The 54,566-nt window shown below is 64.8% G+C and carries 55 protein-coding genes (2 of these 55 cut by a window edge); 18 read left to right on the plus strand and 37 right to left on the minus strand.

Going from position 1 to position 54,566, the window contains the following annotated elements:
- Positions 1-106, plus strand: partial view of a hotdog fold thioesterase gene (locus ACK4OE_RS01000; RefSeq protein ID WP_409882424.1) — the 3' end only. The gene continues 317 nt to the left of window position 1, outside the view; 106 of the gene's 423 nt are visible here — the last part of the coding sequence; the start codon falls outside the window, past its left edge; it ends in the stop codon at positions 104-106.
- 129 nt (positions 107-235) lie between these two features.
- Here ACK4OE_RS01000 and ACK4OE_RS01005 read toward each other — a convergent pair whose 3' ends face one another.
- Positions 236-805 carry a cob(I)yrinic acid a,c-diamide adenosyltransferase gene (locus ACK4OE_RS01005; RefSeq protein WP_409882426.1) on the minus strand — a complete coding sequence of 190 codons (570 nt, stop codon included), beginning with the start codon at positions 803-805 and terminating at the stop codon, positions 236-238.
- Positions 806-1,042: 237 nt separating this feature from the next.
- Positions 1,043-1,483, minus strand: coding sequence for a hypothetical protein (locus ACK4OE_RS01010; protein ID WP_409882428.1), 441 nt, complete (start codon positions 1,481-1,483; stop codon positions 1,043-1,045).
- A gap of 375 nt (positions 1,484-1,858) precedes the next feature.
- Between ACK4OE_RS01010 and ACK4OE_RS01015 the strand changes: the two genes are divergently transcribed.
- A complete protein-coding gene (locus ACK4OE_RS01015) occupies positions 1,859-2,224 on the plus strand; it encodes an EF-hand domain-containing protein (protein ID WP_409882429.1) in 366 nt (121 codons plus the stop codon).
- A gap of 178 nt (positions 2,225-2,402) precedes the next feature.
- On the opposite strand, the gene ACK4OE_RS01020 is transcribed toward ACK4OE_RS01015, so the two are convergent.
- From ACK4OE_RS01020 to ACK4OE_RS01055, 8 genes are all read right to left on the minus strand, one after another.
- Positions 2,403-3,203, minus strand: coding sequence for an amino acid ABC transporter ATP-binding protein (locus ACK4OE_RS01020; protein ID WP_409882431.1), 801 nt, complete (start codon positions 3,201-3,203; stop codon positions 2,403-2,405).
- Positions 3,187-3,840 (minus strand): amino acid ABC transporter permease, encoded by a 654-nt coding sequence (locus ACK4OE_RS01025; protein ID WP_409882432.1) that lies wholly within the window; start codon positions 3,838-3,840, stop codon positions 3,187-3,189. Before ACK4OE_RS01025 ends, ACK4OE_RS01020 begins: the two co-directional genes overlap by 17 nt.
- A 6-nt stretch (positions 3,841-3,846) precedes the next feature.
- Positions 3,847-4,521, minus strand: a complete 675-nt coding sequence (locus ACK4OE_RS01030) for an amino acid ABC transporter permease (protein ID WP_409882435.1) — start codon at positions 4,519-4,521, stop codon at positions 3,847-3,849.
- 68 nt (positions 4,522-4,589) lie between these two features.
- Positions 4,590-5,417 (minus strand): transporter substrate-binding domain-containing protein, encoded by an 828-nt coding sequence (locus ACK4OE_RS01035; RefSeq protein ID WP_409882436.1) that lies wholly within the window; start codon positions 5,415-5,417, stop codon positions 4,590-4,592.
- Positions 5,414-6,271: a GntR family transcriptional regulator gene (locus ACK4OE_RS01040; protein ID WP_409882437.1), complete on the minus strand. Its 858-nt coding sequence runs from the start codon at positions 6,269-6,271 to the stop codon at positions 5,414-5,416. The genes ACK4OE_RS01035 and ACK4OE_RS01040 overlap by 4 nt, the downstream gene beginning before the upstream one ends.
- Before the next feature lie 111 nt (positions 6,272-6,382).
- On the minus strand, positions 6,383-7,894 hold the full coding sequence (locus ACK4OE_RS01045) for a carboxylesterase/lipase family protein (protein ID WP_409882438.1): 1,512 nt from the start codon (positions 7,892-7,894) through the stop codon (positions 6,383-6,385).
- On the minus strand, positions 7,891-8,886 hold the full coding sequence (locus ACK4OE_RS01050) for a Bug family tripartite tricarboxylate transporter substrate binding protein (RefSeq protein WP_409882440.1): 996 nt from the start codon (positions 8,884-8,886) through the stop codon (positions 7,891-7,893). The genes ACK4OE_RS01045 and ACK4OE_RS01050 overlap by 4 nt, the downstream gene beginning before the upstream one ends.
- A gap of 121 nt (positions 8,887-9,007) precedes the next feature.
- On the minus strand, positions 9,008-9,712 hold the full coding sequence (locus tag ACK4OE_RS01055) for a TetR/AcrR family transcriptional regulator (protein ID WP_409882442.1): 705 nt from the start codon (positions 9,710-9,712) through the stop codon (positions 9,008-9,010).
- Between the two features lie 361 nt (positions 9,713-10,073).
- Between ACK4OE_RS01055 and ACK4OE_RS01060 the strand changes: the two genes are divergently transcribed.
- Both ACK4OE_RS01060 and ACK4OE_RS01065 read left to right on the plus strand, forming a co-directional pair.
- Entirely contained in the window at positions 10,074-11,498 is a 1,425-nt protein-coding gene (locus ACK4OE_RS01060; RefSeq protein ID WP_409882444.1) for an FAD-binding oxidoreductase, read from the plus strand.
- Positions 11,499-11,638: 140 nt separating this feature from the next.
- Complete coding sequence (locus tag ACK4OE_RS01065; RefSeq protein ID WP_409882445.1) at positions 11,639-12,388, plus strand: metallophosphoesterase family protein; 750 nt, start codon at positions 11,639-11,641, stop codon at positions 12,386-12,388.
- Between the two features lie 26 nt (positions 12,389-12,414).
- Here ACK4OE_RS01065 and ACK4OE_RS01070 read toward each other — a convergent pair whose 3' ends face one another.
- From ACK4OE_RS01070 to ACK4OE_RS01085, 4 genes are all read right to left on the minus strand, one after another.
- The gene (locus tag ACK4OE_RS01070) at positions 12,415-12,762 is read right to left on the minus strand and encodes an antibiotic biosynthesis monooxygenase family protein (RefSeq protein ID WP_409882446.1); all 348 of its coding nucleotides are present in this window, start codon (positions 12,760-12,762) and stop codon (positions 12,415-12,417) included.
- Positions 12,759-13,118: an NIPSNAP family protein gene (locus ACK4OE_RS01075; RefSeq protein WP_409882448.1), complete on the minus strand. Its 360-nt coding sequence runs from the start codon at positions 13,116-13,118 to the stop codon at positions 12,759-12,761. Before ACK4OE_RS01075 ends, ACK4OE_RS01070 begins: the two co-directional genes overlap by 4 nt.
- Positions 13,119-13,314: 196 nt before the next feature.
- Positions 13,315-14,904, minus strand: a complete 1,590-nt coding sequence (locus ACK4OE_RS01080; protein WP_409882449.1) for an ABC transporter substrate-binding protein — start codon at positions 14,902-14,904, stop codon at positions 13,315-13,317.
- 380 nt (positions 14,905-15,284) lie between these two features.
- Complete coding sequence (locus tag ACK4OE_RS01085; RefSeq protein WP_409882450.1) at positions 15,285-15,785, minus strand: N-acetyltransferase family protein; 501 nt, start codon at positions 15,783-15,785, stop codon at positions 15,285-15,287.
- Positions 15,786-16,027: 242 nt separating this feature from the next.
- Between ACK4OE_RS01085 and ACK4OE_RS01090 the strand changes: the two genes are divergently transcribed.
- Both ACK4OE_RS01090 and ACK4OE_RS01095 read left to right on the plus strand, forming a co-directional pair.
- Positions 16,028-17,101, plus strand: a complete 1,074-nt coding sequence (locus ACK4OE_RS01090) for a ligase-associated DNA damage response exonuclease (protein ID WP_409882452.1) — start codon at positions 16,028-16,030, stop codon at positions 17,099-17,101.
- Entirely contained in the window at positions 17,098-18,807 is a 1,710-nt protein-coding gene (locus ACK4OE_RS01095) for an ATP-dependent DNA ligase (RefSeq protein WP_409882453.1), read from the plus strand. Before ACK4OE_RS01090 ends, ACK4OE_RS01095 begins: the two co-directional genes overlap by 4 nt.
- 7 nt (positions 18,808-18,814) lie before the next feature.
- Here ACK4OE_RS01095 and ACK4OE_RS01100 read toward each other — a convergent pair whose 3' ends face one another.
- Complete coding sequence (locus ACK4OE_RS01100) at positions 18,815-19,363, minus strand: peroxiredoxin-like family protein (RefSeq protein ID WP_409882454.1); 549 nt, start codon at positions 19,361-19,363, stop codon at positions 18,815-18,817.
- Between the two features lie 119 nt (positions 19,364-19,482).
- On the opposite strand from ACK4OE_RS01100, the gene ACK4OE_RS01105 reads away from it, so the two are divergent.
- From ACK4OE_RS01105 to ACK4OE_RS01120, 4 genes are all read left to right on the plus strand, one after another.
- Positions 19,483-20,307, plus strand: a complete 825-nt coding sequence (locus ACK4OE_RS01105) for a cupin domain-containing protein (RefSeq protein ID WP_409882455.1) — start codon at positions 19,483-19,485, stop codon at positions 20,305-20,307.
- Positions 20,304-22,961 (plus strand): ligase-associated DNA damage response DEXH box helicase, encoded by a 2,658-nt coding sequence (locus tag ACK4OE_RS01110; RefSeq protein WP_409882456.1) that lies wholly within the window; start codon positions 20,304-20,306, stop codon positions 22,959-22,961. The genes ACK4OE_RS01105 and ACK4OE_RS01110 overlap by 4 nt, the downstream gene beginning before the upstream one ends.
- An 18-nt stretch (positions 22,962-22,979) precedes the next feature.
- Entirely contained in the window at positions 22,980-23,714 is a 735-nt protein-coding gene (pdeM, locus tag ACK4OE_RS01115; protein WP_409882458.1) for a ligase-associated DNA damage response endonuclease PdeM, read from the plus strand.
- A 289-nt stretch (positions 23,715-24,003) separates the two neighbouring features.
- Positions 24,004-26,241, plus strand: coding sequence for an NADP-dependent isocitrate dehydrogenase (locus ACK4OE_RS01120; RefSeq protein WP_409882459.1), 2,238 nt, complete (start codon positions 24,004-24,006; stop codon positions 26,239-26,241).
- 143 nt (positions 26,242-26,384) lie between these two features.
- Here ACK4OE_RS01120 and ACK4OE_RS01125 read toward each other — a convergent pair whose 3' ends face one another.
- Positions 26,385-27,773: a hypothetical protein gene (locus ACK4OE_RS01125; RefSeq protein ID WP_409882460.1), complete on the minus strand. Its 1,389-nt coding sequence runs from the start codon at positions 27,771-27,773 to the stop codon at positions 26,385-26,387.
- A gap of 191 nt (positions 27,774-27,964) precedes the next feature.
- Between ACK4OE_RS01125 and ACK4OE_RS01130 the strand changes: the two genes are divergently transcribed.
- Positions 27,965-28,921 (plus strand): LysR family transcriptional regulator, encoded by a 957-nt coding sequence (locus tag ACK4OE_RS01130; RefSeq protein WP_409882461.1) that lies wholly within the window; start codon positions 27,965-27,967, stop codon positions 28,919-28,921.
- A 694-nt stretch (positions 28,922-29,615) separates the two neighbouring features.
- Positions 29,616-29,957: a hypothetical protein gene (locus ACK4OE_RS01135; protein ID WP_409882462.1), complete on the plus strand. Its 342-nt coding sequence runs from the start codon at positions 29,616-29,618 to the stop codon at positions 29,955-29,957.
- A 160-nt stretch (positions 29,958-30,117) separates the two neighbouring features.
- Here the strand turns inward: ACK4OE_RS01135 and ACK4OE_RS01140 are convergent, their stop codons facing one another.
- The 3 genes from ACK4OE_RS01140 to ACK4OE_RS01150 all read right to left on the minus strand — a co-directional run bounded on the left by ACK4OE_RS01140 (position 30,118) and on the right by ACK4OE_RS01150 (position 32,550).
- Complete coding sequence (locus tag ACK4OE_RS01140) at positions 30,118-30,630, minus strand: DUF1993 family protein (RefSeq protein ID WP_409882463.1); 513 nt, start codon at positions 30,628-30,630, stop codon at positions 30,118-30,120.
- Positions 30,631-30,810: 180 nt separating this feature from the next.
- Positions 30,811-31,116: a hypothetical protein gene (locus ACK4OE_RS01145; RefSeq protein ID WP_409882464.1), complete on the minus strand. Its 306-nt coding sequence runs from the start codon at positions 31,114-31,116 to the stop codon at positions 30,811-30,813.
- Between the two features lie 168 nt (positions 31,117-31,284).
- A complete protein-coding gene (locus ACK4OE_RS01150) occupies positions 31,285-32,550 on the minus strand; it encodes an MFS transporter (RefSeq protein WP_409882465.1) in 1,266 nt (421 codons plus the stop codon).
- A 115-nt stretch (positions 32,551-32,665) separates the two neighbouring features.
- Between ACK4OE_RS01150 and ACK4OE_RS01155 the strand changes: the two genes are divergently transcribed.
- On the plus strand, positions 32,666-33,490 hold the full coding sequence (locus ACK4OE_RS01155) for an AraC family transcriptional regulator (RefSeq protein WP_409882466.1): 825 nt from the start codon (positions 32,666-32,668) through the stop codon (positions 33,488-33,490).
- Between the two features lie 162 nt (positions 33,491-33,652).
- On the opposite strand, the gene ACK4OE_RS01160 is transcribed toward ACK4OE_RS01155, so the two are convergent.
- Entirely contained in the window at positions 33,653-36,322 is a 2,670-nt protein-coding gene (locus ACK4OE_RS01160; protein ID WP_409882467.1) for an EAL domain-containing protein, read from the minus strand.
- A gap of 365 nt (positions 36,323-36,687) precedes the next feature.
- Between ACK4OE_RS01160 and ACK4OE_RS01165 the strand changes: the two genes are divergently transcribed.
- Positions 36,688-37,323 (plus strand): flavin reductase family protein, encoded by a 636-nt coding sequence (locus ACK4OE_RS01165; protein WP_409882468.1) that lies wholly within the window; start codon positions 36,688-36,690, stop codon positions 37,321-37,323.
- A gap of 156 nt (positions 37,324-37,479) precedes the next feature.
- Positions 37,480-38,577: a calcium/sodium antiporter gene (locus ACK4OE_RS01170; protein ID WP_409882537.1), complete on the plus strand. Its 1,098-nt coding sequence runs from the start codon at positions 37,480-37,482 to the stop codon at positions 38,575-38,577.
- Positions 38,578-38,591: 14 nt separating this feature from the next.
- On the opposite strand, the gene ACK4OE_RS01175 is transcribed toward ACK4OE_RS01170, so the two are convergent.
- The 15 genes from ACK4OE_RS01175 to mnmG all read right to left on the minus strand — a co-directional run bounded on the left by ACK4OE_RS01175 (position 38,592) and on the right by mnmG (position 51,591).
- On the minus strand, positions 38,592-39,716 hold the full coding sequence (locus ACK4OE_RS01175; protein WP_409882469.1) for an alpha/beta hydrolase: 1,125 nt from the start codon (positions 39,714-39,716) through the stop codon (positions 38,592-38,594).
- Between the two features lie 13 nt (positions 39,717-39,729).
- The gene (locus ACK4OE_RS01180; RefSeq protein WP_409882470.1) at positions 39,730-40,689 is read right to left on the minus strand and encodes a hypothetical protein; all 960 of its coding nucleotides are present in this window, start codon (positions 40,687-40,689) and stop codon (positions 39,730-39,732) included.
- 10 nt (positions 40,690-40,699) lie between these two features.
- Positions 40,700-41,314 carry a penicillin-binding protein activator LpoB gene (gene lpoB / locus ACK4OE_RS01185; protein ID WP_409882471.1) on the minus strand — a complete coding sequence of 205 codons (615 nt, stop codon included), beginning with the start codon at positions 41,312-41,314 and terminating at the stop codon, positions 40,700-40,702.
- 41 nt (positions 41,315-41,355) lie between these two features.
- The gene (locus ACK4OE_RS01190) at positions 41,356-41,775 is read right to left on the minus strand and encodes a YcfL family protein (protein WP_409882472.1); all 420 of its coding nucleotides are present in this window, start codon (positions 41,773-41,775) and stop codon (positions 41,356-41,358) included.
- Positions 41,776-41,813: 38 nt separating this feature from the next.
- The gene (locus ACK4OE_RS01195; RefSeq protein WP_409882473.1) at positions 41,814-43,397 is read right to left on the minus strand and encodes a COG3014 family protein; all 1,584 of its coding nucleotides are present in this window, start codon (positions 43,395-43,397) and stop codon (positions 41,814-41,816) included.
- A gap of 324 nt (positions 43,398-43,721) precedes the next feature.
- Positions 43,722-44,465, minus strand: coding sequence for a class I SAM-dependent methyltransferase (locus ACK4OE_RS01200; protein WP_409882474.1), 744 nt, complete (start codon positions 44,463-44,465; stop codon positions 43,722-43,724).
- A 309-nt stretch (positions 44,466-44,774) separates the two neighbouring features.
- On the minus strand, positions 44,775-45,692 hold the full coding sequence (locus tag ACK4OE_RS01205; RefSeq protein ID WP_010465109.1) for a ParB/RepB/Spo0J family partition protein: 918 nt from the start codon (positions 45,690-45,692) through the stop codon (positions 44,775-44,777).
- Positions 45,693-45,729: 37 nt separating this feature from the next.
- Positions 45,730-46,026: a cupin domain-containing protein gene (locus tag ACK4OE_RS01210; RefSeq protein ID WP_409882475.1), complete on the minus strand. Its 297-nt coding sequence runs from the start codon at positions 46,024-46,026 to the stop codon at positions 45,730-45,732.
- Between the two features lie 20 nt (positions 46,027-46,046).
- Positions 46,047-46,202, minus strand: coding sequence for a hypothetical protein (locus tag ACK4OE_RS01215; protein ID WP_409882476.1), 156 nt, complete (start codon positions 46,200-46,202; stop codon positions 46,047-46,049).
- 98 nt (positions 46,203-46,300) lie between these two features.
- Positions 46,301-46,846 carry an RBBP9/YdeN family alpha/beta hydrolase gene (locus ACK4OE_RS01220; protein ID WP_409882478.1) on the minus strand — a complete coding sequence of 182 codons (546 nt, stop codon included), beginning with the start codon at positions 46,844-46,846 and terminating at the stop codon, positions 46,301-46,303.
- Positions 46,847-46,880: 34 nt separating this feature from the next.
- Positions 46,881-47,693, minus strand: a complete 813-nt coding sequence (locus tag ACK4OE_RS01225) for a ParA family protein (protein ID WP_409882479.1) — start codon at positions 47,691-47,693, stop codon at positions 46,881-46,883.
- 36 nt (positions 47,694-47,729) lie between these two features.
- Positions 47,730-48,344: a LysE family transporter gene (locus ACK4OE_RS01230; protein WP_409882480.1), complete on the minus strand. Its 615-nt coding sequence runs from the start codon at positions 48,342-48,344 to the stop codon at positions 47,730-47,732.
- 3 nt (positions 48,345-48,347) lie between these two features.
- Positions 48,348-48,893, minus strand: a complete 546-nt coding sequence (locus ACK4OE_RS01235; RefSeq protein ID WP_409882481.1) for a hypothetical protein — start codon at positions 48,891-48,893, stop codon at positions 48,348-48,350.
- Positions 48,894-48,928: 35 nt separating this feature from the next.
- Positions 48,929-49,615: a 16S rRNA (guanine(527)-N(7))-methyltransferase RsmG gene (rsmG, locus tag ACK4OE_RS01240; RefSeq protein WP_409882483.1), complete on the minus strand. Its 687-nt coding sequence runs from the start codon at positions 49,613-49,615 to the stop codon at positions 48,929-48,931.
- Positions 49,612-51,591 carry a tRNA uridine-5-carboxymethylaminomethyl(34) synthesis enzyme MnmG gene (gene mnmG / locus ACK4OE_RS01245; RefSeq protein ID WP_409882484.1) on the minus strand — a complete coding sequence of 660 codons (1,980 nt, stop codon included), beginning with the start codon at positions 51,589-51,591 and terminating at the stop codon, positions 49,612-49,614. The genes rsmG and mnmG overlap by 4 nt, the downstream gene beginning before the upstream one ends.
- Positions 51,592-51,766: 175 nt before the next feature.
- Here mnmG and ACK4OE_RS01250 point away from each other — a divergent pair, with 175 nt between their 5' ends.
- Both ACK4OE_RS01250 and ACK4OE_RS01255 read left to right on the plus strand, forming a co-directional pair.
- Positions 51,767-52,381 carry an NADPH-dependent FMN reductase gene (locus tag ACK4OE_RS01250; RefSeq protein WP_409882485.1) on the plus strand — a complete coding sequence of 205 codons (615 nt, stop codon included), beginning with the start codon at positions 51,767-51,769 and terminating at the stop codon, positions 52,379-52,381.
- A gap of 13 nt (positions 52,382-52,394) precedes the next feature.
- Entirely contained in the window at positions 52,395-52,661 is a 267-nt protein-coding gene (locus ACK4OE_RS01255) for a YkgJ family cysteine cluster protein (protein WP_409882486.1), read from the plus strand.
- A 44-nt stretch (positions 52,662-52,705) separates the two neighbouring features.
- On the opposite strand, the gene ACK4OE_RS01260 is transcribed toward ACK4OE_RS01255, so the two are convergent.
- Together ACK4OE_RS01260 and ACK4OE_RS01265 are read right to left on the minus strand one after the other, a co-directional pair.
- On the minus strand, positions 52,706-53,074 hold the full coding sequence (locus tag ACK4OE_RS01260) for a VOC family protein (protein ID WP_409882488.1): 369 nt from the start codon (positions 53,072-53,074) through the stop codon (positions 52,706-52,708).
- Positions 53,075-53,180: 106 nt separating this feature from the next.
- Entirely contained in the window at positions 53,181-53,702 is a 522-nt protein-coding gene (locus ACK4OE_RS01265) for a DUF4087 domain-containing protein (protein WP_409882489.1), read from the minus strand.
- Between the two features lie 156 nt (positions 53,703-53,858).
- Between ACK4OE_RS01265 and ACK4OE_RS01270 the strand changes: the two genes are divergently transcribed.
- Positions 53,859-54,566 carry the 5' portion of an RNA polymerase sigma-70 factor gene (locus ACK4OE_RS01270; RefSeq protein WP_409882490.1) on the plus strand. Its footprint extends 195 nt past the window's final position, so only the first 708 of its 903 coding nucleotides appear in the window; the start codon lies at positions 53,859-53,861; the stop codon falls past the right edge of the window.

Genomic DNA, 54,566 nt, shown 5'->3' on the forward strand with positions numbered 1-54,566 from the left:
GCACATTGGCCGCACCACGCACGTGTGGCACATCGATATGCACAACGAAGCGGGTGAGCTGACCTGCGTGTCGCGGCTGACCATGGCGATCCTGGCACCCCGGTAGCGTTCATCCCCCTGGGGCGCGGCGGCCCTTGCGCGGCGGTTCTGGCCTGGGGCGCGCCAGTTTCTGAAATTGACCGGAATTTGAGAGAAATTAGCCTCCAGCGCTTGATGCGTAAGCGCTGGCAGCTATCTATTCAGTAGCATTCTGCTGCGCCATGCGCTCGCTTTTCCAGTACACGTCATCACCGCCGTCCATGCGGTTCAGCACGCGGGCGAGCACGAACATCAGATCTGACAGGCGGTTGAGGTACTGGCGCGGGGCGTCGTTAATGGCCTCTTCATTGCCCAGCGCCACCACGATGCGCTCGGCCCTGCGGGCCACGGTGCGGCACACATGGGCTTGCGATGCGGCGCGGGTGCCTGCAGGCAAGATGAATTCCTGAAGCCGGGGCAGCGCGGCGTTGTGGTGCGCCAAGGCCTCGTCGAGCTGCAGCACGGCCTCGGCCTTGAGCAATTCGTAGCCCGGTATCGACAGCTCGCCCCCCAGGTTGAACAGCTGGTGCTGCACCTCTACCAGCAGCGTGCGCACCTCGTCGGGCATGGGTTCACACAACAACAGGCCGATGTGCGAGTTGAGTTCGTCCACATCGCCCATGGCGTGGATGCGCAGGCTGTTTTTGGACACGCGCTGGTTGTTGCCCAGGCCGGTGGTGCCAGCGTCGCCTGTGCGCGTGGCGATTTGTGTGAGTCGGTTGCCCATAGGGTGCCTTGGTAGGGTGAAGCGCAGAGGGGGGTTTGCCGTCTGCGACAAACGGATCGGGTGATTCTCCGTCACCTCGGAGCGGTACGACCATGCGGGTGTCTTTCACCCTGCAACCTTTATGAAAACACAGGCTGCCGAAATACGCTCCATCCAAGCCCAGACCCTCAAACGCCCCTGCAATAAAGTGCAGAGGCGTTTTTGACCTGTCCGTCAAAGACGGGCTACACAGCACTATCAGTGCGTCATCGGTGTACGGTTCAACTTATCGATGTCGGCTGTGGAAACACCGGCATTGGCGGGCTTCATGTTCTTCCAGGCATCTGCGTGGTAAGAATCCCATTCCTGACGAGACACCATGCCATCACCATTGCTGTCCATCAGCCGAGCATCGACCCGGGACTGCGCCTTCGCAGCAGCCTTGCCGCCGACTGCAGTGGGATTGATCTCTGCCACAGGGGCAGCTCGGCCGTCACCTGCGACGGGGTTGGCGGGTGCTTTGTTGCTCTGGCTGGTGCGCATGTCTACCTTGTTCTGCGCATTGGCAGCCGCGGGGCCGCCAGACGCCGTGGGGTTCACTTCTGCCGGTGGTCGTGTGTTGACGCTTGCAGGGGCTTGGGCCAAGGCGACGGTGCATGCCAGAGTTGCCAGGGCAGCGAAGACGGTTTGCTTTTGCATGGAAGGCTCCTTCAAAAAAACGAGATCAAGCGAAATGCTTGAACTCATTGTTTTGGCTTTCGTGTCCATGGCTTGTAGGACGCGCGCGGGCCTGGCGGTCATCCGGTGCACGGGGCTGCCATCCGGACTAAGAGCCTGAGAGTCATTTATCCATGCCCGCCTTGCACGCCAAACCCCTTGTGCTAAGCCAAGGGCCATGCCGGAAGCTTGAAACGCCTGGCGACATCGCCACCACGCAACGACATAAATCAGGCCTTGAGGGTTACACCGCGCAGGCAAATGTAGGCGAGGGAAACAGCAGGCAAGAGTGCTGGCCTCGGCGGCCATGCTGCGGTGCAATGCAAGCCTGTTCAACTTCGAAGGAGCCTAGCTTCCATGAAAGCACAGCAACGACGCACCCTGTTCGACACGCGCAGCGTGATGCTTTTCGCAGCCATCTCTTTGGGTGGCGCTGGCGCACTGCAGGCACAGGGTCAGACCTCCTCACCTTCCCCGCAATTTGGCCCGTCTGAAAAGACTGCACCGCAGACGGGCTCTAAGTTCTCTTCCGGCCCAGGACCAAGTTCTTCGAATGTGGCCTCTGCCGCTGCGTTTGACCGCGCAGACGCCAACAAGGATGGCCAATTGAGCGCCAAGGAGGCCGCCAAACTCCCTGCCATTGGCCAGCGCTTCAAGGAACTGGACACCGACCAGAACGGCACGCTGTCCCGCGATGAGTTTGAGAAGGGCGCTAACTCCTGATCCACCACTGACACCCCGGCACCTTGGCACTTGCCTTGCCAAGGTGCTACCCGCTTTCGTTTTGAGGGCCTTCGGGCCCGGAAGCCTGCCCGCGCTGTAACTCCAGGGCGTGGGCGGGCTTTTCTACGGGTGCGACTGCGTGTGCAGCTGCGTAGGCGGGCTTGCGCCACCCGCCATGTCAATCGTGAAGCGACGACAAAAACTGCTGCAGCTCCGGCGTCTGGGGGTTGCCGAACAACTCCGCAGGCGTGCCCTGTTCATGCACGCGGCCCTGGTGCATGAAGATCACGCGGTCGCTCACCTTGCGGGCAAACGCCATCTCGTGCGTGACCATCATCAGCGTCATGCCTTCCAGCGCCAGCGACTCCACCACGCGCAGCACCTCGCCCACCAGTTCCGGGTCCAGCGCGGACGTGATCTCGTCGCACAGCAGCACCTGCGGTTCCATGGCCAGCGCCCGCGCTATGGCCACACGCTGCTGTTGGCCGCCGGAGAGCTGGTCGGGCATGGCGTCAAACTTTTCGGCCAGGCCCACGCGCTCAAGAAGCTTGCGCGCCTGCGCTGCAGCGGTAGCGGCATCGCGGGCTTTGACCAACGTAGGCGCCAGCATGATGTTGCGGCCCACACTGAGGTGCGGAAACAGGTTGAAGCTCTGAAAGATCATGCCCACCTGCTGTCGCAGTTCGCGCATGGCGGTGGCGCTCTCGTGCAGCAGCTTCTTGCCGTTGACGCTGAGCGCACCTTCCTGAAAAACCTCCAGCCCGTTCACGCAGCGCAGCAGGGTGCTCTTGCCGGACCCGCTTTTTCCGATGATGGCAATCACCTCGCCCTTTTGCACCTTGAGATCAATGCCCTTGAGCACCTCGTTCGTGCCGTAGGACTTGCGCAGCGCCGTGATGTCGACGATAAGCCGGCCCGAGGGTGCTGCGTCGGTGGTAGCTGCGGGGGTGTTGATGCCGGTTTCAGTGGCGGTTGCCATGGAGTTTCCTTTCAAGCGACTGCGCCACCAGGCTCACCGGGAAGCACAAAACAAAGTACAGCAGGGCGACGCAGGCGTACACCAGGAATGGCTGGTAAGTGGCGTTGGAGATCATGCTGCCCGCCTTGGTCAGCTCCACAAAACCAATCACCGACGCCAGCGCGGTGCCCTTGATCACCTGCACCAAGAAACCCACCGTGGGCGGCACCCCGATGCGCAGCGCCTGGGGCAGCACCACGTGGCGCAACTGCTCGCCAAAACTCAGCGCCAGACTCTGCGCAGCCTCCCACTGGCCCTTGGGGATGGAGGCCACGCAGCCGCGCCAGATCTCAGTGAGGTAGGCGCTGGTGTAGAGCGTGAGCGCAAAGGCGGCGGCCGTCCACGGCGAGGTCTTGATGCCGAACAGCGCGATGCCAAAGTACGCCAGAAACAGCTGCATCAGCAGCGGCGTGCCTTGAAACACCTGCACATAGGCGCCCACGGCGCGGTCCATGCCCCGCAGTTTGGACAACCGCAGCACCAGCAGCAGCAGCCCCACCAGGCCGCCGCCGATGAAGGCGATGAGCGAGAGGCTGACCGTCCAGCGCGCTGCGAGCAGCAGGTTGCGCAGGATGTCCCAAAGTGAAAATTCAACCATGGTGATTTACCTTCCCACCAAGAAACGAGCACCCACCCACATGAGCAGGCGGCGGGTGAGCATCGACAGGGCCAGGTACACCAGCGTTGCAAGGATGAACGCCTCGAACGCGCGGAAGGTGTTGCTGGAGATCAGGTTGGCCGCGTAGCTCAGCTCAGGCGTAGAGATCTGCCCGCACACGGCCGAGCCCAGCATCACGATGATGATCTGGCTCACCATCGCGGGCCACACCTTTTGCAGTGCGGGCGGCAGCACCACGCGGCGAAAGGTCTGGCCCGGGGTCAGCGCAAGGCTCTCGGCGGCTTCGATCTGACCACGGGGCGTGGCCTCAATACCCGCGCGGATGATCTCGGCCGAATACGCACCCAGGTTGATCACCATGGCCAGCACCGACGCGAGTTCGGGCGACAGCTTGACTCCGAGCGCTGGCAGGCCGAAGAACAGAAAGAACAGCTGCACGATGAATGGCGTGTTGCGCACCAGTTCCACATAGCTGGCCACCAGCCAGCGCAGTGGCAGCGCACGCGGCCCCAGGTTGCGGGCACGCGCCCAGGCACACAGCGTGCCCAGCAGCAGGCCCAGCACCGTGCCTACCACGGTGAGCCCGATGGTCCACGCCACGCCGCGCACCAGCAGCGGCCAGGAGGACAGCACGGCAGAAAAATCAAGCGCAATCAGCATGGTGCGTTTGCCCCGCAGCGCTTGTCGCGCTGCGGGCCTGTTGGTTCAGCGGATGGAGACCTTTGTCATCACAACGGCAGGTCGCCCGCAGGGCGGCCCAGCCACTTGCTGGACATCTTGTCGATGTCGCCGGACTTCTTTGCCTCTGCAATGATTTCGTTCACCTTTTCACGCAGCTTGTCTTCACCCTTGGCCACACCAATGAAGTTGGGGCTATCTTTCAGCAGCAGCTTGTATTCGGTGGCCAGGTTCGGGTTCTTGACCATGATGGTGCCCGCCGTGGAGGCGCTGGTGGCAATGGCCTGCGTCTGGCCCGACACAAAGGCCGAGATACTGGCCGCGTGGTCTTCAAAGCGCTTCACATCCACACCGGCGGGAGCCACCTTGGCCAGCTCCTGGTCTTCCATGGCACCGCGTGTCACGGCCACCGACTTGCCGGTCAGGTCGGCAAAGCTCTTGATGGACAGGCTCTTGCTGGCAAACACCGCCTGGAAGAACGGTGCGTAGGCCGCGGTGAAGTCGATTACCTTCTCGCGCTCGGGGTTCTTGCCCAGCGTGGAAATGACGAGGTCGGCCTTCTGCGTTTGCAGGTACGGGATGCGGTTGGCGCTGGTGACGGGGATCAGCTCGACCTTCACGCCCAGCTTGGCGCCAATGTAGTTGGCCATCTCCACATCCAGGCCCTGGGGCTTGAGGTCGGTGCCGACAAAGCCGTAGGGTGGGTAGTCGGTGGGGATGGCGATCTTGATTTCTTTGGCCTTCATGATGTTGTCCAGCGCGTTCTGTGCGTGCGCAGTGGGCGCCATGAGGGCGGCCGACAAGCCAGCAGCGGCCAGCACGCCCAGTGTCATGCGGCGGGTGGAGGAAGTCGAGACAGAGGCGCGGAGAGGGGTCATAGCAAGGCTCCTAAGTAGGTGGATGTGTCGTCGGGTGACGCGGGCGGGGTGGAAACGGAATTGCGGGGCAAGCGTGGTGAGCGTGGCTTTGGCGGAGCCTTGGCGGCAGCCCCCGCCGCACTGCCCAGCGCAGCTTTGGATTTGCGCGGTGGCGGTTGAGCGGGTGTGTCAGCAGGCCCGGGGCTTTTGTGCACCGGCGCCAGCGCATCGCGCAACTCGGCCAGCGGGTCGCTGCTGGCCTGCAGGCGCAGGGCCGACTGCACCGTGCCGATGTGTTCTGACATGAGTACCTCGGCGCGCGCAATGTCGCCTGCCTCCAGCGCCTCAACAATGCGCACATGGTCGGCGCATGACTGCGCGGCGTCGTGCGACGACTGGTACAGCATCGCAATCAGCGTGGTGCGCGCCGTGAAGTCGCGCAGCGTGTCGGCCAGCAGCGTGTTGCCCAGGCACTCGGCCAGGCACACATGAAAGTCGCCGAGCAGAAAACTGCGAGCGCCGACATCACTGCCCGCAAGCGCTGCCTTTTCACGCTGCAAATGGTTTTTAAGCTGTCGCACCGCAGCCTTGTCCACCGTCTTGAGCTGGTGCAGCAGCCCCAGCTCAATCACGCGGCGCGCCTCAAAGGCCTCGCGCGCCTCGTCTTCCGAAGGTTCGATCACATACCAGCCGCGCCGTGCACTGACGGTGACGATGCCGCGCGTGGACAGCCGCGTGAGCGCCTCGCGCACGATGGTGCGGCTGCAGTCGAACAGCATGGCCAGCTGCTGCTCGCCCAGGCGGGAGCCGGGGGCGAGCTTTTGCGCCATCACGGCTTCGATGATGCGGTTGCTGATCTCGGTGGCGGTGGTCATTGCCTACTGAGATGCAGGTTCTGTGCCAACTGGTATACAAGTTGGATGCACCACAGTGGCGCATCAACTCGCCAAGGCACTTCTTCGAAGTACAGGCTGCTTCCGTCTGCGTCAGAGGATGCCCTGCCACACGCTGAATCGGGCTGATTCGCTATGGATTTCGCAGCGCGGCGATGCATCGAAGGTATGAACCCATTGCGCGAAGGCGCTGCGCTGCGCCCAACCGGGCGCCCCATGAAGCGCGAACTGCGCCCAGGCGTGGTGCATGGCCAGCGCCAGGCCCGTCGGCGGTGCGGTGCCCGTGAACTCCAGGCCCTGGGGCGTGTGAAGGTTGCCAAACACAAAAGGCAGTTCGACCGCGTGCGCGGCCCCCAGGCGCCCGTGCCACAGGGGGGAAGCCCAGCCAAACTCATATTGGTGCACGCCGCCTTGCGCCCACTGACTGGCCAGCGTGGCAATGCGCTGTGCTGGCACGCGGTAGTAGTAGTCAGACTGCAGTGCCGAGAGCTGCTCGCCCGGCGAGCGCCGTCCCGGCTGTAGCGCGGATTCGTAAACCCCGATCGCATCGGCCGACAAACCCACGTCCTGCGCAAAGTTCGAGACCTGTGCCTGGGTGATGCGGTCAATAGCGCCGCCAGGCACGTGGTACAGGTTCATTTCATCCTGATTGCTGCCCACCAGCACCTGCAGCGCGGGGGGCGCTGCTGACCACTGCTGGCGCATCGCTTGCAGGGGCGGCGCAGCCAGCACCTGCCCATCCACCACGGGCCGCAGCGGAAAGAAGTTGCGCCCTCCAATGCCATGCCGAACACGCAACGCAGGATCTGCTGCCAGCCGGTGGACGGCGTGAAGCACGGAACCCAGAGGGGCAGCAGCCAATGCAGCGCGGCTCGGCGCCACGCCGACCAACGCCGCCACGGCACAGCGCACAGTGGCGGCTTCGTCCAGCGTCTGGCAGGCCACGCTCGGGCTTTGCAGGATGACTCTTTGAAACAGGCCCTGCGAAGCTGGCATGCCCAGCAGGCATGCCAGCGCACCCGCACCCGCCGACTGCCCAAACACCGTGACCTGCGCAGGGTCGCCGCCCCAAGCATGGATGTGGTCCCGTACCCATTGCAGCGCAGCGATCTGGTCCAGCAAACCGCGGTTAGCGGGCGCATCCTCGTCTTCACCCTCAAAGTGCATGAACCCGTCCATGCCCAGCCGGTACTGCAGCGACACGAACACCAGCCCCTGCCGGGCGAACGAAGCGCCGTCGTACAGCGGCTCGCTGGCCGACCCGCGAAAGAAGCCGCCGCCATGCACCCACACCATCACCGGCAGTCCCGCGCCCGGCTCGGCAGGCGGCGCCCACACATTGACAGCCAGGCAGTCCTCGCCACCCAGCACGGGCGCATCCGCTTTCGCAGTGCGGGGCAGTTGCGGCGCCATGGGCGCGAAGGTGGTGTCATCGCGCAGGCCGGACCACGGCAACGCAGGCACTGGTGCCGCAAAGCGCAGCGCACCGCGTGGTGCCTGGGCATACGGCACGCCACGGAACACACGCACGCCTTGGTCCCACAGGCCCCGCAGCTGCCCGCCGTGGGGCAGCGTGACTTGGGGTGCCGCTGTGCCTACCGTCATTCCGTGGCCAGGCCCAGCTTGTCGATCAGCGGGCGCCACACGGCCGCATCGCGCGAGGCCCAGGTGCGCACATCGCCCGGCGCCGAGGAAGTGAGCGTGACGTTCATGGCCTCCAGCCGCGATTTGTATTGCGCGTCGCTCGTCCGGCATTTTTCGGTGACTGCGTTGAGCTTTTGCAGCAGCTCGGGCGGCGTGCCCGCCTTGGCCACCACCGCAATCCATGCGGGCCGCGCCAGGTCGCTGGCGGCGGGCAGGGCCTCGGCAATGGTGGGTACATCGGGCAGCAGCGCTGAGCGCTCCGCGCCAAACAGAGCCAGCGGCACCAGCTTACCCGCCTTGACCTGAGCGGCAGCCGTGCCGATGACCAGGGTCATCGCGTGGATCTGCTGGCCCATCAGCGCCGTGAGGCCAGCGCCCTCGCCCACAAAGGGCACATGGGTGCCGGGTACGCCCAGACGTTCAACCAATGCGGAAGTCAGCAGGTGCGCGGGGCTGCCCTTGCCCGGCGACCCAAAGTTGATGCCACCCGGCGTGGCGCGTGCAAGCTTTTGCAGATCCGACAGGCTGGCGATGCCCTGCCCCGCAGGCACGGCAAGCACCAGGGGCGATGTGCCCAGCACGGCCACGCCATCGAAGTCGCGCAGCGGGTCGTACGGCGGCTGCTTGTAGACATACGGCGTGATCGTCATCTGCGACATACCGATGCTCAACAAGCTGTAGCCGTCAGCAGGCTGACCCTTGAGGTAGTTGACCGCCAGGATGCCGTTGGCCCCGGGCTTGTTCTGCACCACTACCGCCTGGCCCAGCTCACGCGCGGCGCAGTCGGCCCACACACGGGTCATGGCGTCTGACCCGCTGCCGGGCGGCTGCTGGGCAATGAGCTGGATGGGCTTGGTGGGAAACGCGGCGGGCTGCGCAAGGGCCGCGCCTGCGAGCAACATCATGGTGCCCAGCAGCGGGGCGCGCGGCGCACGGGGGAAGGAACGGGTCATGCTGTTTTGTCTCCTGGTTGTTGTGGTGATGATGGAAAGTGAGCAGTACGGGCGCATGGCAATTGCCAACCGACGCAGGCCAATGGGCGACCGATCACAGGCGGGCAGGTCAGCGGGCTTTTTAGCGACGCCGCACGTGCCCCTTGGCGGGCGAGGTGCGGGTTGTTGCCGCTGCAGCTGTGGCGGCGGATTCGCAGCGGTTGGCGATCAGATCAGCCAAACACGCCAGCTGGGCTTGCTGAGCGGCGTCCGGTGCGCCGCCCCGCTGCGCCGGTGCAAATAGCTGCAGCATCCCCAGCCCGCGCAGCGACGACAGCACCAGGCCCAGCAGGCCATCGCGGTCGGCCTCGGTGGCCAGTTCAGGGAACGCCGTGAAGAACCCATCGCGCATGCGCGCCTGCACGCTCTGGCGCAAGTCGGCAATGTGGCCCAGCACCTCGGGCTGGTTGCGGCAGCCCAGGTAAATGTTCCACGCCACGATGAAGCGTGGCTGCGCGTAGACCAGGCTCCACACGGCCTGCACAAACCGGTTGGCCCGCTCGCGCGGCGCCAGCGTGGTGTCGGGCCAGAGTGCCCCCGACTGCATGCTGGACTCGATCAGCTCGCTGAGCACGTTCATCATCAGCACCGCCTTGGACTCAAAGTGGTGCTGCACTGCGCCCGAGGTCATGCCTGCAGACTTGGCCAGCTCATGGATGGACATTTCCTCCAGGCTGCGGTTCTGGATCACATCAATGGCCGTGGCGATGAGATGCTGGCGGGTGGCAGCGCTGCGCTCGGCATGCGTGCGGCCCACCCCCGCCTTGGGGGAAACACGGTGGTTCATGGTGTCTTCACAATATACATTTCAAACGTAATGTATTTAGGCAAGCAACCGTCCACAAGCCCGTGAATACCCGCAGCCCCAAGCCAGGCGCAGGCCCCGCACGACCTTGCGCGCTGCACCGGATACCGCCCGCATTGCACTGGCCCGCAGTGCGGAACCTAGGAGCCTGTCGGACTTGGAAGTCGTCGGCTGCAAATCGGCCGCAGCGGTCCATTTTTCACCGCCTTTTTGCCCCATAGCCGTGCTATGGGGCTGCAAATTCGGCAAAAACTGTCCTCGCTGGGGCCGATTTTCGCTTTCGACGCTCCAAGCCCGACAGGCTCCTAGAATGAACACCACCGCCGACACCCGGAGACACCCCATGAACGCCCCCACCGCCGCCGCTCACCTTCTGCCCGAAATCAACCTGCGCGATGTGCCTCAGGCCCTCATCGAAGCGCTGCAGGCCCGCTTTGGCGCGCAGTGTTCGTTGGCCCAGGCGGTGCGCGAGCAGCATGGCCGGGACGAGGGCTCGTTGCAGGCGCCACCCCCCTCGGCCGTGGTGTTTGCCCAGAACACGCAAGACGTCGCCGACGCCGTGAAGCTGGCCAGCCAGTACGACGTGCCTGTAATTCCCTATGGCGCGGGTTCATCGCTGGAAGGCCACCTGCTGGCCGTGCAAGGCGGCATCAGCATTGACGTGAGCCGCATGAACCAGGTGCTGATCGTGAACGCCGAAGACCTGACGGTGACCGTGCAGCCCGGCATCACGCGCAAGGCATTGAACGACGCTATCAAGGACACCGGCCTGTTCTTCCCCATCGACCCCGGCGCTGACGCCAGCATTGGCGGCATGGCCGCCACACGCGCAAGCGGCACCAATGCCGTGCGCTACGGCACCATGCGCGAAAACGTACTGGCACTGGAGGTGGTCACCGCCAGCGGCGAAGTTATCCACACCGGCACACGCGCCAAGAAGAGCAGCGCGGGCTACGACCTCACACGCCTGATGGTGGGCAGCGAGGGCACGCTGGGCGTCATGACCGAGATCACCGTGCGCCTGTACCCGCTGCCCGAGGCGGTGAGCGCCGCGATCTGCTCATTCCCCAGCATCGAGGCCGCTGTGCGCACCACCATCCAGACCATCCAGCTGGGTGTGCCCATCGCCCGCGTGGAGCTGATCGACCACCACACGGTGCGCATGGTCAACGCCCACAGCAAACTCACCCTGCGCGAAGAACCGATGCTGCTGATGGAGTTTCACGGCTCGCCATCCAGCGTGAAGGAGCAGGCCGAGACGGTGCAAGACATCGCCAACGAATTTGGCGGCAACGCCTTTGAATGGGCCAGCACGCCCGAAGAACGCACCCGCCTGTGGACCGCTCGGCACAACGCCTACTTTGCTGCCGTGCAAAGCCGCCCTGGCTGCCGCGCCATCAGCACCGACACCTGCGTGCCCATCAGCCGGCTGGCCGACTGCCTGCTCGACTCGGTGCAAGAGGCCGAGGACAGCGGCATCCCTTACTTCCTGGTCGGCCACGTGGGCGACGGCAACTTCCACTTCGGCTACCTGCTGGACCCCAATATCCCCGAAGAGCGTGTGACGGCCGAAGACCTGAACCACAAGCTCGTGGCGCGCGCACTGAGCATGGGCGGCACCTGCACGGGCGAGCACGGCATAGGCCTGCACAAGATGGGTTTTCTGCTCGACGAGACCGGAGCCGGCGCAGTGGACATGATGCGCGCCATCAAGCGAGCGCTGGACCCAAAGAACATCCTGAATCCGGGGAAGATTTTTGCGCTGTAACCTGCGGCACGCTGCAGGCAAGCGCTGATCAACAACTACCATTTTGATAGCTATTAGCGCTTATTGGATAAGCGCTAGAGGCTGTTTTCATTCATATTTTCGCTTGCGTGGCGGTGTGCCAGCCTGCTGAAGCCCCCACCATGCGCATCGCCCTCGTCTCCGACATCCACGGCAACCTCGCCGCGCTCGAAGCTGTAGCCGCCGACATCCGCCGCCGCGGCGCCGACCAGGTGGTCAACCTGGGTGACAACCTCTCCGGCCCGCTGCTGCCGCGCGAGACGGCGCAATGGCTGATGGCATCTGGCTGGCTGTCGCTGGCGGGCAACCACGAACGGCAGGTGCTGCAGCTACGACCCGGCCACGGCGGCCCTTCGGACGTGTATGCGCATTCACAGCTAGGCGAAGCTGAGTTCACCTGGATGCGTACGCTCGCTCACTCGTTATGGCTCGGCGACGATGTGCTGCTGTGCCACGGCTCACCACGCAGCGACCACGAATACCTGCTGGAAACGCTGGACGGCAATACGATGCGTGCAGCCACACCGGCCGAGATCGCAGAGCGCCTGGCCGGGCAAGCTGCGCCGCTCATCGCGTGTGGCCACACGCATGTGCCGCGCCATGTTCGGATGGATGCAGGCGACCAAGGCATGCTGTTGGTCAACCCCGGCAGCGTGGGTTTGCAAGCGTACAGCGACGACCACCCGGTGGTTCATCAGATTGAGAACGGGTCACCGGATGCGCGCTATGCCATCGTGGAGCGCACTGCGCAGGGATGGAAGGTGGAGTTCGTCAGCGTGCCGTACCCGCATGAATCCATGGCCCTGCTGGCAGCGCAGCGGGACCGCCCCGAGTGGGCGTTTGCGCTGCGCACGGGCTTCATGCCGGGCTGAGGCCAGTCGATCATTCGACCCATCACTCAGCCATCGTGCACGGCCCGCGAATCCGCAGGCACCTGTTCGCGGTCGTGCATCCCGTAGTCCCGCACCACCGCCGCCACGCGCAGGCGATAGTCGGCAAAGACATGGTCGCGTCCGGCCGCCTGCGTGCTGCGGTGTGCGTCCTGCTGGCGCCAGCGGGCCACGGCTTCTTCGTCGCGCCAGAAGGACAGGGACAACAGCTTGTCCGGTTCGCTCAGGCTTTTAAATCGCTCGATGGAGACAAACCCGTCCACCTGCTCCAGCAACGGGCGCAGTGCTGCGGCAGCGGCCAAGTAGGCCTCTTTCTGGCCGGGTGCGGGCATCACTTCGAAGATCACGGCCATCATGCGGTGGCTCCGGCATGCGACAGCGCGGTGGTGTGTGCGGGCAGGCCCAGGGTGCCTTCGACGCCCTGGGTGAAAGTGCGCTCCTCGCGCAGAATGAAGCGCTGCTCCTGCGCCCAGGCAAAGTTGGCGCGGCCTTCGGGGTCGGTGCGCAGACGAGCGCGGTAGGCCTCGTAGGCAGCCAGCGAATCAAATCCGATCAGCCCCCAGGCTTCGTAGTTGCTGCCTTCATGCGGCAAAAAGTAGCCCAGCAGATGGCCGCCGCAGCGGGGAATGATCTGCCCCCAGCGGCGTGCGTATTCGGCGAACGCGTCGCGCTGGAAGGGGTCGATTTCGTAGCGAATGAAACAGGTGATCATGGTGGGCTCGGAACGCGGTGTGTTGCAAAGGCCTTCACGATAGGCGCGCAAAACCCACGGATGGTTCGCTCTGCGCCGAACCATCGTCCGCGCTACGCACCATCACACCATCCACAACCTACCAGCCGCGTGCGCCGTCATGTCACACCACGATCAGAGGGCGCCTGCGCAGCGCCCCCAGATCAACCCCGGCGCCTCAGTTCACCCGGATCAGCCGCCAGTCAATGCGGTTGTCCGGCCGCTGCACCAGCTCCACGTTCTTTTTCATCGCCCAGGCCAGCATCTGGTTGTGCAGAGGGATGTGGGCCACGGTGTCGTTCTGCAGTTGCAGGCCTTCGGTCAAAAGACGGTTGCGCACGGGCAGGTCGGTTTCGGTCTTCACGCGGTCCACGACGTAGTCCATGCGTTCATTGCTGTAGCGGCCCAGGTTGTAGTTACCGTCGCCGCCCGTGGTCTTGGTGCGGACGAGTGATTGCAAGGTGTACAGCGCATCGAACGTGGGCACGCCCCAGCTGAGCAGGGAGATGCTGGCCTCGTGCCGCTGGGCCATGGGGTAGTAGGTGACGGCGGGCAGCGTGCGCAGCTTGGCCTTGACGCCGATGCGTGACCACATGGAGGTGATGGCCTGGCATAGCTCTTCGTCCTGCACGATGGCGTTGTTGCTGCAGGCAAAGTCCACCTCAAAGCCGTCCTTGTAGCCCGCCTGGGCCAGCAGGTCCTTGGCGGCATTGGCGTCGTACGCCAGGCGCTGGTCCACAGCGTCCGTCCAGCCGTTGACCAGCGGCGACACCATGGCGCCCGTGGGTTTGGACATGCCGCGCATGGTCACGCGCTGCAGGGTGGCGCTGTCGATGGCTTGGTAGAGTGCCTTGCGCACGCGCAGGTCTTTGAGCGGATTCTTGCCCTTGATGTTGCTGCCGGGCAGCTCGTCGCGGAACTGGTCCATGGCCAGGTACACGGTGCGGTTTTCCACCATCTCCATCACCTTGAGGCTGGGGTTGGCCTTGATGCGGGCCAGGTCCTGGATGCTGGTGTCACGCACCATGTCCACCTCGCCCGACAGCAGCGCGGCGATGCGTGTGGCTTCGGACTTGATGGGGGTGTAGGTGATCTCGGTCACATTGCCTTCGGCCTTGCCTGCGTTCCACCAGTTGGGGTTGGCAGCAAACACGATCTTCTGGTCGGGCACCCATTCCTTGAGCACAAACGGCCCGGTGCCCATGGCATTGCGGTGCGAGAACGTTTCGTCCTTGGCTTTGATGTCCTTGGGCTCTACGGCGTTGTTCTTTTCAGCCCAGGCCTTGCTCATCACACGCAACTCGGTCAGCTGGTTGAGCAGCACAGGGTTGGGGTTCTTCAAGAAGATGTCAATGGTCTCGCCATCGACCTTGGCGATGCGGTCCATGCCCTGGGTGTAGATGGAATATGTGGACGTTTTGCTCATCGCACGCTGCAGCGAATAGACCACGTCATCCGCCGTCATGGCCGACCCGTCGCTGAACTTCACGCCCTGGCGCAGCTTGATGCGCAGCTGTGTGGGCGTCACCTGCTGCCACGACGTGGCCAGCAGCGGCTCGACCTTGAGGGTGCGGCTGTTGAACATGACCAGCGACTCGTACACCGCGGCATGAATGCCGTTGCCCAGAGCGCTGTTCTGCGAGTGGATGTCCATGGTCTGGATGTCGCTGGAGCCGGCCCACTTGAACGGTTTTGCCGACGCAGTGGGTAACACAACGGTTGCCAGGGCCAGGGTGGTAGCCGCCAGCAAGGAGAGCTTGAATTGCATGAAGGGGTCCTTCGTGAATGAAGAATGGAGAACCGGCAATATGCAGCAGGATGCGGGCCAGCCCAAGCCCCCCACACGCCGTGTGTGGCGCGGGTGATTCAGCGCCGCATAGACGATTGCGCAATCACCGGGTCTGCGTTATTGAGTCGGCGCCTTTGAACTGGGAACACCCATTCGGGCGCGATCGGTTTCAAGTGGATCAACGCAGACTCAAAAGGGGTTTTGAAGACGCTGGTGCGCGGGGCCGGGCTACCGGCGGCCTGGGCATATTCCAGTGACGGGGCCATGGTGGCGGCGACCCAACACCATGACAAGCCGACCCGCAGACACGCAAACACGGCGCGCGCGCTGCGCCTGGTTGAATGGCACGCAGCCGCGGCCTACAGCACCATCTCGTACCGCGCAAACTCCCTGCCGCCCTTGCCGCCCTTGCCGCCCTTGAGTATGCAGTCGTGCAGGGTAAAGCCAAAGCCTTCGTAAAGGGCGCGCAGCGGTTGCCGGTCGGCCACGCAGTCCAGCCGCAGGGTGGAGAGGCCCAGGCTGCGGGCGTGGTCGCGCGCAAACGCCAACAGCGCCGTAGACACACCCAGCCCCGCCACTGCCCGCCGCACGGCCAGCTTGTGCAAGAACGCAGCGGTGCCCGGTTCCACCTCGGGCCAGAAAGTGGGGTCTTCGCGCTGAAACTTCACTACCCCAGCCACCGCGCCGTTGACCTTGGCGACCACAAATTGCCCACTGCCCACGTCCTGCGCCACGCAGGCATCACTGAAATCGGACACCGCCCACAGGGGCGTGCGGCGGTCGTGCAACCACTGAGCGGCCTCGCGCAGCACAGCGGCGATGGCGGGAGAGTCGGCAGGTTGCGCAAGTTCTGTGTGCATACAAAAAAGCAAAAGCGGCGTTGGACTGCATACAGCCGTGGCGTGCGCAGGATGATGGGGTGAAAGCAAGGGTCAACAGGCAGCGTCGTTGGCACCTGCAGTTTACTCACATATTCATAGCTATTAGCGCTTACTGGATAAGCGCTAGAGGCCATTTTTATTCAACTTTTCATGACAAGACACAATCCGGCAATCCCCAGCCCACCCACTGGCTATGGCTTGCCGCCTACGATGCCACCGCCATGCCCCACAGCGATTTGATCGTCCACCGCCCTGAGGGCCTGTACTGCCCGCCGGGCGACTTCTACATCGACCCCTGGCGGCCGGTGAGCCGGGCCGTGATCACGCACGCGCATTCCGACCATGCACGCATGGGCTCGGCGCACTACCTGGCGCACAAAGACAGCGAGGGCACGCTGCGCAACCGGCTGGGCGCGGACATCGACCTGCAGACCCTGGCCTACGGCGAGGTGATCGACCACAACGGCGTGCGCCTGTCGCTGCACCCCGCAGGGCATGTGCTGGGCTCGGCCCAGGTGCGCATCGAGCACGCTGGCCAGGTGTGGGTGGCCTCGGGCGACTACAAGCTCGAAGACGATGGCACCTGCACGCCCTTTGAGCCGGTGCGCTGCGATACCTTCATCACCGAATCGACCTTTGGCCTTCCCATCTACCGCTGGCCAACGCAGCCGGTACTGTTTGCCGACATCAATGCCTGGTGGTCGGCCAATGCGGCGGCGGGCAAGGCCAGCGTGTTGTATGCCTACGCGTTTGGCAAGGCGCAGCGGCTGCTGCACGGGGTGGACGCCAGCATCGGGCCCATCGTGGTGCATGGCGCGGTGGAGCCGCTGAACGCCGTGTACCGCGCGGCCGGTGTAGCGCTGCCGCCCACGTTGCGTGTAACGGACCCGGGCCTGACCAAGGCGGACCTGAAACGTGCGCTGGTGCTGGCACCGCCCTCGGCTGCTGGCACGCCCTGGCTCAAGCGGTTTGGCGAGCATTCCGATGCCTTTGCCAGCGGCTGGATGCTGGTGCGCGGCGCGCGCCGCCGCCGGGGTGTGGACCGGGGCTTCGTGATGAGCGACCACGCAGACTGGCCCAGCCTGCAGAAGGCCATTGGTGCCACGGAGGCCGAGCGCATCATCGTCACGCACGGCAGCACCGAGGTAATGGTGCGTTGGCTGTGCGAGCAGGGGCTGGACGCCCAGGTGTTCGCCACCGAGTACGGCGCCGATGACAACGAGGACAACGAGGACGACGCAGCGGCAGCGCCGCCAGGGCAGGCCGATGCACCGGCACCTGAGACCGCAGCATGAAGGCCTTTGCCCAGCTGTTCCAGGCGCTGGACGCCACCACCGCGCAGTCGGCCAAGCTGGCGGCGCTGGTGGCCTACCTGCGCGTGGCGCCGCCCGCCGATGCCGCCTGGGCCACATACTTTTTAGCCGGGGGCAAGCCGCGCCAGATGGTGTCCACCAAGCGCCTGAAGGCCCTGGCGCAGGAGGCGGCCGGGCTGCCCGAGTGGCTGTTCGAAGAAAGTTACCAGGCCGTGGGCGACCTGGCCGAGACGCTGGCCCTGCTGCTGCCCCCGCCGGTGCAGCCGGTGGACCTGCCGCTGGCCGAGTGGATGGCCCAGCTGCTGCCCCTGCGCGCCTTGCCGCCCGAGGAGGCAGATGCACGCCTGCGCACGCAATGGAACATGCTGGCGCCTGAGCAGCGCTTCGTGTACTTCAAGCTCATCACCGGTAACTTCCGCGTGGGGGTGTCGCGCCTGCAGGTCACGCAGGCACTGGCCACGGTGAGCGCGCTGGACCCCAAGCGCATCGCCCACCGGCTGATGGGCTACACGCAGATCGGCCGGCAACCGCAGGCGGGCGACTACAGCGCGCTGGTGGCGCCTGTGGACGAGGGCGAAGACGGCGCCGCCGGCACGGGCCGCGATACCGGGATGGCAGGCCAGCCCTACCCCTTCTTTTTGGCCCACCCGTTCAGCCAGCCAGTGGCCGACATGCCCGCGCTGCTGGGCGCTCCCGGCGACTGGCTGGTGGAATGGAAGTGGGACGGCATCCGCGCGCAGATCGTGCGCCGGGGCGGTGCGGTGTGGGTGTGGTCGCGCGGCGAAGAGCTGGTGACCGACCGTTTCCCCGAACTGGCCGAGGCCGCGATGGCGCAGCTGCCCGATGGCACCGTGGTGGATGGAGAGATCCTGGTGTGGCTGCCGAGCGACCCCCAGCCCCGCCCATTTGCCGACCTGCAAAAGCGCCTGGGCCGCAAGAACCTGGGCGCCAAGCTGCTGCGCGAGCTGCCCGTGGTGCTGGTGACCTACGACCTGCTCGAACATGCGGGCCAGGACCTGCGCCAGCAGCCCCAGCAGGCACGCCGCGCTCTGCTGGAGGCCACGCTGCAAGCTGACCCGGCTGCCGCCATTGCGCCTGCACCGCAGCACACCCTGCACCTGAGCACGCTGCTGCAAGGCCCCGACTGGCCCGACTTGGCCCGCCAGCGCGAAGCTGCGCGCGGCATGGGCACCGAGGGCTTCATGCTCAAGAACCGCCAGGCGCACTACGGCGTGGGCCGCACAAAAGACGTCGGCGTGTGGTGGAAGTGGAAGATCGACCCCATGAGCGTGGATGCGGTGCTCATCTACGCCCAGCGCGGCCATGGCCGCCGCGCCAGCCTGTACACCGACTACACCTTTGCCGTATGGAACGGCCCGCGCGATGACCCCGACCGTTCGCTGGTGCCGTTTGCCAAGGCGTACTCGGGCCTGACGGATGCCGAAATCGCGCAGGTGGACGCCATCGTCCGCAAGACCACGCGCGAGAGCTTTGGCCCCGTGCGCAGCGTGGAAGCCACCCAGGTGTTTGAACTGGGCTTTGAGGGCATTGCCCGCAGCCCACGCCACAAGAGCGGCATTGCGGTGCGCTTTCCGCGCATGCTGCGCTGGCGGCAGGACAAGCCCGTGGCCGAGGCCGACACGCTGCAGACGCTGGCCGCGCTGCTGCCCGGCACAGCGCAGGGCTGACCCCGGATCAAAGGCTGCCGGTGTGTTCGCCGCGTGCCGGGTAGTCGTTGGCGATGGCGAAGTCGATGGCGCCCAGCAGGTCCTGGAACGATGGCCGGGCAAAAGGCATGGTCTGGGTGGCGCCGTAGTACAGCGTGCCATCGGGCCGGACGATAAAGACGCCCGGCTCGCTGAACAAGGCCGGTTCGTCGATGCCGATAGAGGTTTTGCCGCGCGAGGCGCTGATATACAGGCCCCACTGCCGTGCGCTGTGCAGGCTCAGGCTATGGCCAAAAAGCAGGGCACTGGCCTTGACCTTTTCCGCCATGGACTGTGCGCGTTCCGCACCGTCGCTTGAGACGGCAAGTACGTTCACGCCGCACTTTTGAAATTCGGGGGCCAGTCGCTCCAGCTCCATCAGGTACTTCGCGCAAATGGGGCAGTGCAGGCCCCGGTAGAACACCACCAGGTCGAAACGCTCGCCGGGTGCGGCGCCGAGCACAAAGCGATCTCCGGTGGTCAGCGGCACGTTCAGGGCGGGCACGGGCAGGCGGGGGGTGAGGGCGGTCAGGGTCATGGAGAGCTTCCTTTCAGGCGCGGCCGGCGGCCACGCCACACAAGATGGATTGACGGAACGGAGGCAGTATGCTGAACTACAAGCAAAAATTGGTACGTTTTCTGTTGCACAAAGTACAAATGAACACCCTGCGCCTCGATCGCCTTTCTGCATTGCTGGAAGGCCTGGCCCCGGCGGTCGCGTTGGCCGCGACCAGCCCAGGTGGCGTGAACGCCCCTGCGCACATGGAATCCCGGCACACGTTACAGGTCTACGTGCTCACCGGTGGTGCGGTACGGTTGCACGCTGGCGGCGCAGCCGTGAACGTTCTCGGCCCGGCGCTGATGGCGGTGAACGCGGCGCAGGCCCACCAGATCGAGACCTTGAGCCCCGATGACACCGGCCAACTCATGTGCGCGCAAACCCGGCTGACGGGCCCGGTGGCTACCCTTTTCATGGAAGAGTTTGCCGATCCCCGCGTCATGCCGCTGGCAGACGACGAGCCGGCGCTCCGGCTAGCGATGACGCTGATCGAGACAGAAATGGTGGCGCCGCGTTGCGGCCAGCCCGCATTGCTCAATCGGGCGGGCGACATTCTTTTCATCGGCCTGCTGCGGCACATGGTGGCGCACCCGGGCCCGCACGGCACCGGCCTGTTCAACGGGCTGGCAGACCCACGCATTGCCAAAGCCCTGGTGGCCATGCACCAGCGGCCCGATGCCGACTGGTCGCTGGAGCGGCTGGCTGAGACTGCGGGCATGTCGCGCACTGCGTTTGCATCCACGTTTCGAAAGGTGATGAGGCGGACCCCAGGCCGGTATCTTTCGGCCATCAGGCTTGCGCTGGCACAACGGGCCGTAGAGCTGGGCAAGGGCCTGAAGGAGGCCGCCAGAACGGCTGGGTATGGCAATACCTCGGCGCTGTCCCGCGCATTGAGCCGCGCGCGCGGCCCCTGCGCAGAATGAGCACGCCACCGGCAAGCGCTGCCGGCTGGTTGGCTGATCGGGGGTGGCAACCATTCGACTTCCAGCAAAAAGTCTGGCAAGCGCTGAGTGAAGGCCGATCGGGTCTTCTGCACGCCACCACCGGCGCAGGAAAGACCTACGCGGTGTGGCTGGGCGCACTGCAGCACCTGGCAGCCCACGCCACCGCGCCCGAGGCGAGCCCCAGGGCACGCCGCTCAGCCGCACCGCCCCTGACGGTGCTGTGGATCACCCCCATGCGGGCGCTGGCATCCGACTCGCTGCGCGCCCTGCAAGCGCCCCTGCCCGACCTAGCCCCGCAGTGGACCAGTGGCCTGCGCACCGGCGACACCGCCAGCGGCGAGCGCGCCGCGCAAGACCGGCGCCTGCCCACGGTGCTGGTGACCACGCCCGAAAGCGTCTCGCTGCTGCTGGCCCGTGCCGATGCGCACGAGCGCCTTTCCAGCGTGCAGCTGGTGGTGGTGGACGAATGGCACGAGCTGGTGGGCAACAAGCGCGGCGTGCAGGTGCAGCTGGCGCTGGCGCGGCTGACGGGCTGGAACCCGCGCCTGCAGGTGTGGGGCATGTCGGCCACGCTGGGCAACCTGCCCGATGCACTGGCCACGCTGGTGCCCGCACTGCCCCCGCGTGCACCGCGCCGCGCCAGGCCGCTGCTGGTGCAGGGCCGCATCGACAAAGCGCTGCAGGTGCAGGTGCTGCTGCCCGCGCGCGTGGAGCGCTTTGCGTGGGCGGGGCACATGGGACTTTCGCTGCTGCCGCAAGTGGTGCAGTCCATCGAGGCCCGCGCATCCACACTGGTTTTCACCAACACCCGCTCGCAGTCCGAACGCTGGTACCAGGCGCTGCTGGAGGCGCGGCCCGACTGGGCGGGCACGCTGGCGCTGCACCACGGCTCGCTCAGCGGCGAGGTGCGCGGCTGGGTCGAGGCGGGGCTCAAGGCCGGCACTTTGAAGGCGGTGGTGTGCACCTCCAGCCTGGACCTGGGCGTGGACTTTTTGCCGGTGGAGCAGGTGCTGCAGATCGGATCGGCCAAGGGCGTGGCGCGGCTGGTGCAGCGCGCTGGCCGCTCGGGCCACGCGCCGGGGCGCACCAGCAGCATCACGCTGGTGCCCACGCACAGCCTGGAGCTGGTCGAAGCCGCTGCTGCCCGCCAGGCGCTGGCCGAGGGGCGCATTGAAGACCGCCACACGCCCCGCGCACCGCTGGATGTGCTGGTGCAGCACCTGGTCACCATCGCGCTGGGCGGCGGCTTTGTGCCCGATGAAATGCTGACCGAAGTGCGCCGTGCCCCGGCCTACGCAATGCTTTCCGACAATGACTGGCAGTGGGCATTGCAGTTCGTGCGCCAGGGCGGCGCATCGCTGGCGAACTACCCCGACTTTCACCGCGTGGTGCCCGATGAGGGAGGCATCTGGCGCGTGCCCGATGCGCGGCTGGCGCGCCGCCACCGCAGCAACATCGGCACCATCATGAGCGACGCCAGCATGCAGGTGCAGTTCGTGAGCGGCGGGCGCCTGGGCTCGGTGGAAGAGAGCTTTATCGCGCGCCTCAAGCCCGGCGATGTGTTCATGTTCGCCGGCCGCCTGCTGGAGCTGGTGCGCACGCAGCAGATGACGGCCTATGTGCGCATCGCCCCCAAGGGCAGCGCCGCGCTGCCGCGCTGGAACGGCGGGCGCATGCCGCTGTCGAACACGCTGGCCGACGCCATGCTGGAGATGCTGGAGCAGGCCGAGCGCGGCGTGTACGCATCACCCGCGATGCGATGCGCCCAGCCCCTGCTGGCGTTGCAGCAGGCGTGGTCCGCCCTGCCCACGCCCAGCCGCCTGGTGGCCGAGACCCTGCACACCCGCGAGGGCTGGCACCTGTACCTGTACCCGCTGGCGGGGCGCCTGGTGCACCTGGGTCTGGCCGGGCTGCTGGCCTGGCGCGCGTCGCAGCAGGTGGCCAACACCTTCTCCATCGCGGTCAACGACTATGGACTGGAGCTGCTTTCGGCCAAGCCCGTGGACTGGGCAACACTGCTGCCGAGCCTGATCGGCGAGGGTACGCACACCACCATCGGCAGCGGGCTGGAGGACGAAGTGCTGGCCAGCCTGAACGCGACCGAGATGGCACGCCGGCGCTTTCGCGAAATTGCGCGCATCGCAGGACTCATCTTTCAGAGCCACCCGGGCGAGCAGCGCAGCAGCCGCCAGCTGCAGGCATCGTCCTCGCTTTACTATGACGTGTTCGCCCAGTACGACCCCGACAACCTGTTGCTGGCCCAGGCCCGCGCCGAGCTGCTGGCCAACGAGCTGGACATGGAGCGCCTGGCCCGCACCTTGCGCGGCATGCAGGCGCAGACCCTGTCTATCCATGCGCTCACGCGGCCTACCCCGTTTGCCCTGCCGCTGATGGTGGAGCGCTTTCGCGAGCGCTTGAGCACCGAGACCCTGGCCGACCGCCTGGCGCGCATGGTGCAGGCGCTGGAGAAGGCGGCCGACGACACCACCGGCACCCACCTCGCCGACCATCCCGTGAGCCCGGCCGACATGGCCTGGGACGTGGCCGAGGGCGCCGCCGCGTCACCCCGGCGCACGCGTCGAGGCGATGCGGGAGACAGCCCCCGCCGACCCCGAAAGCGCCACGGATTCTGAGAACGACGACGACCGAACTTGCCCGTGAACGCAGACCCTTCTTTCGCCCCTTCACCCAGCGCCCCTCCCCCAGGCGCCCACGCCATCACCCTGCCCTGCGGCACCACCCTGTGGCTGCTGCCGCAGCGCGCCGTGTGGTGGCCCGCCGCGCGCATGGCGTTTGTGGCCGACGTGCATTTTGGCAAGGCGGCCACCTTCCGCCGTGCGGGCCAGCCGGTGCCGCACGGCACCACGGCAGACAACCTGGCGCGGCTGGACGAAGTGCTGTCCGTGACGGGTGCGGAGCACCTGGTCTTTCTGGGTGACTTTTTGCATGCGCGCAGCGGGGCGGCCGCTGCGCTCTGGGAGCAGATCCTGCCCTGGCGCCAGCGCTACGCCCTGGTGCAGATGACGCTAGTGCGCGGCAACCACGACCTGCATGCGGGTGACCCTCCGCCCTCGCTCCACATGACGCTGGTCGATGAGCCTTGGCGGCCCCTGCCAGAGGCCGAAGTGATGGCGTGCCACCATCCGCAGACAGAGCCAGGTGCCACGGTGCTGGCAGGCCATTGGCATCCCACGGTGACCTTGCGTGGGCTTGCACGAGACAGCGTGAGGGCCTTTTGTTTCGCGTTGAACCCGGGGCTTCTGGTGCTGCCTGCGTTTGGGGCGTTTACGGGTGGTTCCACCCAACCCCTGCCGCCGGCCACACGGCGGTTTCCAGTGCTGGCAGGACAGGTGCGGGAGCATTCTTCTTCTGCGCCCTTAAGGTGACATCAGCTTGCGGGATGCCATGCAGGGCCTCATTCTTGCGGTACTTCTTTGGCAACAGGCCTCATCTAGATTCAGAAGCATTTTTGGCGCGCGCCGGCTTTGCCACCCCCTCCAAAGCGAAAAAAATGGTGATAAAGATCAATGAATTTCGCATCGTGGGATTCGATTGCGAAAACGGTGGGCAGGGGCTTTGCCAAGCAGGGAGAATCAGCGAGCATCCGCGTTTGGCCCCGCTGTGACTCACCCATGCAGCCGGGGGCGTTTACATACTCGTTTCGTGAGACAAGCCATGACGACCCAGCAACCGACCATCATCTACACCCTGACCGACGAGGCACCTCGCCTGGCCACGGCTTCCTTCCTGCCCATCATCCGCACGTTTGCGGCGCCCGCAGGCATCAACGTGACCGAGAGCGATATCTCGGTAGCGGCCCGTGTTCTGGGCGAGTTCCCCGAATCGCTGACCGCCGATCAGAAGGTGCCCAACACGCTGGCCGAGCTGGGCAAGAAGACGCTGCAGGCTGACGCCAACATCATCAAGCTGCCCAACATCAGCGCCTCCGTAGGCCAGCTGCAGGCCTGTATCAAGGAACTGCAAGGCAAGGGCTACGCCATCCCGGACTACCCGGAAGATCCCAAGACCGAAGAAGAAAAGGCCGTTCGTGCCCGCTATGCCCGTTGCATCGGCTCGGCAGTGAACCCTGTGCTGCGCGAAGGCAACTCCGACCGCCGCGCGCCCAAGGCCGTCAAGGAATACGCACGCAAGAATCCGCACAGCATGGCCGACTGGAGCCAGGCGTCGCGCTCGCATGTGTCGCACATGCACGCTGGCGACTTCTACCACGGCGAAAAGTCCCTCACCCTGGACCGCGCCCGTGACGTGAAGATGGAGCTGATCACCAAGAGCGGCAAGACGATTTTGCTCAAGCCCAAGGTCTCGCTGCTCGACCGCGAAATCATCGACAGCATGTTCATGAGCAAGAAGGCGCTCGTGGAGTTCTACGAAAAGGAAATCGAAGACGCGCGCAAGACCGGCGTGATGTTCTCGCTGCACGTCAAGGCCACCATGATGAAGGTGTCGCACCCCATCGTCTTCGGCCACTGCGTGAAGATCTTCTACAAGGACGCGTTTGCCAAGCACGGCAAGCTGTTTGAAGAACTGGGCGTGAACGTGAACAACGGCATGGCCAACCTGTACGAAAAGGTTGCCACGCTGCCCACCGCCCAGCGCGAAGAAGTGCTCAAAGACCTGCACGCCTGCCACGAAGGCCGCCCAGAGCTGGCCATGGTGGACTCGGCCAAGGGCATCACTAACTTCCACTCGCCCAACGACATCATCGTGGACGCATCGATGCCCGCGATGATCCGCAACGGCGGCAAGATGTGGGGCGCCGATGGCCGCCTGAAGGACGTGAAGGCTGTGATGCCCGAATCGACCTTTGCCCGCATCTATCAAGAAATCATCAACTTCTGCAAATGGCACGGCGCGTTTGACCCCAAGACCATGGGCACGGTGCCCAACGTGGGCCTGATGGCCCAGCAGGCCGAAGAGTACGGATCGCACGACAAGACGTTTGAGATCACTGAAGCTGGCGTGGCCAACATCACTGATCTGGCCACGGGCGAAGTGCTGCTGAGCCAGGACGTGGAAGAAGGCGACATCTGGCGCATGTGCCAGGTCAAGGACGCCGCGATCCGCGACTGGGTGAAGCTGGCCGTCAACCGCGCCCGCAACTCCGGCATGCCCGTGGTGTTCTGGCTCGACTCATACCGCCCGCACGAAGCGCAGCTGATCACCAAGGTCAAGATGTACCTGCACGAGCACAACACCACCGGCCTGGACATCCAGATCATGAGCCAGGTGCGCGCCATGCGCTACACGCTGGAACGCGTGATCCGCGGCCAGGACACCATCAGCGCCACCGGCAACATCCTGCGCGACTACCTGACCGACCTGTTCCCCATCATGGAACTGGGCACCTCGGCCAAGATGCTCTCCATCGTCCCGTTGATGGCAGGTGGCGGCATGTACGAAACGGGTGCGGGCGGCTCGGCCCCCAAGCACGTGCAACAGTTGGTCGAAGAAAACCACCTGCGCTGGGATTCGCTGGGCGAGTTCCTGGCGCTGGCGGTGTCGCTGGAAGACCTGGGTCTGAAGACAGGCAACGCCAAGGCCAAAGTGCTGGCCAAGACGCTGGACGCCGCTACCGGCAAGCTCCTGGACAACAACAAGAACCCCTCGCCCAAGACCGGCCAGCTGGACAACCGTGGCAGCCAGTTCTACCTGGCGCTGTACTGGGCGCAAGAGCTGGTGGCCCAGACTGACGATGCAGAGCTGGCCAAGCTGTTCGCACCGCTGGCCCAGCAGCTGACGGATAACGAGCAGACCATCGTGGCCGAGCTGGCTGCGGTGCAGGGCCAGCCGGCCGATATCGGTGGTTACTTCTTGCCCGATGTTGCCAAGCTGGACGCTGTGATGCGCCCCAGCGCAACGCTGAACAAGGCGCTGAAGGCGGTTGCTGCGTAAGCAACAGGCCTTGCGCTACCCATCAGGCCCCGCTTGTCGGGGCCTTTTTTATGGCGCTTTAGCTTTGCTTGTAAATGGCCTTGCGCAGGTAGTTCCCTGCACAGCGTCACAGCAGGGAGCGACGCAGACATCCCCTCGGGGCCTCAAGGCCGTTCGCGGTCTGCCACGCGGGTGTTCAGCGCAGCAGGCAAGTAGTCCGGCAAGAACGCGCAGCCTTTGCCAAACTCAGCTTCCATGCCCGCACACTGCCGGGCAATCCCTTCAGGTGTGGGCTTGACCCCGTCATTCACCCAGCCTAACAGCGCCGTCATCAGCGTGGGGTACGTGGGGTCGCTCAGGTAACTGTGGGTGTCGTGCTTTGTGAAGGTCTGCACCAGCCGGGCGGCGCTGCCACCGCGCTCCATGGTGGTCTTGAAGTAAGCATCGAGTTCGACCAAGGCAGTCGGGTCGTCCACCCCTTTGACGGTCAGCACGGGCACCGGAATGCGCCCAGTCAGATCAGTGTCCTCGGCAAATCGGGCCACGGCAGCGGGGTCTGCGCGGTAGCGCAGCACGGCGGCGTTGAGCGCGGCGTCGTCCTGCGATCCCTTGTACTGCACACCCATGTTGCCAAAGGGGCTGGCGCCGCCTGTGCGGTACTGCACCACGTCCCGGTAGTGAAACGTGGCCCAGTTCATATGGCTGCGGATCGAACTGGCGGGAACGCGGATCACGTCCACGAGGGTCTTCACCTTGCGCTGCTGCTCGGGCGTGCGTTCTGCCGCCGGCTTGTTCAGGGCCAGGCATTCGTTCAACCGGGCCTGCAGGTCGGCCTGCGTCATCGTTGCGTCGCGGGGCAATCCGATGTTGAGCGGGTAGGCGACCTCTGTAGGCCTCGGGTGGTTGTTGCACAGGTGCTGGTAGACCACCCGCAGATCGGTGCGGAAGTCGTACGAACGCGAGCCCCCGGCCAGCACGCCACTGGTCAGCAGCACCGCGTCATACGGCAGCTTACCGTCTGCCGTGCGCTGGAACATCTCCGCCCCTTTGGCCGCCACGCCCGCGCCCCACGACTGGCCGTGCAGGATGGTGCGCTTGGGCTGGGCCACATGCTGCACAAAAATCTGCCGCAAACGTTCCGTGTCTTCAGCGGCTGCGCGCACCTCTACGCCGCCCTGGCGGAAGGTGCTGGCCGCCCACGCATATCCGGCGCGCACCATGATCGACCAGCGCTCCAGGTCTTCCACTGTGCGCTCGGCCTTCGGCGCGCCCAGCGTGGGCCCGCCATGGGCGTGCATGACCAGATGGCCGTTCCAGGCCTGCGGCACCACGATGAGGTAGTAAGCACCCGCAGAGTCCTGGCCCAACAGGCACCGGGCGATGGACGCTACATCTTTGGGGCACGGCGTGGCGGTGGGTGCTGCCTCTGACACGCGCTGAGGCTGCGCTGCAGAGGGTTGCGTGGGGATGGGTGCGCAGGCGGCGGCCAGCAGGGTGGCCGTTGCGGCCACGGTCAGGCGCAGAGGCGCTGCAAGGGACTTGCGTGCAAGCATGGTGTTGTCTCCGGGACGGTTTGGTTGTTGTTCTTGGCGTGGATCGTAGGAACAGGGTTTCAATACGTCAAATAGGTGGTTTGTCCCAGTTCGATACGATTTGGATATGACAACTGCTTTGACTTTCAACACCTTCCGCGTTTTTCCGGACTTCACCCGTCAGCGGGTGCTTGGCACTCGGCGTGGCTGACATGGATATCCGCCAACTCCGCTACTTTCTGGCCGTAGCCGAGGCCGGACACATGACCCAGGCCGCAGCGCAACTGGGTATGGCGCAACCGCCGCTGAGCCAGCAGATCAAGGCCCTTGAAAACTCCACCGGCCTGGCGCTATTCAAGCGGCACGCCAAGGGCGTTACGCTGACCGAAGCCGGGCGCGCATTGCAGGCCGACGCCACACGCCTAGTACATGACTTTGATGCACTGAAAAGCCGCATGAAGCTGCTGGCCGACGGCAAGACCGGGCGGCTGGCCATTGCGTTCACCAGCTCGGCCGCGGCGCATGAATTCACACCGTTTGCGTTGCGCGAGTGCCGTGCGCGCCACCCGGGCCTGGTGCTGGAGATTGGCGAGAACAACGCTGCCGAGATCACCGAAGCCGTGGCCGATGGCCGCCTGCACTGTGGCCTGCTACGCGTGCCAGTGGCGCACCCTCCAGGGCTGGCCTTTGACACCTTGCAGCACGAGCCCGCCATGGTGGCCATGCCCATTGACCATCCGCTGGCGTTGCGCCAACGGCGCGGCAAGCCACTGCCCATTCAGATTGCCGACCTGGAGGGCGAGCCCATGATTCTGGTGCGCCGCCCGGGTGCCCCGGGCCTGTACGCCAACCTGCTGGCCCTGTGTGCCGAGCACGGCGTCCAACCCCGCGTGGTGGCCGAGGTCGCTCGCATGCTGACCAACCTGAACCTGGTGGCCGCAGGCACCGGCATTTCTGTCGTCCCCACGTCCATGCTGGGCGTGCACCGCCACGCCATTGCCTACCGGCCCCTGGTGGACGAAGGGCGGCTGGATGTGCCGCTGACACTGGTATACCGCGCCGAGGACAACGTAGGGCCGACCGCCACATTCACTGGCCTGCTCAAAACGCTGGCGTGCGAGCAGCGCCCCGCAGCTGGCAGGGCGCCAAAGTCCAAGGCGGCGCGCTGAGCCGGGAAGCCGTCTTTAAGAGCCCCGCAGCTCGCGGTCGACCCCAAGTCCTCTCGCCCAGCACCGCGCGCACATTGCAACCGCCCCACCGCGCACCCGAGAACCCTCCCGCATCCGACCTTGTCAACCAGAAGGTGAATTGTTGGGGCATGACCAAAGACACCGACACCCCCGCCAAAGAGCGCCTGCTGGACTTCCACGTCTGCGAGTGGCGCCTGCCCACCCGCGCGTCGTGTTGGGCGACCGGGGCAAGATGAGTGACGGCGTGGTTGAGCTGAAGAAAACCTGCCAATGGATCGAAGCTGCGGGTTTTGAGGGATACGCCGAAGTTGAGATCTTCTCGGCACTGAACTGCGCCGAAAAAATTTACATTGACCGCTGCATGGCCACCCCAGCGCGGCGCTCACCGCGTGGCTTGTCTTGCGCCACCTCACTGTTTTGTGGCTTGCCCGAATGCCCCCAGGATGTGCGGCCTGCGCCCATCGCAAGCGGCGAGAGCGCATTAGCTATTGATTTAGGAGCTATTAGCGCTTTATGGACAAGCGCTAGAGGCCAATTTGGCTCAATATTTGTCCAAATCTTGCCTACGATTGCACTTCTACCAACGATGAGTCACAAATCGCCACCACTAGCATCAACGCTGTGCCTCCTTCTACTTGCAGGGCCAGCCGCCATTGCCCAGACGCATCCCGTGATGTCGCCCCACGCAACCGTCCGCTATGTGGTGAAGAGCCCGGTGGCACGCGCCAGCATCGGCGCCGCCGCAAGCTGCCAAGACACCGTAGTGGATGAAGCCCGCATGGCCTATTTTCTGAAGCATGCCGCAGCGAGCACCGGCACGAACTACAGCCGCGCACTCGTCCAGGGCGACTGCTCAGCCGAGGGATTTGTGATCGTCAATGAACGCAAGGCATACCGGTTGACCATCGACAACTCCACCGGCTGGGGCGCCATCGAGTCGGGGCCAAGAACGACCTACCTGTACTGCGAGAAATGCGAAGGGCTTCTGGAGAAGAATTTCGATCTAACGCAGTGAAGCCAACAACTACCGCGCGCAGACCGTCTCCTGCAAACCCGGGGGCTCCCCAGTGATAGCCCCAAGGCCACAACTTCGCTGAAGCGGCGCTCCGTTTTCCGGCATGCGTATTGCACGGATTGCAATAGCTGCCTGAACCGTGCCGCCACAGGGTTTCGGGTTAGTACTTACCCATGTAATCCCGCTTGCCCAGTTCCACCCCGTTATGGCGCACCAGTGCATACGCCGTAGTGACGTGAAAGAAGAACTGCGGCAGGCCGTAGTGCAGCAGGTAGTGCTCGCCCACAAACTGCTTTTCGCGCGGTGTGCCGGGCTGGATGGTGACCTGGCGCGTGGCGGCGTCGGCAAACCGGTCTACCGGCAGGCCGTCGATGAACGCAAGGATTTGATCAATGCGCGCATTCAGATCGGCAAACCCGGGACGTTCTGCGTCGGGGAACGAAGGCACCTCCACACCCGCCAGCCGCGCCGACACGCCCTTGGCGAAGTCGCATGCGATCAGCACCTGCCGTGCCAGAGGGAACATGTCAGGGAACAAGCGCGCCTGCAGCAGCGCGTCGGGCTCGATCTTGCGGGCTGTGGCATGCGCCTCGGTCTTGGCCAGGATGTCTTTGAGCGAGCTCAGCATCTGGCGGAAGACGGGGATGCTGGCGTTGTAAATGGGTGAGGTCATGGAAGAGGTGTGTGCGGGTGAAGAGGCTTGCGTAACGTACGGACCGGTACTGACCGATTCAGACGACGAGCCGACTAACGCCGGGCGATTGCAACACATTCATGAATGCTTTGCTGGGACGGGGCACCCACCCGGTCTCAACGGAAAGAGCAGCGTCTACTGAAACTGCGCCCTGAACCCTCATTCGGGCGTGTTCGGGTCACCGTCATCTCCAGGAGCGCTCAGGGCCTGCCTGGCAAGCTCTTCATCTGAGAGTTCTGGCGCATTGTGGATCTCGTTCCATTCTTCGAGGAACTCGTCGGTTGGATCCTCGCCGCGAACAAGAATGTCTTCGATGCTCTGATTCAGAGGATCTGCGGAATGGCCCGCGTTCCCGGAAACCTCCGCCAATGGCTGGGATCCCCGATCAGATGACTTTTGCATACCCTCCACGTAGGAGGCGAAGTCACCATCGTTCGGTGCACTGGTGCTGCTGCGGTGGTTCATAGGGGAGTCCATTCAGCGATTGAGTTTGAATGAGTCGGGCGAATGTAGGCCGCAAAAATGTGCCGTCCTACCTGACGATTTGAGGCTTGCTGATTGTTGCGGAACCGCGGCTTGGAAACGGAACAAGGCGCCTGCTTGCTGGCACCAGTTCACCACCGCCCTCGTCCATCATGCCGCTTGCGCTGGCACCGCCGCCGTCCGGCGCACCCGCCGCACATTGAACGCGCTCGCAATCAACACCCCCTGCACCACGGCCAGCCCCAGCAGCACGGCGCTGAAGCGGCCTTGGTCCAGCAGCACGCCGAACAGCAGCGGCGACAGGGCCTGGCCGATATCAAGGCCCGCGTACACGACGCCGTAGACGCGGCCGGTGGAGCCTTCGGGGGTGGAGCGTTTGACCAGCAGGTCGCGCGAGGGGCCTGCAATGCCGGCGCAAAAGCCCATCACGCCAAACAGCACGGGCACCAGAACACCGGGCACCGGCATCAGGGCCAACGCCACTGCCACGCACGCAGCCAGACCAAAACCGACGCCGACGATGCGCTCGCAGCGGCTCGGGTCCGCCGCCAAAAAGCCGCCCAGCACCATGCCGCCCGCGCTGGCCACCATGTAGACGGTGAGGCACATGGCCGCCAGTGCCACGGGCACGGCGTGCAGCTGGCGCGCGGCTTCGGGTGCGAAGGCCTGCACCACGTTCAGCGCCACCGCGTAGAAGAAGAAAAACGCAAAACACATCCACACGGCCGGGATGCGCAAGAAGGCGAAATTGCCCTGCGCGGCAGCACCGGGCACGGCAGATGGGTGGGACGCTGCGCTGGTGGATGGCACTGGCGGCAGCGCCAGGTGGCGGCGGCTGAATAGCAACACCAGCAGCACCGAGAACGACAGCACGCCCGCACACACGAGTGCCACGCGCCATGACGTAGCAATGGCAATCGGCACCAGCATGGCGGGGGCCAGCGCCCAGCCCAGGCTGCCGGTGATGCCGTGCACGCTGTACGCATGGCCCAGGCGCGACGGGCTGACGCGCCGGTTGAGCAGTGTGTAGTCCACCGGGTGAAACACGCCATTGCCGATACCCGCCAGCACCGAGAACCCGGCCAGCATGGCGTAGCTGGTGCTGGCCGCAAAACCAAACGCCGCCAAGCTGAGCAGGGCCAGGCCGCCGAACAGGATGGGCCGGGGTCCGAAGCGGTCCACCACAAAGCCCGAGCCCGCCTGCACAGCGCACGACACCACGAAAAAGATCGTCATGAGGAAGCCCAGTTCGGTGTACCCGACCTGGAAGGCGTCCTTGAGCCAGGGGAACAGCGGGGCCAGCAGCAGCTGGCTGTAGTGGCTGATGAGGTGGGCAATGCCGACCAGGCCGATGACGCTGGCGTCAGCGCGCAAAGGGGTGGGGGCGGGCAGGCTGGCGGCGGTTGCAGAGGTCATGGCGGCATCGTAGTATTGCGGCCGCTTTTCTGGAATGCGACGGAACGACAGCTTTCTGCGAATTTGCGCCAAATGCCTGTTGCACGTCATTGAGCCCCATAGCGCCCTATCCACCATGGCCCTGCCCCGCAAACTGCAACCCGCCCCGCTGGGCGACACCGACCCCTTCACGCCCACCCCGGCGCGCCCGGTGCGCGTGCGGGCGCGCGAGATGCCGGTGGACAGCCATTTCGAGCCGCATCGCCACGCCTGGGCGCAGCTGGCGTATTGCGCCAGCGGTGTGATCCAGGTGAACCTGCATGCGCCCACAGCCCCCACGTCGTACATCGTGCCGCCCTCGCGCGCGGTGCTGATTGCGCCCGGCGCGCTGCATGCGGTGGCGGTGCTGGAGGCGGCGGCGTTTCGCACGCTGTACATCGACCCGAGCGTGGTGCCGCCCGACTGGTCGGGCTGCCGGGTGATGGCGGTGACGCCACTGCTGCGCGAGCTGGTCTCCGCCCTGGACCCGGTGGGCGGACCGGCCCCAGCGCCCGCACGCGAAGCAGCTCTGACGGCGCTGGTGCTGGATGAAATCGGCCACGCCGAGAGCCTGGCCCTGGGTGTGCCGCTGCCCGGCCCGCACAGCGACAAGCGCCTGCGTGCCGTGTGCCAGGCGGTGCTGGATGCGCCCGGCCGCTACGCCACGCTGCAGGACTGGGCGGCCGACAGTGGCGCCAGCGAACGCACGCTGGCCAGGCTGTTCCGTGGCCAGTTCGGCATGGGCTTTGCCCAATGGCGCAAACAGGCGGTGCTGGCCCACGCCCTGCCCCGCCTGGCGCGCGGAGAACCGGTAGGCCAGGTGGCGGCGGCCAGCGGCTATGCCAGCGAGAGTGCGTTTTCTGCGATGTTCAAGGCCGCCATGGGGCAGCCGCCGAGCTGGTTTATGGGAAAGAACGGTTGATGGAGCAGATCACTGAAGTGGTGTTGGGGCATTGATCCCTCGCCCCTTTTGGGAAAGGGAGGGGGGAGAGGGTTTGGCCGAAAAATTCAACTCAAAACACGCTCTAGCGCTTATCCATAAAGCGCTAACAGCTACCAATACAGTAGCAAGCGACTGACCGCGCTACTCAATCAGGATGGTCGGGTGCAGTGGCGCAGGGCGGCCAAAAAGATACCCCTGGCCCTGCGTGCAGCCCAATGCCAGCAAGGCGCTTTGCTGCGCGGGGGTTTCGATGCCTTCGGCCACCACGTTCAGGCCCAGCGATCCGGCCAGGGCCAGCACGGCGCGGACCACGGCGGCGCTGGGGTTGGCGGGGGCGCCGGTGCTGCTGGCGGCGCCGTTGGGGTTGCTGTTGGGGTCCCGACCGGCTTCGTTGTCGCCTTCAGTGCCCTGCGCACCCGCGCTGCCGCCCCTGCCCCGGCCCCCCAGCGGCTCTACAAAGCTGCGGTCGATCTTGAGGGTGAGCAGCGGCAGGCGGTGCAGGTAGCCCAGCGATGAGTAGCCCGTGCCAAAGTCATCCAGCGCCAGGGCCATGCCGTGGCTGCGCAGCGTGTGCAACACGGTGCTGGTGTGCTCGGGGTCTTCGATGAGGGCGCCTTCGGTGATCTCCAGGCACAGGCGCTGCGGCGGCAGGCCGGTGTCGGCCAGCAGTTGCAGCATGCGGTCGCAGAACACAGGGTTGCGAAAGTGGCGCGGGGCCACGTTCACGCTCAGGTACCCGGCAAAGTCGGCCATCTGGACCATGGCGGTGCAGGACTGCTCAAAGATCTGCCAGTCGATCGCCTCCATGCTGCCGCTGTCTTCCGCCACATGCACAAAGGAGTCGGGGGCCAGCAGGCCTTCGGTGGGATGGTGCCAGCGGGCCAGGGCCTCGTAGCCCAGCACGCGTCCGTCCAGCAGCGACACGATGGGCTGGAAGAACGGCTCAAACTGCCGCTCTTTGACGGCCACCCACAGCGCGTTTTCCAGGTCGAGCACGCGCAGCGCGTCGCTGTGCAGGTGCTCGTCGTACAGCTCGAACCGGCGACGGCCGTTGACCTTGGCGCGGTACATGGCGGTGTCGGCGTTGCGCAGCAGGTCGGTGGCGGTGGGCTGGGCGCGGTCGCACAGCGATATGCCAATGCTGGCCGATGCGAACAGGCGCTTGCCCTCCACCAACATGGGCTCGTCCAGCACCTCCAGCATGCGCCGGGCAATGCGCACGGCAGGTTCGGCGGCGGGCGAGTCAGCCACCAGCACGGCAAACTCGTCGCCGCCCACACGCGCCACCATGTCAGGCGCGCGCAACACGCTCGACAGGCGGCGACCAATCTCGCGCAGCACGGCGTCGCCCGCGTGGTGGCCCATGCTGTCGTTGATGAGCTTGAAGCGGTCCACGTCGATGAACATCACCGCAAAGCGCTGGTCGGGGTGGCGGTGCAGGCGGCTTTGCAGCCAGTCCAGCCGCTCCAGCAAATAGCTGCGGTTGGGCAGGCCGGTCAGCGCGTCATGCAGCGCCTCGTGCTTGAGCTGCGCTTCCACGCGGCGGCGCACGCCGATCTGCTCTTGCAGCTCGGCCGTGCGCTCGGCCACGCGCTGCTCCAGCTCGGCATTGGCCAGGCGCAGTGATTCGGTGGTGCGGCGGCGCACCAGGCTGCTGGCGATCTGGTGCGACACAAAACCCAGCAGGTCGCGGTCGCGCTCGGTATAGGTCACGTCGGGCTGGTAGCTTTGCACGGCCACCACGCCCAGCGCACGGCCCTCGCACACCAGCGGCACGCCCACCCACGAGCGGGAGCTGGGCCCGCTTTTGGTAATGGCGCCGTCTTCTGCCAGACGGTCAATCTCCGCCGCCGACGTGAGCAAGGGCTGGCCCCGGTGCAGCACGTATTCGGTCAGCCCTTTGCCCAGCGGCCGGACCTTGGTGCCGATCTGTTTTTCGTCCACGTAGTACGGAAACCGCAGCTCGCTGCCGTCGTCGGACAGCAGGGCGATGTAGAAATTGCGCGCATTGATCAGCTCGCCCACGCTGTGGTGCACGGCGCGATAAAAGTCCTGCACGGGGCCGAGGTCGTTGGCGCGCTCGGCAATGCGGTACAGCGCGGCTTGCAGGCGTTCGCCCCGCTGGCGGCGCGCCACCTCGGCGTGCAGGGCCTGGTTCATGCGGGCCAGCTCGGCGGTGCCCACCGTCACGGCACGTTCCAGATCCTGGCGGGCCTGCTTGCGCTGCAGGGCGGTCAGCACATGGCTGGCCACAAACTCCAGCAGTTCCTGGTCCTCGGGGCCGTAGCGCCCGGGCTGGTCGTAGCTTTGCACCACCAGTACGCCACGCACCTGGGCACCATCGCGCAACGGCACGCCCAGCCAGTCGGACGAATGGGCGCCCAGCGCTTTGAGCTGGCCGTCCATCTGCTGAGCCAGGGCATTCATCGACCCGCGCAGCGTCTTGCCACCACGCACCAGGTGCCAGGTGAGCGACTGGTGCATGTCCGACATGGGGATGGGCACGCTCAGCGTGGGGATGTCGACGCTGGCTTCGTCCACGAAGTAGATGAACTCCAGCGTGTCGGCGTCAGGGTCGTGCAGCGCCATGAACAGGTTGCGCGCGTACATCAGGGTGCCCACGATGGCGTGCAACTGCTCCAGCATGGCGCGCATGCTCAGGTCCGCGCCCGCCAGATCAGCGATGGCAAACAGCGCGCGCTGCAGGCGCTCGGCCTGGGCCAGCTGGTGCACAGCCCCGCGCAGGCGGTCCAGCGTCCCGGAACGGGGCGCAGGCAACGGCTCGGCAGTGGGCAAAGTGGGCTGGCTCATGGAGTTAGAACGTATTGACCTACGTTTCGAGGCGAAACAATTGCGGACGCGTTCTTGGTGGTACGACGAGCATTGTTGCCGAATGTGACCGCGCCGAAGAGATTTCGTCAGGGTTCTGACAAGCGGCGGGCGTGATGTCCTTCAGTGGTGTGACATCTGCACCGCAGTTCGCCAGCGGTCGCTTCAATCAGAATTCGAATGAAATTGACCTCTAGCGCTTATCTGGAAAGCGCTACCAGCTATCAATACAATAGCAATTTGCCAAACCTGCGGCAAGCAGCAATGGCAACGCCCGGGTAAGGTGGCAGGCTTGCCCAAACAGCAACCGCTCACCCACCACCAACGCACCTCTTTCTGCGCTGCCCATGACCACCGCCCCACGCCCCCGCGACACCCACAGCTACGAACCCCGCCAGGGCCACGGCCTGCCGCACGACCCGTTCAACGCCATCGTGGGGCCGCGCCCCATTGGCTGGATCTCCACGCAGAACGCGCAGGGCGCCACTAACCTGGCGCCCTACAGCTTTTTTAACGCCTTCAACTACGTGCCGCCCATCGTGGGCTTTGCCAGCATTGGCTTCAAGGACACGGTGCGCAATGTGCAAGAGACCGGCGAGTTCGTGTGGAACCTGGCCACGCGCGATCTGGCCGAGGTGATGAACCAGACCTGCGCTGCCGTGCCACCCGAGGTGAGCGAGTTTGCACTGACGGGCCTCACCCCCCTGCCCTCCACCCGCGTGCGCCCGCCGCGCGTGGCGCAAAGCCCGGTGACCTTTGAATGCCGCAGCACGCAGATCCTGCAGCTGCAGGGCGTGGACGGAGCCACGGTGGACACCTGGCTGGTGCTGGGTGAAGTGGTGGCCGTGCACATTGACAAGGCACTGCTCAAAGACGGGGTGTATGACACCGCAGGCGCGGGCCACATCCTGCGTGGCGGTGGCCCGGCCGACTACTTCACGGTGGGGCCGGAGCAATTGTTCAAGATGTACCGGCCGCGCTGAGCCCCGCCCCCATGCGTGCCCTGCCCTCGCAGAACCTGTTCAAGATCAAAAAAATCCACACGCACGTGGTGGGATTGGAACTGCGCAGGCACACTCCGACCCCACACTGCAACCCCAACCCTGCCTAGACGAGGTATTCACGTGCTCAATTTTCTGATGTTTGCCGCCGGTCTGGCGGCGCTGGTGGCCGGTGCCGATGTGCTGGTGCGTGGCGCGTCCAAGCTGGCGTTGTCGTTTGGCATATCGCCGCTGGTGGTGGGCCTGACCATCGTGGCCTTTGGCACCAGCGCACCCGAAATGGCGGTGTCCGTTGGAGCCGTTCTCAACGGCCAGACCGACCTGGCCATCGGCAACGTGGTGGGCAGCAACATCTTCAATGTGCTCTTCATCCTGGGGCTTAGCGCGCTCATCGCGCCGCTGATCGTGCATATCCAGCTCATCCGGCAAGAGGTGCCCATCATCATCGGTGCGGCGCTGTTGCTGCTGGTGCTGAGCCTGGACGGCCGCCTGGGGTTGCTCGATGGTGCGCTGCTGTTCAGTCTGATGATGGCCTACACGGTGTTTCTCATCGTGCAGTCGCGCCGCGAGACCCGCGCGGCGCAGGACGCACACGCCGCACCGAACGAGTACGAAACCGAATTGAAGCCCTCTGCACCGGGTGCCTGGGATTCGCGCCTGTGGGTGCAACTGGTGCTGATCGTCGTGGGGCTGGGGCTGCTGGTGATCGGCTCGGACTGGATGGTGACTGCGTCGGTGGTGTTTGCAAAGGCCCTGGGGGTGAGTGATGTCGTGATTGGCCTGACCATCGTGGCGGCAGGTACATCCATGCCAGAGGTGGCCACTTCGATCGCAGCAGCCATCAAGGGCGAGCGCGACATAGCCGTAGGCAATGTGGTGGGCAGTAATACCTTCAACATCCTCGGCTGTTTGGGGCTATCGGGTCTGGTTTCTGGCAGCACGGGCTTGGTGGTGCCTCCTTCGGTGATGGCCTTCGATATGTGGGTGATGCTGGCCGTGGCGCTGGCCACGCTGCCCATCTTTCTTTCAGGCCGCGAGATTGCGCGGTGGGAAGGCGGCGTGTTCCTGGGCTACTACGTGGCCTACGTTACCTACCTCATCATGTCCGCGCAGGACCACGCCGCGCTGCCCACGTTCTCGACCGTGATGCTGGGCTTTGTCATCCCACTCACGGTGGTCACGCTGGTGGTGTCGCTGATCCGGCGGCCACAGCCCCCAGCGACGCCCAAAAGCTGATCCACACAGCGCTACTACTGCGCAGGCGTCCCGCACAACCCGCCCTGCGGGTTGCGCGCCCATTGCTCGGTCCAGGCCCACACTTGCTGAACACCGTCTACACCCGCTGCGGAGCGCTGCAGGCCGTGGTCGGCACCCTCCATGCGCCGTGCGCAGTAGGGCGCGGTGCGCAAGCGGGCCAGCTCCTCAAATGACGCGTAGGCTTCGGCAGGCACCAGCGCATCGTCAGTGCCCCACACTTGGAGCAGTGGCCAGGGGCTGCGTAGCAGCGGCAAGGTCAACGGCCAGTTGCGAAGGTCGCGCCAGTAGCCCAGGCTGCGCCCCTGCACCACCACAGTGTCTGGGGGAGCGCCCGCCACAATCCGCGACAACGCGGCCCAGTCGGCCTCTGCGCCCAGGCGGCGGGCCTGCAGCGCGCCAACCTCCTGAGGGTCCAGCCCGCTGGAGCCGATGAGCACCAGGCCCGCCAGATGCGGTACCTCGGGGGCAAGTGCGGGCAACAGTTCTGCGCCCTCCGATATGCCGACCAGCAGCTGCGGCAACGCGGGCTGCCCCTGGCGCAACGCCGCATCGGCACGCAAGGCCGCACGCGCGTGTTTGAGCCAGGTGGAATGCCTGTCCCGCCACACAAACAGGTGCGGGCAATGGGCGGGGGCTGTGCGCGCCTGGGGGTCCACCCACGGCTTGTGCAGCACCAGCACCTGGGCATGCAGAAGGCCGGCAAAGTAGCGCTCGGCAATCGGCCCCATGCCCGCGCAGCCCGAGCCCGGAATCACAATCACCCGGTAGCGCAGCGGTGCGGTGCGTTCGCTGCGCTGCAACGTCCGGAGGATGGCGCCGTCGGCACCGGGCAGGGGCCGCTGCGCGAACCCTTCTGCAGGGATCTGTGTGGGCGCCGCCAGGACGTCTACGGCGTGCGCGGCGTGCGCGGCGTGCGCGGGGTGCGCGGGGTGCGCGGGGTGCGCGGGGTGCGCGGGGTGCGCATCCTCTGGCGCCTGCACCTCCGGTGGCGGCGCAGCGCAGCCGGACAAAACAGACGCTACAGCAACCACGACACCCACGACCATAAAAAAGGCCAGCGCGGGGCTGGCCTTGGAGCGGCGCTGCGTGGCGACGGCTGGGGGCGTCACTGCGGGCACGGTGGCGCGATCCTCACTTGAGGATCAGCACCTGTTCAGGTTGCTGTTGCTGCTGCTGGGGCGTGGGCTGGCCGCCCTGCTGGTACACCACAGGCGGACGCACGCCACGGGCCAGGTGGGCATCGGTGTAGCCCAGTTGCGTGGCGAGCTGCGCGTACACGTCCTGCGCCAGCGACTGGGAGGTTTCGCGCATCACCTTGGCGCGGTTGGGCGGTGCGATGTCACCGCGAACCGACAAAATCTTGGTGTCGTTGCCTTCGCCCTGGGCGGAGAACGCGGCCTTGATCTCGTAGGTCTTGGTGTTGATGAGCGAGAAGTCGGCCAGCAGCTGCAGGCCGTACTGCCGCGTGGCGCTGCTGGTGCCTTGCAGGGGCGACAGCGCATCGGTGAAGTCGATGCTGGAGACCACACCGAACAGCACGTAGTCGGCACCGGCGAACTCGCCCTTCTTGATGCGGGCGATCACGTTGCCGACCTCAGGCTGCACCTGGGGCGTGGCCATCTTGCCGCCCTGCACCTGGTTGAGCACCTGTTCGGCCTTGGACGGCTGGGGCTTGCCCGCGTCAAAGCCCTTGCCCTGCACCAGACGGAAGTACGTGCCCTGTAGCAGCGCACCCTTGATGTCATTGGTGTAGCCGCCCAGCTCGCGTTGCTCGATGTAGCTGTAGCGCCCGGCCACATAGGTGCCGCTGGCCTGCTCGGACGCCTGCATGGAGTGGCTGCCCGAGTGCGAGCCCGATCCGCCATACGGCCCATTGCTGTGGCCGCCGCTGTGGCTGCCACCGGCGCTCATCTGGCTGCTGCGCTGGTAGGTGCCCGCCATGAAGTACTCGGACACGCGCTGCGCGTAGGCAAGGTCGGTCACAGCGATCTTGGGCGCAGTGTTCTGCTGCGCGTGGGCGGTAGCGCCCCAGGCCACGGCGGTGGCGGCAATCACGGCCAGGGCCGCGTTCAAGGTGGTTCTGCGTTGCATGGTGTGCTCCTCAGCGCTTGCTGGTTTTGCGAATCTCTTTTTCGTCCTGCCATTCGATCGTGCCTTCCTGCACGTCAAACAGCTTGAGCGTGAACTTGTAGTACACGTCCTTGGTGGCGTTGTTCTGCTTGACGATGCTCGTCAGCTCGCCTTCCATGCTGTACTTGGCGGCGGTCATCTGGCCGACCTTGGCGGTGGTGCCCTGCTTGTACAGGCCGCTCTGGTTCTGGCGCTGCAGCTCGTCCACACCGGCCTGCATTTCGTTGATGGAGCGCACAAAACGCACCTTGCCCGACTTGACCAGCGAGGTCTGGATCGAGTTCATCACGTTGGTGGTGTCGATGTATTCGCTGGTCTTGTTCTTGACCGTGGAGATGGTCACCGTGGGGCGACCCTGGAAGATGCCGGTTTCGAGCAAACCGCCAGTCATCTTCTCGGCAATCATCTGCAGGTCGGTGGAGCCGAATTCGTTGGTCACCAGCTCCACAGCCTTGGCGTCGCCGTAGTTGACCTGGCGGTCAAAACGCACGGTGGGCGAAGACAGGTTCTGGCAGGCCGAGAGGGCCAGGGTGCTGGCCGCGAAGGCCAGGATCAGCGCGCTGCGCTGGATGGTATTTTGGGTCATGGTTCTTAACTCCTCACTCAATCTTCGGTGGTAGCGCTGGTTCAGCGCGGTTCTACGTTCATTTCAAGGCGCAGGTCGACCGCCGCAGCGGTGGGTGCAACGCTCTTGACGGTCTGCTGGCCCAGGCCCAGCACGCTCATCTGCTTCCACGATTCGCCGTCGCCCACCTGGTTGCCCACCTGGTCCAGCCACTTGAAGCGGTAGAACACGGTGCGGTCGGTGCGGCCCATGTTGGCCATGTCGGCCTGCACCACCAGGATGTCGTTCTTGCGCACGATGCGCATCTCGCGCACGGCAATGCTGTTGGCTTCGCCACGCAGGGCGACTTTGGAGGCCACGGCCAGCGGGGTAGCCGGGTCGTGCTGTTGGGCGCTGGCACTGGTGGCCAGGGTCATCAGGGCTGCACACACCGCAGCGGGAATGGCGGCCGTCAGGCCTGCAGGTTTAAAACGGGTGCTCATGCGAGAGGCTCCTTGAAAAGGGTCAAAAGAGGGTGGATTCAGTTTTTGGCTGCGGCCGCAGGCTTTGCTGCTGGTGCTGCCGCTGCTGGCTTGGCGACGGTGGGCTTGACGGCGGACTGGGGCACCGAGCGTGCACGGTTGTTGGTGGTACGCACGGGCGCAGCGGGTGCCGCTGCGGGCGGTGCAGGCTGGGGTACAGCCGCCACTGCGGGCAGCTGGCCCAGCATGGCGACGTCGCCGGTCAGCACGCTGTTTTCATACAGGCGCAGCGGCACCAGCGCGTACTGACCGTCGATCTTGATCGGCACAGGCAACGCACGGCCATTGATGGTGATGGTGTGCTCGCCCGGTGGCAGGTAGCCACGCGCCACGTACACGCGGCCGGGCAGCATGCGCCACAGGCGGTCGTCGGCCTGCTCCGTGGCCACCGAGGCGACCGCGCCAATCAGCCCCCCCACCAGGCCACCGCGTTTTTGCAGCTCGTTCTGCAGCACGCCCTTGGCCACGGCGCGGGTAAAGCCGCGCAGCACCATGCCGGGCATTTCGTCCTTCAGGGCGCGGCGGGCCATCACGTTTACGTCCACCACTTTTTCGAGCTTGAGGTCAGTGCCAGCGGCAGAGATCGTCGTGAGTAGCGGGTCGGTGGACGGCTCGATCACAGGGTACGAAATGCTGGCCGTGACCATGCCGCGGCCAGTGGGCACGGGCAAGGTGAAAGCCTTGGGCTTGCGGGCAGGCGCATCGCCCGCTTCGACCACGAACAGCACGTCGGTCATGCGCTGGCGGCGCTTCCAGGTGAAGCCGGTGCGCGTATCCAGCCCGCGCAGGCCTTCTTCCAACACCGGGGTGTCGGGCTTGAGTTCAATCGCCTTGCGGTAGCCCGGCGCGGCCAGCCCTGGCTCGTTGAGCATCTCGTACAAAAAGCCCGCCAGGTAGTGGCTCAGGGCGTTGGAGTAGCCGTTCTTGAGCGCCAGCACTTCGGGGTCATTCAGCGTCTCTACCGGGTAGCCGTTGAGTTCCTTGCCACCCGAGGTGGCGCCCTTGGCCTTGGCTTCTTCTTCGGCCGCCAGGGTTTCCTTGGAGCGGAACTCGGCAATGATGGCCTCCCGCTCGTGCGTGCGCTTGATGTCGACGCGGGCGTTTTCAAAGTCCCCCACAGCCACGCGGTTCAGGGCAAGGCGCGTGGTCAGCCATACCTTTTCGTAGTCCTGGCCTTCATAGACCTTCAGGCGTTCGCTGATCAGTGCCGCGCCCACGGTGCCCATCAGCTTGGACGGGTTGGTCTTGGCGGTTTCTTCCCATTCCTTGACCTTGTTGTCGGCCAGCAGAAAGGCGTTGGTGCTGTCAGGGTAGCGGCGGTCCATGCGCAGCAACTCGCCACGTTCCATGTTGTAGAGCAGCGCAGTTTTTTCTTCTTCTGTCTTGGCGGTGCTTTCCAGGCTGGCCAGCGCCGCAGGGATGCCGCCCGTGCGGCCTGCGCTTTGCATGTCGGTCGCCAGCTTGTCATGGCTTTGCATGGTGGCGCAGCCTGTGAGCGCTGCGCTCAGCGTCAGCACCCACAAAAGGCGCGGGCGAACGCGCAGGCGGGAACGAGAGGCCAGTGTGGGCTGGTGGGTGGTCATGAATGCTCCTTGCAGATCGGACGGTTGAGCAACAGAAAACCCCGGCCCTGCCCACGCGCGCGGCGGCACCACACTGCAGGAACACCGTTCAGGGTGTGCCGCGCTAGATGCTGCCGATGACTGTGGTCGAAGACCGGATAAGGGTGGTGCAGGCAACCCGTGCGCCCCCTCCCGGCGCTTTGGCGTGCTGCTTGCAGCCCCCTCAGGCTGTGTGTTTCTTGGTTGTTTTGTGTAGGTTTGTAGCCTGGGGCGCAATGTAGCAAAAGCTTGTATCTTTTCTGTAACCGTGCAACGCAGCGGAAACAGGTAGAGACACATCGCATGTCATGCGTCCGTGCGGTTCAGGGGCATGCGATAGAGCCACACCACCCGCCCGCCCGGTGCCCGCAGCTGCGCGCTGGGCAACACAGCGGGGATCGCGAACTCCAGGCTGACCAGCCAGGCCCCAGGCGCCAGCTCGGCCTCGGCTTTGGCTGCGGCGCGTGCCATGCTCTCGGGCCGTTGAAACAGGTACACCATGCGGTAGCCGCTCCAGTCGACCGCCCACATGTCGCCACGCCGCACATAGGCCCAGGGGCAGCGCAGCGCACACAGCAGGCGCAGCGGCCAGCTCCACTCCACACCTTCGAGCTGCGCAGCCGGGTAGGCATGGCGCAGCGCCTTCAAACCGTCGCCCACGCCACAGCCTGCATCCAGCACCCGCGCGCCCAAAGGCAGCGGCGCCTGCAGAGCCAGCGCCTGCAGCGCATAGCGTGGTGTAGGGAACAGCGGCGCATCGCGCCAGGCGTTCAGCGGATAGACCAGCAACAACAGCGACAGCGGCACCAGCCAGGCCCAGTTGGGCAGGCTGGCCGCCCCCAGCAGCGCCAGCGACAGCGGAAACCCTGTGGCAATCAGCCCCCGGCGCCACCAGCTGCCGCCCAACACACTGGCCGCAGTACCCAGCAGACAGGCCGCCACCAGCGCAGCCACCGCAGGCACCGCCGCACGCTGCAGCAGCACAAAAACCAGCCACGCGCACGCCCACGCCATCAATGCGGGCAGGGGCCAGGGCAAACGCAGGGCCATAGGGTTCTCAGCCGCCGAGGGGCCCAACCCGCAGGGGGTTGGAGGACCGTTGTGCGAGGCGCAAAAGGGGCATGGTGGTGGGCTTCAAGGAGATGCGTGAATCACCCGGCTATCCATCGTGGGCCGCAGAACGGCGCTTTCGCCGCCCTGTGAAGAGGCCTTGCGGTCAACCCGGGTGTGTTGAACGCAGCGCAGTGTAGGCCCCGCACAGACGCATTTTGCCTGCGCAAGTTACTTGTGGAAACCGTTTGTGTGCGCTATTTCACGCATGTTTGCGCGGGGACAGACCGGAACCGTCCCGCCGGTTGATCAGCCCCGCAAGCGATCGATCAGCCCATTCAGAGCTTCGAGCGAACCAAACTGAATCGCCAGCTCGCCCATGTCTTCCACCCGGCCGTGGCGCTTGACGCGCTTTTTCACACGCACCTCGACTTCGGCCATGAGCAGGTCCGACAACTCTTCTTCCACGCGCTTCAGGTCGCGCGACTTTTCCTTCTGGGGCTTTTGCGGCACCAGGCTGAACTCGGCACCGATCTTCTTGACCAGCGCTTCGGCCTCGCGCACCGACAGCTTCTTGGCCGCAATCTGGTTGCCCGCCGTGATCTGCGCAGCGCGGTCCAGCGACAGCAGCGCGCGTGCATGGCCCATGTCGATGTCGCCCGCCATCAGCATGGTCTGCACGGGCTCGGCCAGGTTCAGCAAGCGCAGCAGGTTGCTGGCGGCGCTGCGCGACCGGCCCACCGCTTGCGCGGCCAGCTCGTGCGTCAGGCCAAATTCTTTGACCAGGCGCTGCAGCCCGTGCGCTTCTTCCAGCGGGTTGAGGTCTTCGCGCTGGATGTTCTCAATCAGCGCCATGGCCGCCGCCGACTCGTCGGGCACATCGCGCACCAGCACCGGCACCTCGGCCAGGCCCGCCAGGCGCGACGCCCGAAAGCGCCGCTCGCCCGCAATGATTTCGTACTTGCCGGCGTTGTCGCCACCCGTCAGGCGCCGCACCAGGATGGGCTGCATGATGCCCTGGGCCTTGATGCTTTCGGCCAGCTCGTACAGCGCGCCCTCGTCCATGCGCGTACGCGGCTGGTACACGCCGGGCACCAATTCAGACAGCGGCAGGCTGCTGGGCAGCCCGGCCTCGGCCGCCTGGGCCTGCTCCACTTTTTCTTCGACCTTGGGGCCCAGCAGGGCTTCCAGGCCGCGGCCGAGGCCCTTGGGTTTTTTGGTGACCATGAAATGCTTCTCAGGAAAAAAATGGAGGAAAGAGTCTTCAGCGGTCGATGATGACCAGCGTGCCATGGCTGCCGGGCGCCACCGCGTGAGGCACCCCAGCAGGCACGATGAACACCTCGCCTGCATTCACCTCGGTAACCTGCCCTTGCAGGTCCAGGCGCATGCAACCGTCGAGCACCAGCAGCGCCTCGTCAAAGTCGTGCGATTCATCGGGATAGGCCGCGTCGTCCATGCGCAGCACCTTGAGGTTGGCGCCTGCTGCCCGGCCCACGACCGTGGAGTTCCAGGCGCGGGGCAGTTGGTGGGCGATGGCGGACAGGTTGATTTTTGACATGGACAGGAATTGGCAACATTTCAGGGCGTGGTGCGGCGCGCCGCACGGCGCTTCTTGCGGCCACGCCACAAACGAAGCCACACACCGCATGCGATGGCCAAGAGCACCAGAGCCAGCATGAACTGCCCCAGCGCGCCCACTACCACGGCACCGCCTGGAAGAAACCAGGAGAGCATGGTGAGCGGCGCCTCGATCCACACGGGATCGAGCCTTTTTTGCGGTGGCGCTGCGGGCGGCTCAGCCGATCCGGGCCTGCGCCAGAAGGTCCGCAGCTTCATGCAACATCACCCGCCAATTCCTGCAGCCAAGCGTGGCCTTCGACCCATTCGCCCAGGCCCGACTCGGAATTGATATGCCCGCGCTCGCCGTAATCGACAAACCGCGCGCCCCAGGCCTGGGCCAAACCTTCCGCGCGCTCGAAGCTGCAATACGGATCATTGCGGCTGCCCACCAGCACGGAGGGGAAGGGCAGCGGCTGGCGCGCAATGGGTGCCCAGCCGTGGATCTGCGCGGCCAGGTCGGGCCGCTCCACGTCGCCCGGCGCCACCAACAAAGCGCCCTGCACCTTGGCGGCGTGGCGGGTGTGCGCTGCCCACCAGGCGGTGAGAACGCAGCCCAGGCTGTGCGCCACCAGCACCACGGGGCCGTCGGCATCGACCACGGTTTCTTCCAGGCGCGCCGACCAGTCGCCGCGCAGCGGTCGCATCCAGTCGTGTTGCTCCACGCGGTGGTAGCCGTGCTGGGCCTCCCACAGGCTTTGCCAGTGGTCGGGACCTGAGTTCTGCCATCCGGGCAAGAGGAGGATGTTAGATGCCTTCATTACTACTATATTGATAGCTACTAGCGCTTATCCATCAAGCGCTAGAGGCCATTTTGGCTATAGAAACGGCGGCAGCGGGCATGGTCTGCACGCGGTCCACCATCTCTTGCGCAAACTCCACAAACGCCTGGCTGCCCTTGGCCGCCGGGTCAAACACCACTCCGGGCAAGCCGTAGCTGGGCGCCTCGGCCAAACGCACGTTGCGCGGAATCACGCTGTTGAACACCTTCTCGCCAAAGTGGCCCTTGAGCTGGTCGCTGACCTGCTGCTGCAGGGTGATGCGCGGGTCGAACATCACGCGCAGCAAGCCAATGATCTGCAGGTCGGTATTGAGGTTGGCATGCACCTGCTTGATGGTGTTGACCAGATCGGTCAGCCCTTCGAGCGCGAAGTACTCGCACTGCATGGGCACGATCACACCGTGTGCGCTGCACAAGCCGTTGAGCGTGAGCATGCTCAAAGACGGAGGGCAGTCGATAAGCACAAAGTCGTAGTCGCCATCGGCCTCGGCCAGCGCGGCCTTCAAACGCTTTTCGCGGTGGTCCAGCGCCACCAGTTCCACCTCGGCACCCGCCAGTTCGCGGTTGGCGCCCAGCACCCAGTAGCCACATTTTTCCGACAGCACCGCAGCCTCTTTGACCGAGGCGGATTCGAGCAGCACGTCGTACACCGTGAGGTCGAGGCTGCGCTTGTCCACGCCCGAACCCATGGTGGCGTTGCCTTGGGGGTCCAGGTCCACCATCAACACACGCTGGCCGATCTTGGCCAGGCCTGCAGCAAGGTTGACGGTGGTGGTGGTCTTGCCAACGCCACCCTTTTGGTTGGCAACGCAGAAAATTTTGGCCATGTGGGTGTTGCAGTCCGTGTTGTTGTCGTTGTTGTTTTATTTGGAGATGGCCAGCTTGATGCCAAAACCGATCAGAAAGACGCCCGCCACTTTTTCCAGCACGCGGCCGATGCGCGGGTTGGCGCGCATGCGCTCGGCCAAATGGTGGGTGAGCAGCACGGCCACCAGCCCATAGATGAATGTCAGCACCGCCACCGTGGCCGCCATCACGCCAAAGGTCAGCAGCCCCTGGTGACGGGCCGGGTCTACAAACAGCGGGAAGAACGCCATGTAGAACACGATGGCCTTGGGGTTGAGCAAGGTGATGAGCCCTGCCTGCTTGAAGTAGTGGCGCGGCTGGATGTTGAGGATGGGTTGTGCACCGGGTTTGGCAGTGAGCATCTTGAAGCCCAGCCAGGCCAAGTAGGCCGCGCCCAGCCACTGCACCGCGCTGAAGGCCGTGGGGTAGGTGGCCAGCAACGCCGCCACACCGGCCACCGCCGCCCACATCAGCACTTGGTCACCCGCAATCACGCCCATCGTGGCCGCTATGCCGCCGCGAATGCCGCCCTTGCTGGTCGAGGTGATGAGCGCCAGATTGCCAGGGCCTGGAATGGCCAGGAACAACACAATGGCGGCAACAAAGGCGCCGTAGTCTGCGATGCCGAACATGATTCACCCTCTTGATTGGTTGCACTTTTCTCGGAACAGCTTCATCGGAATATCCCCCAATCCGCTGACTCGGTCGCCCTGAAAAGAGACCGAGTACCGCATGTCGGCTGCAGCTCCCTCAAAGAAAATGACCGCGCCATCGCCACGGATCACATCGTCTTTCGGGTAGTAACTCGCAGAAGGATATTCATCTCCAACCGCGTACTGAAATCGCGTCCCCGGTGCGTGTTTCAAAATTTCTGCAACGACCGCTTTTCTGCGCCCATCTGCTACATCTTCAAAGCGCGTCACAACAATGACGGTGGCGCGCTCAATTTGCTTTTCGAGCGGTAAATCATGCAGCGAGGGCTGCTCGGTGTGCGCCTTATTCGCAATCCCAGACGCACCTGACAAAGATGGGCCAAAGTAGATTGTCTTACCTTCAGAGCCAATGGGCGGTGTTATCAGCACTGAGGCCAAAAGCCAACCTAACAACCCTACAGAGACAAAAAATCCCGCCCCAAATACCAAACCGTTGAAGAACTTTTGCAGCATCGTGCGCGCACCCATCCGAGGACTCAGGAAGGACGAGTGTAATCGGCCATCTATCCGTTCTGACAGCGCATCCAGATGATGCAGCGCTCGGCGTCGAGGCCGGGAACGGTGAGCTGTTCCACGTGAAACACCGACACATCCGCAGGCAGCGCCGCGATCTCGTCCTCGGGGTGCTTGCCCTTCATAGCCAGCCAGACTCCATACGGCGCCACCAGCGCAGCCCGCGACCAGGTCACAAAGTCGGGCAACGAAGCAAAGGCGCGGCAGCTGATGATGTCAAAGGGTGTCGTCAGCGTCTCGACCCGCGCGTGCACGCCATGCAGGTTGCGCAGCTTCAGCGCCACCGCCGCCTGCTGAATGAAGGCCGCTTTTTTTCCCACGGTGTCTACGCAGCTCACATCCACGTCCGGGCAGCAGATGGCAAACACCACGCCGGGCAGACCGCCGCCGGAGCCGACATCGAGCAGCTTCACCGGCAACACCGCCCCACCCTGCTGCAAGCCCGCCACATGCCGACGCAGCGGCGCCACGGCGGCGAGGCTGTCTAGCAGGTGGTGCGTCATCATCTCCTGCGGGTCACGCACAGCCGTCAGGTTGTAGACCTTGTTCCACTTCTGCAGCAGGGCCAGAAAATCCATCAATAGATTGACCTGGGCATCGGTCAAGCCCAGGGCCAAAGCATCTGAGCCCGCCTGCAGCTGCTGGCGCAAAGTGTCGTTGTTCACTGCCGTCGTCATGCCGCCACTTCTCCCTCTGCCTTGGCAGCCGCAGCCGCCGTAAACTCCTTGAACCCGCCCTTCTTCAAATGCACCATCAGCAGCGAGATCGCAGCGGGGGTGATGCCCGTGATGCGTGACGCGTGGCCCAGGGTTTCGGGCCGGTGGCGGCTGAGCACCTGGCGTGCTTCGATGCTCAGTGCCGTGACTTGCATATAGTCCAGCTCGGCCGGCAGGCGCAGTTTTTCAAAATGCGCAGCGCGGCCCACCTCATCCCGCTGCCTGTCGATGTAGCCCGCGTACTTGGCAGCAATCTCCACCTGCTCCACCACAGGCTCGCTTAGCTCGCCCAAGGTTTCACGTGAAACATCCTGGGACGCATACTTGCCGCCATCCATCGACATCAGATTGGTGTAGTTCACATCCGGGCGGCGCAGCAGTTCAAACAGGTTGTATTCATGCTCGATGCTCTTGCCCAGCACCCGCTCGGACTCCGCCGCTGGCAGGCTGCGCGGATTCACCCAGGTAGCTTTCAGGCGTTCTGTTTCACGTGAAACAGCATCGCGCTTGCGGCTGAACGCATCCCAGCGCGCGTCATCCACCAGGCCCATACGGCGCCCTGCTTCGGTCAGGCGCATGTCCGCGTTGTCCTCCCGAAGCTGCAGGCGGAACTCGGCCCGGCTGGTGAACATGCGATAGGGCTCGGTCACGCCCTTGGTGATCAGATCGTCCACCAGCACGCCCAGGTAGGCCTCGTCGCGACCAGGCAGCCAAGGCGTGTCGCCCCGGCACTGCAACGCGGCGTTGATACCTGCAAACAAACCCTGCGCCGCGGCCTCTTCGTAGCCCGTGGTGCCATTGATCTGCCCGGCAAAAAACAGGCCCTGGATCTGCCGCGTCTCAAAGCTGCTCTTGAGCGAGCGCGGGTCAAAGTAGTCGTACTCGATGGCGTAGCCGGGGCGCAGGATATGCGCGTTCTCCAGCCCCTTCATGCTGCGCACCAGGTCGTACTGGATGTCGAACGGCAGGCTGGTGCTGATGCCGTTGGGGTAGAACTCGTGCGTGGTCAGGCCCTCGGGTTCCAGAAAGATCTGGTGGCTGTCTTTGTCGGCAAAGCGGTTGATCTTGTCTTCCACGCTGGGGCAATAGCGCGGGCCCACGCCCTCGATCTTGCCGGTGAACATGGGGCTGCGGTCAAAACCGCTGCGGATGATCTCGTGGGTGCGCTCGTTGGTGTGGGTCACCCAGCAGGGCATCTGGCGCGGGTGCATGGCGGTATTGCCCATGAAACTGAACACAGGCACCGTACCCTCGTTCACGCCGCCCGGCATGCCGTCACCGGGTTGCTCCGCGCACTTCGAAAAGTCGATACTGCGGCCGTCCAGCCGGGGCGGCGTTCCAGTTTTCAGGCGCCCCTGGGGCAGTTTCAACTCTTTCAAACGTGCCGACAGCGACACCGCAGGTGGGTCCCCTGCTCGTCCTGCAGCGTAGTTGTTCAGGCCCACATGGATCTTGCCGTCAAGGAAAGTACCGGCCGTCAGCACCACCGTGCGGCTGCGGAACTGGACGCCCACCTGGGTGACGGCACCCACCACCCGGTCACCCTCCACCATCAAATCGTCCACGGCCTGCTGAAACAGCCACAGGTTAGGCTGGTTCTCCAGCATGCGGCGGATAGCGGCCTTGTACAGAATGCGGTCGGCCTGGGCGCGCGTGGCACGCACGGCCGGGCCCTTGGAACTGTTGAGAATGCGAAACTGAATGCCGCCCTCGTCCGTGGCCAGGGCCATGGCACCACCCAGAGCATCCACCTCTTTCACCAGGTGGCCCTTGCCGATGCCACCGATGCTGGGGTTGCAGCTCATCTGCCCCAGCGTCTCGATGTTGTGGGTCAGCAGCAGCGTTTTGCTACCCATGCGCGCAGCAGCCAGCGCGGCCTCGGTGCCTGCATGGCCACCGCCGACAACGATCACATCAAATTCCTGGGGGTACAACATGGGGGAGCTCCGGGGCCGTGCTGGCCCAATGGTCAAGTCGCCTGCATCAGCGCGGGCAACCCGCGATTTTCCCACTTTGCATTCGCCACGTCGCGGGTCGGGTCAGCAAGGTGGTTGTTTCACGTGAAACCTGCTTGCAGGAATCCTGCCCCCTGCCTGTGATTCAATCGCACGCATGCCCAACACCACCACATCCACCCCTTCGCTGCTGATCTTTGCGGGCAGCACGCGCCAGCAATCGTTCAACCGCAAACTGGCCCACGCCACCGCCGCCATTGCACGCGACGCAGGCGCCACCGTCACGCTGCTGGAGCTGTCGGACTTCGACATCCCGATGTACAACGCCGACCTCGAAGCCCAGGGCACACCGGCCGACGTGATCCGGCTCAAAGAGATTTTGTGGCAGCACCCCGCCTGGATCATCTGCTCGCCCGAGTACAACGGCAGCTACACCGCACTGCTCAAGAACACCATCGACTGGGCATCCAGCCCCGTCAAAGGCAACCCCGACTGGCAAGACGGCGGCAAGAGCTTTCGAGGCAAGGTGGCAGGCATGCTCAGCGCATCGCCTGGCGCTTTGGGCGGCTTGCGTTCACAAAGCCACTTGGCGCCCCTGCTCATCAATCTGGAATGCTGGCTCGCGCCCAAGACGTTTGCACTGGGCTCGGCCGGCAGCGCGTTTGACGACAGCGGCGCCCTCATCCAGCCAGCCCACCGCGACCGTGTGCACGCCGTGGTGGACCAGGTGCTGTGGGCCTCCGCCCGGCTGCAACCGGACGCAGGCCAGTAAAGGTAAACCGAAGGTGGACTGCCGCCCCGGCTGCGGAGCCTGCTGTACGGCGCCTTCCATCAGCTCACCCATCCCGGGCATGCCGCAGGGCAAGCCTGCGGGTGTGCGATGCATTCAGCTGGGAGACGACGCACGCTGCCGCATTTTTGGGCAGCCAGAGCGGCCAGCGGTGTGCGGCGGGTTGATGCCGTCGGTAGAGATGTGTGGCGCCAGCAATGGGCAAGCATTGGCGTATCTGACGCGGCTGGAGCTACTGACGCAGCCAGGAAGTGCTGGCTGAACCGGTGGCATCACCGGCTCTCGTCCCGGCAGGCGCAGTGCCCGCTACGTCATGGAGTGCAGTCCCACCTTGTTGCCCTCGGTATCCACAAAGTGGGCAAAGAAGCCAAAGTCGTTGCCGATCTCCGTCTTGGGAACAACCACCGCCCCACCCGCCTGCTCAACGCGCCCCAGCATCGGGGCCAGGTCGTCCCCACCATTGAGGTACACCATCGTCCCGTTTTGCGAGGGCACGCTGCCCTCACCCTGCACAAGCGCGCCGCCGATAGCGTTCGGGTCGGTGCAAAGCATGCCCATCGTCGTCGGGCCCATTTCCATCGTGGTTATGGTGGTGCCAAGAACCGTTTCGTAAAAGGTTTTGGCACGGTCGAAGTCGGTGACGGGAATCTCGAACCAGTTCAATGCATGGGGCATGGTGTGTCCTCAAGATAGATGAAATTAACGAACCGCCTTCGAATTTTTGTGCAGGCTGGCCCCACACGACAAGCAGATTCTGAGGGCGTCTTTTTACTGCGCAAGATCAAGGCTTGGGCAACGCACGATCCTCCCGGCACGCCTTCAAGGGCTTCGCCACCGCCGAAGCAATGCGCAGCACCCGCTGATCACTGCGGTCCACCACCACCTTCATACACGCACACCCGTAGCCATAGTGGCCATTGGTTTTCTTCCACTGCGCATCGGTGAACACGGGCCAGTCGCCTTCGGCGCTGTCACCACCCTGGGTGGAGACCACCCATTCCCCGTCGCGGTCGGTCAGGCTGGCGTTGTTGGGGGTGGGGTTGTGAAACCAGCCGCAGCGGTTTTCCAGCGGCGGGGCAACGCCAGCGACGGGGTGCGATGTTTGCGATGTTTGCGATGTTTGCGATGTTTGCGATGTTTGCGATGTTTGCGATGTTTGCGATGTTTGCGGTTGGGCCAGGGCTTGGGTCGCCCACGGCATCAGCGCTACCAAGAGCGTTGCCGCCACCGCCTTCGCCCCGTTGCCCATCCGGCCCGCGAGAGACGTTGCCTGCGCGCTCCGGGTTTCATACAAATCTGCCATCTCTGCATCCTTTCAATTTCAGGTCAAAAGTGCCTCTAGCGCTTATACAGCAAGCGTTAGCAGCTATCAAAATAAAAGCTACCACGGTGGCACTGTCACAAAACAGCTACCCCCAGCGTCTGTACTAAACCAAGAGGGCTTCCATCCCACGCCGCCATGACCACAACTCCCACACCTACCGCAACCGACCCCTTCACCGCCCTGCGCCCCCGCCTCTTCGGCATCGCCTACCGCATGCTGGGCGTGCGCGCCGATGCCGAGGATGTGCTGCAGGACGCCTGGCTGCGCTGGAGCCGCCAGGATGTGGCCGTGCTGCAGTCGGCCGAGGCCTGGCTGGTGACGGTGGTCACGCGGCTGTCCATCGACCGGCTGCGGGCGCTCAAGGCCGAGCGCGAGGCGTATGTGGGCTGGTGGCTGCCCGAGCCGCTGGTGGACCTGCAAGGCGAGGGACACCACCACCAAACGCCCGAATCTGCGGCCGAGCTGGCGGGCGAGTTGTCGGTCGCCTTTTTGTACGTGCTGGAGCGCCTGGGGCCCGAAGAGCGCGCGGCCTTTTTACTGCGCCAGGTGTTCGACTACGACTACCCAGACATCGCCGTGCAGCTGGGCAAAACCGAGGCCAGCTGCCGCCAGATGGTGCACCGCGCCAGCGAGCGTGTGCAGCAGGCGCGCACACGTTTTGAAGTGCCCCAGGCCGTGCACCACCAGCTGCTGCAGCGCTTCATGCGGGCCGCCAAAAGCGGTGACCGCAGCGCCATCGAGGCGCTGCTGAGCGAAGACGCGCAGCTGATTGGCGATGGTGGCGGCAAGGTCGCTGCGTTCCCCAAGCCGCTGCTGGGGCGGTTTCGCATTGCCATGCTGTAC

Origin of the sequence: Acidovorax sp. (assembly GCF_046314175.1) — a bacterium.
Taxonomy (GTDB): Bacteria; Pseudomonadota; Gammaproteobacteria; order Burkholderiales; family Burkholderiaceae_C; genus Acidovorax.

Coding starts and splice junctions, on each gene's coding strand:
- ACK4OE_RS01080 (WP_409882449.1), bottom strand. CDS start 14,904: ATGCAATTCAAGCTCTCCTTGCTGGCGGCTACCACCCTGGCCCTGGCA.
- ACK4OE_RS01015 (WP_409882429.1), top strand. CDS start 1,859: ATGAAAGCACAGCAACGACGCACCCTGTTCGACACGCGCAGCGTGATG.
- ACK4OE_RS01040 (WP_409882437.1), bottom strand. CDS start 6,271: ATGACCACCGCCACCGAGATCAGCAACCGCATCATCGAAGCCGTGATG.
- ACK4OE_RS01250 (WP_409882485.1), top strand. CDS start 51,767: ATGCCCAACACCACCACATCCACCCCTTCGCTGCTGATCTTTGCGGGC.
- ACK4OE_RS01090 (WP_409882452.1), top strand. CDS start 16,028: ATGCCCCACAGCGATTTGATCGTCCACCGCCCTGAGGGCCTGTACTGC.
- ACK4OE_RS01145 (WP_409882464.1), bottom strand. CDS start 31,116: ATGAACCACCGCAGCAGCACCAGTGCACCGAACGATGGTGACTTCGCC.
- ACK4OE_RS01160 (WP_409882467.1), bottom strand. CDS start 36,322: ATGAGCCAGCCCACTTTGCCCACTGCCGAGCCGTTGCCTGCGCCCCGT.
- ACK4OE_RS01205 (WP_010465109.1), bottom strand. CDS start 45,692: ATGGTCACCAAAAAACCCAAGGGCCTCGGCCGCGGCCTGGAAGCCCTG.
- ACK4OE_RS01030 (WP_409882435.1), bottom strand. CDS start 4,521: ATGCTGATTGCGCTTGATTTTTCTGCCGTGCTGTCCTCCTGGCCGCTG.
- ACK4OE_RS01055 (WP_409882442.1), bottom strand. CDS start 9,712: ATGAACCACCGTGTTTCCCCCAAGGCGGGGGTGGGCCGCACGCATGCC.
- ACK4OE_RS01110 (WP_409882456.1), top strand. CDS start 20,304: ATGAGCACGCCACCGGCAAGCGCTGCCGGCTGGTTGGCTGATCGGGGG.
- ACK4OE_RS01130 (WP_409882461.1), top strand. CDS start 27,965: ATGGATATCCGCCAACTCCGCTACTTTCTGGCCGTAGCCGAGGCCGGA.
- ACK4OE_RS01085 (WP_409882450.1), bottom strand. CDS start 15,785: ATGCACACAGAACTTGCGCAACCTGCCGACTCTCCCGCCATCGCCGCT.
- ACK4OE_RS01035 (WP_409882436.1), bottom strand. CDS start 5,417: ATGACCCCTCTCCGCGCCTCTGTCTCGACTTCCTCCACCCGCCGCATG.
- ACK4OE_RS01190 (WP_409882472.1), bottom strand. CDS start 41,775: ATGAGCACCCGTTTTAAACCTGCAGGCCTGACGGCCGCCATTCCCGCT.
- ACK4OE_RS01180 (WP_409882470.1), bottom strand. CDS start 40,689: ATGCAACGCAGAACCACCTTGAACGCGGCCCTGGCCGTGATTGCCGCC.
- ACK4OE_RS01010 (WP_409882428.1), bottom strand. CDS start 1,483: ATGCAAAAGCAAACCGTCTTCGCTGCCCTGGCAACTCTGGCATGCACC.
- ACK4OE_RS01165 (WP_409882468.1), top strand. CDS start 36,688: ATGACCACCGCCCCACGCCCCCGCGACACCCACAGCTACGAACCCCGC.
- ACK4OE_RS01120 (WP_409882459.1), top strand. CDS start 24,004: ATGACGACCCAGCAACCGACCATCATCTACACCCTGACCGACGAGGCA.
- ACK4OE_RS01105 (WP_409882455.1), top strand. CDS start 19,483: ATGAACACCCTGCGCCTCGATCGCCTTTCTGCATTGCTGGAAGGCCTG.
- ACK4OE_RS01265 (WP_409882489.1), bottom strand. CDS start 53,702: ATGGCAGATTTGTATGAAACCCGGAGCGCGCAGGCAACGTCTCTCGCG.
- ACK4OE_RS01025 (WP_409882432.1), bottom strand. CDS start 3,840: ATGGTTGAATTTTCACTTTGGGACATCCTGCGCAACCTGCTGCTCGCA.
- ACK4OE_RS01050 (WP_409882440.1), bottom strand. CDS start 8,886: ATGACCCGTTCCTTCCCCCGTGCGCCGCGCGCCCCGCTGCTGGGCACC.
- ACK4OE_RS01020 (WP_409882431.1), bottom strand. CDS start 3,203: ATGGCAACCGCCACTGAAACCGGCATCAACACCCCCGCAGCTACCACC.
- ACK4OE_RS01210 (WP_409882475.1), bottom strand. CDS start 46,026: ATGTCAAAAATCAACCTGTCCGCCATCGCCCACCAACTGCCCCGCGCC.
- ACK4OE_RS01135 (WP_409882462.1), top strand. CDS start 29,616: ATGTCGCCCCACGCAACCGTCCGCTATGTGGTGAAGAGCCCGGTGGCA.
- ACK4OE_RS01070 (WP_409882446.1), bottom strand. CDS start 12,762: ATGATGGCCGTGATCTTCGAAGTGATGCCCGCACCCGGCCAGAAAGAG.
- ACK4OE_RS01200 (WP_409882474.1), bottom strand. CDS start 44,465: ATGGCCCTGCGTTTGCCCTGGCCCCTGCCCGCATTGATGGCGTGGGCG.
- ACK4OE_RS01230 (WP_409882480.1), bottom strand. CDS start 48,344: ATGTTCGGCATCGCAGACTACGGCGCCTTTGTTGCCGCCATTGTGTTG.
- mnmG (WP_409882484.1), bottom strand. CDS start 51,591: ATGTTGTACCCCCAGGAATTTGATGTGATCGTTGTCGGCGGTGGCCAT.
- ACK4OE_RS01095 (WP_409882453.1), top strand. CDS start 17,098: ATGAAGGCCTTTGCCCAGCTGTTCCAGGCGCTGGACGCCACCACCGCG.
- ACK4OE_RS01170 (WP_409882537.1), top strand. CDS start 37,480: ATGTTTGCCGCCGGTCTGGCGGCGCTGGTGGCCGGTGCCGATGTGCTG.
- ACK4OE_RS01100 (WP_409882454.1), bottom strand. CDS start 19,363: ATGACCCTGACCGCCCTCACCCCCCGCCTGCCCGTGCCCGCCCTGAAC.
- ACK4OE_RS01195 (WP_409882473.1), bottom strand. CDS start 43,397: ATGACCACCCACCAGCCCACACTGGCCTCTCGTTCCCGCCTGCGCGTT.
- ACK4OE_RS01060 (WP_409882444.1), top strand. CDS start 10,074: ATGAACGCCCCCACCGCCGCCGCTCACCTTCTGCCCGAAATCAACCTG.
- ACK4OE_RS01225 (WP_409882479.1), bottom strand. CDS start 47,693: ATGGCCAAAATTTTCTGCGTTGCCAACCAAAAGGGTGGCGTTGGCAAG.
- ACK4OE_RS01140 (WP_409882463.1), bottom strand. CDS start 30,630: ATGACCTCACCCATTTACAACGCCAGCATCCCCGTCTTCCGCCAGATG.
- ACK4OE_RS01125 (WP_409882460.1), bottom strand. CDS start 27,773: ATGCTTGCACGCAAGTCCCTTGCAGCGCCTCTGCGCCTGACCGTGGCC.
- ACK4OE_RS01220 (WP_409882478.1), bottom strand. CDS start 46,846: ATGAAGGCATCTAACATCCTCCTCTTGCCCGGATGGCAGAACTCAGGT.
- ACK4OE_RS01065 (WP_409882445.1), top strand. CDS start 11,639: ATGCGCATCGCCCTCGTCTCCGACATCCACGGCAACCTCGCCGCGCTC.
- rsmG (WP_409882483.1), bottom strand. CDS start 49,615: ATGACGACGGCAGTGAACAACGACACTTTGCGCCAGCAGCTGCAGGCG.
- ACK4OE_RS01215 (WP_409882476.1), bottom strand. CDS start 46,202: ATGCTCTCCTGGTTTCTTCCAGGCGGTGCCGTGGTAGTGGGCGCGCTG.
- ACK4OE_RS01075 (WP_409882448.1), bottom strand. CDS start 13,118: ATGATCACCTGTTTCATTCGCTACGAAATCGACCCCTTCCAGCGCGAC.
- ACK4OE_RS01155 (WP_409882466.1), top strand. CDS start 32,666: ATGGCCCTGCCCCGCAAACTGCAACCCGCCCCGCTGGGCGACACCGAC.
- lpoB (WP_409882471.1), bottom strand. CDS start 41,314: ATGACCCAAAATACCATCCAGCGCAGCGCGCTGATCCTGGCCTTCGCG.
- ACK4OE_RS01260 (WP_409882488.1), bottom strand. CDS start 53,074: ATGCCCCATGCATTGAACTGGTTCGAGATTCCCGTCACCGACTTCGAC.
- ACK4OE_RS01235 (WP_409882481.1), bottom strand. CDS start 48,893: ATGGGTGCGCGCACGATGCTGCAAAAGTTCTTCAACGGTTTGGTATTT.
- ACK4OE_RS01005 (WP_409882426.1), bottom strand. CDS start 805: ATGGGCAACCGACTCACACAAATCGCCACGCGCACAGGCGACGCTGGC.
- ACK4OE_RS01045 (WP_409882438.1), bottom strand. CDS start 7,894: ATGACGGTAGGCACAGCGGCACCCCAAGTCACGCTGCCCCACGGCGGG.
- ACK4OE_RS01150 (WP_409882465.1), bottom strand. CDS start 32,550: ATGACCTCTGCAACCGCCGCCAGCCTGCCCGCCCCCACCCCTTTGCGC.